This is a genomic window from Streptomyces sp. 1222.5 (assembly GCF_900105245.1).
In the GTDB taxonomy this organism is placed as follows: domain Bacteria; phylum Actinomycetota; class Actinomycetes; order Streptomycetales; family Streptomycetaceae; genus Streptomyces; species Streptomyces albidocamelliae.
Map to the genome: position 1 here is coordinate 5103759 of NZ_FNSZ01000001.1, position 57304 is coordinate 5161062.

At 72.5% G+C, this 57304-nt stretch carries 50 protein-coding genes; 27 read left to right on the forward strand and 23 right to left on the reverse strand.

Annotated features, from left to right (window positions below; all coding sequences use genetic code 11):
• The first annotated feature begins 58 nt into the window (after positions 1-58).
• On the forward strand, positions 59-1906 hold the full coding sequence (gene glmS, locus BLW57_RS23110; RefSeq protein ID WP_093477059.1) for a glutamine--fructose-6-phosphate transaminase (isomerizing): 1848 nt from the start codon (positions 59-61) through the stop codon (positions 1904-1906).
• A 25-nt stretch (positions 1907-1931) separates the two neighbouring features.
• On the opposite strand, the gene BLW57_RS23115 is transcribed toward glmS, so the two are convergent.
• Positions 1932-2780, reverse strand: a complete 849-nt coding sequence (locus BLW57_RS23115) for a helix-turn-helix transcriptional regulator (protein WP_093477062.1) — start codon at positions 2778-2780, stop codon at positions 1932-1934.
• Between the two features lie 148 nt (positions 2781-2928).
• Between BLW57_RS23115 and BLW57_RS23120 the strand changes: the two genes are divergently transcribed.
• Positions 2929-3690, forward strand: coding sequence for an SDR family oxidoreductase (locus tag BLW57_RS23120; RefSeq protein ID WP_093477063.1), 762 nt, complete (start codon positions 2929-2931; stop codon positions 3688-3690).
• Between the two features lie 23 nt (positions 3691-3713).
• On the opposite strand, the gene BLW57_RS23125 is transcribed toward BLW57_RS23120, so the two are convergent.
• The gene (locus BLW57_RS23125; protein ID WP_093477066.1) at positions 3714-4160 is read right to left on the reverse strand and encodes a hypothetical protein; all 447 of its coding nucleotides are present in this window, start codon (positions 4158-4160) and stop codon (positions 3714-3716) included.
• A 343-nt stretch (positions 4161-4503) separates the two neighbouring features.
• Between BLW57_RS23125 and BLW57_RS23130 the strand changes: the two genes are divergently transcribed.
• Complete coding sequence (locus BLW57_RS23130) at positions 4504-5388, forward strand: MurR/RpiR family transcriptional regulator (protein ID WP_371127806.1); 885 nt, start codon at positions 4504-4506, stop codon at positions 5386-5388.
• A 94-nt stretch (positions 5389-5482) separates the two neighbouring features.
• A complete protein-coding gene (locus BLW57_RS23135; RefSeq protein ID WP_176985690.1) occupies positions 5483-6067 on the forward strand; it encodes a hypothetical protein in 585 nt (194 codons plus the stop codon).
• A 70-nt stretch (positions 6068-6137) separates the two neighbouring features.
• Here BLW57_RS23135 and BLW57_RS23140 read toward each other — a convergent pair whose 3' ends face one another.
• The 5 genes from BLW57_RS23140 to BLW57_RS23160 all read right to left on the reverse strand — a co-directional run bounded on the left by BLW57_RS23140 (position 6138) and on the right by BLW57_RS23160 (position 9815).
• Positions 6138-6512: a roadblock/LC7 domain-containing protein gene (locus BLW57_RS23140; protein WP_073901413.1), complete on the reverse strand. Its 375-nt coding sequence runs from the start codon at positions 6510-6512 to the stop codon at positions 6138-6140.
• A 20-nt stretch (positions 6513-6532) separates the two neighbouring features.
• Positions 6533-7045: a roadblock/LC7 domain-containing protein gene (locus tag BLW57_RS23145; RefSeq protein WP_093477069.1), complete on the reverse strand. Its 513-nt coding sequence runs from the start codon at positions 7043-7045 to the stop codon at positions 6533-6535.
• Between the two features lie 31 nt (positions 7046-7076).
• Positions 7077-7877 carry a hypothetical protein gene (locus tag BLW57_RS23150; RefSeq protein WP_093477071.1) on the reverse strand — a complete coding sequence of 267 codons (801 nt, stop codon included), beginning with the start codon at positions 7875-7877 and terminating at the stop codon, positions 7077-7079.
• On the reverse strand, positions 7874-8263 hold the full coding sequence (locus tag BLW57_RS23155; RefSeq protein ID WP_073901407.1) for a hypothetical protein: 390 nt from the start codon (positions 8261-8263) through the stop codon (positions 7874-7876). Before BLW57_RS23155 ends, BLW57_RS23150 begins: the two co-directional genes overlap by 4 nt.
• A 178-nt stretch (positions 8264-8441) precedes the next feature.
• Complete coding sequence (locus BLW57_RS23160; protein WP_093477074.1) at positions 8442-9815, reverse strand: type III PLP-dependent enzyme domain-containing protein; 1374 nt, start codon at positions 9813-9815, stop codon at positions 8442-8444.
• Positions 9816-9953: 138 nt separating this feature from the next.
• Here BLW57_RS23160 and hutU point away from each other — a divergent pair, with 138 nt between their 5' ends.
• The 4 genes from hutU to hutI are packed head-to-tail and all read left to right on the forward strand — an operon-like array spanning position 9954 to position 15380.
• Entirely contained in the window at positions 9954-11618 is a 1665-nt protein-coding gene (gene hutU, locus BLW57_RS23165) for a urocanate hydratase (RefSeq protein WP_093477076.1), read from the forward strand.
• Positions 11615-12832 carry an allantoate amidohydrolase gene (locus BLW57_RS23170; RefSeq protein ID WP_093477079.1) on the forward strand — a complete coding sequence of 406 codons (1218 nt, stop codon included), beginning with the start codon at positions 11615-11617 and terminating at the stop codon, positions 12830-12832. Before hutU ends, BLW57_RS23170 begins: the two co-directional genes overlap by 4 nt.
• Positions 12829-14166, forward strand: a complete 1338-nt coding sequence (locus BLW57_RS23175) for a formimidoylglutamate deiminase (RefSeq protein WP_093477081.1) — start codon at positions 12829-12831, stop codon at positions 14164-14166. The genes BLW57_RS23170 and BLW57_RS23175 overlap by 4 nt, the downstream gene beginning before the upstream one ends.
• A gap of 38 nt (positions 14167-14204) precedes the next feature.
• Complete coding sequence (hutI, locus tag BLW57_RS23180; RefSeq protein WP_093477084.1) at positions 14205-15380, forward strand: imidazolonepropionase; 1176 nt, start codon at positions 14205-14207, stop codon at positions 15378-15380.
• Positions 15381-15433: 53 nt separating this feature from the next.
• Here hutI and BLW57_RS23185 read toward each other — a convergent pair whose 3' ends face one another.
• Both BLW57_RS23185 and BLW57_RS23190 read right to left on the reverse strand, forming a co-directional pair.
• Positions 15434-16993, reverse strand: coding sequence for an RICIN domain-containing protein (locus BLW57_RS23185; protein WP_093477085.1), 1560 nt, complete (start codon positions 16991-16993; stop codon positions 15434-15436).
• A gap of 249 nt (positions 16994-17242) precedes the next feature.
• Positions 17243-18139 carry an RNA polymerase sigma factor SigF gene (locus tag BLW57_RS23190; protein WP_093477088.1) on the reverse strand — a complete coding sequence of 299 codons (897 nt, stop codon included), beginning with the start codon at positions 18137-18139 and terminating at the stop codon, positions 17243-17245.
• Positions 18140-18385: 246 nt separating this feature from the next.
• Between BLW57_RS23190 and BLW57_RS23195 the strand changes: the two genes are divergently transcribed.
• The 6 genes from BLW57_RS23195 (at position 18386) to BLW57_RS23220 (ending at position 24303) form a co-directional block, all read left to right on the forward strand.
• Complete coding sequence (locus BLW57_RS23195; protein ID WP_093477090.1) at positions 18386-18763, forward strand: STAS domain-containing protein; 378 nt, start codon at positions 18386-18388, stop codon at positions 18761-18763.
• 322 nt (positions 18764-19085) lie between these two features.
• The gene (locus tag BLW57_RS23200) at positions 19086-19655 is read left to right on the forward strand and encodes an ATP-binding protein (protein ID WP_093477093.1); all 570 of its coding nucleotides are present in this window, start codon (positions 19086-19088) and stop codon (positions 19653-19655) included.
• A 533-nt stretch (positions 19656-20188) separates the two neighbouring features.
• A complete protein-coding gene (locus BLW57_RS23205) occupies positions 20189-20902 on the forward strand; it encodes an LPXTG cell wall anchor domain-containing protein (RefSeq protein ID WP_093477095.1) in 714 nt (237 codons plus the stop codon).
• 61 nt (positions 20903-20963) lie between these two features.
• Complete coding sequence (locus BLW57_RS23210; RefSeq protein WP_176985691.1) at positions 20964-21893, forward strand: COG1470 family protein; 930 nt, start codon at positions 20964-20966, stop codon at positions 21891-21893.
• Between the two features lie 14 nt (positions 21894-21907).
• Positions 21908-22999, forward strand: coding sequence for a hypothetical protein (locus BLW57_RS23215; RefSeq protein WP_093480833.1), 1092 nt, complete (start codon positions 21908-21910; stop codon positions 22997-22999).
• Positions 23000-23001: 2 nt separating this feature from the next.
• Entirely contained in the window at positions 23002-24303 is a 1302-nt protein-coding gene (locus BLW57_RS23220; RefSeq protein ID WP_256339839.1) for a hypothetical protein, read from the forward strand.
• Positions 24304-24486: 183 nt separating this feature from the next.
• On the opposite strand, the gene BLW57_RS23225 is transcribed toward BLW57_RS23220, so the two are convergent.
• A complete protein-coding gene (locus BLW57_RS23225) occupies positions 24487-25992 on the reverse strand; it encodes an oligopeptide:H+ symporter (RefSeq protein WP_093477098.1) in 1506 nt (501 codons plus the stop codon).
• Positions 25993-26486: 494 nt separating this feature from the next.
• Between BLW57_RS23225 and BLW57_RS23230 the strand changes: the two genes are divergently transcribed.
• Positions 26487-27164 (forward strand): response regulator transcription factor, encoded by a 678-nt coding sequence (locus BLW57_RS23230; RefSeq protein WP_020940464.1) that lies wholly within the window; start codon positions 26487-26489, stop codon positions 27162-27164.
• Positions 27165-27211: 47 nt separating this feature from the next.
• Entirely contained in the window at positions 27212-28483 is a 1272-nt protein-coding gene (locus BLW57_RS23235; protein WP_093477100.1) for an ATP-binding protein, read from the forward strand.
• Between the two features lie 489 nt (positions 28484-28972).
• On the opposite strand, the gene BLW57_RS23240 is transcribed toward BLW57_RS23235, so the two are convergent.
• A complete protein-coding gene (locus BLW57_RS23240) occupies positions 28973-29497 on the reverse strand; it encodes a GtrA family protein (RefSeq protein WP_093477103.1) in 525 nt (174 codons plus the stop codon).
• Positions 29498-29680: 183 nt separating this feature from the next.
• On the opposite strand from BLW57_RS23240, the gene BLW57_RS23245 reads away from it, so the two are divergent.
• The 3 genes from BLW57_RS23245 to BLW57_RS23255 are packed head-to-tail and all read left to right on the forward strand — an operon-like array spanning position 29681 to position 32540.
• Complete coding sequence (locus BLW57_RS23245) at positions 29681-30820, forward strand: 5-(carboxyamino)imidazole ribonucleotide synthase (RefSeq protein ID WP_093696575.1); 1140 nt, start codon at positions 29681-29683, stop codon at positions 30818-30820.
• Complete coding sequence (gene purE / locus BLW57_RS23250; RefSeq protein ID WP_093477108.1) at positions 30817-31338, forward strand: 5-(carboxyamino)imidazole ribonucleotide mutase; 522 nt, start codon at positions 30817-30819, stop codon at positions 31336-31338. Before BLW57_RS23245 ends, purE begins: the two co-directional genes overlap by 4 nt.
• A gap of 5 nt (positions 31339-31343) precedes the next feature.
• A complete protein-coding gene (locus BLW57_RS23255) occupies positions 31344-32540 on the forward strand; it encodes a dipeptidase (protein WP_093477110.1) in 1197 nt (398 codons plus the stop codon).
• Positions 32541-32612: 72 nt separating this feature from the next.
• Here the strand turns inward: BLW57_RS23255 and BLW57_RS23260 are convergent, their stop codons facing one another.
• Entirely contained in the window at positions 32613-33005 is a 393-nt protein-coding gene (locus BLW57_RS23260; protein ID WP_093477112.1) for a VOC family protein, read from the reverse strand.
• A gap of 385 nt (positions 33006-33390) precedes the next feature.
• Positions 33391-34734 carry a UDP-glucose dehydrogenase family protein gene (locus BLW57_RS23270; protein WP_093477113.1) on the reverse strand — a complete coding sequence of 448 codons (1344 nt, stop codon included), beginning with the start codon at positions 34732-34734 and terminating at the stop codon, positions 33391-33393.
• 180 nt (positions 34735-34914) lie between these two features.
• Between BLW57_RS23270 and BLW57_RS23275 the strand changes: the two genes are divergently transcribed.
• The 3 genes from BLW57_RS23275 to BLW57_RS23285 all read left to right on the forward strand — a co-directional run bounded on the left by BLW57_RS23275 (position 34915) and on the right by BLW57_RS23285 (position 37506).
• Positions 34915-36072, forward strand: coding sequence for an acyl-CoA dehydrogenase (locus BLW57_RS23275; RefSeq protein ID WP_093477115.1), 1158 nt, complete (start codon positions 34915-34917; stop codon positions 36070-36072).
• A 151-nt stretch (positions 36073-36223) separates the two neighbouring features.
• Positions 36224-36598: a four-helix bundle copper-binding protein gene (locus tag BLW57_RS23280; protein ID WP_073901368.1), complete on the forward strand. Its 375-nt coding sequence runs from the start codon at positions 36224-36226 to the stop codon at positions 36596-36598.
• Between the two features lie 68 nt (positions 36599-36666).
• The gene (locus BLW57_RS23285) at positions 36667-37506 is read left to right on the forward strand and encodes a class I SAM-dependent methyltransferase (protein WP_093477116.1); all 840 of its coding nucleotides are present in this window, start codon (positions 36667-36669) and stop codon (positions 37504-37506) included.
• Here the strand turns inward: BLW57_RS23285 and BLW57_RS23290 are convergent.
• Entirely contained in the window at positions 37503-38819 is a 1317-nt protein-coding gene (locus BLW57_RS23290; RefSeq protein ID WP_176985692.1) for an LCP family protein, read from the reverse strand. The two genes, BLW57_RS23285 and BLW57_RS23290, sit on opposite strands and share 4 nt — an antisense overlap.
• A gap of 92 nt (positions 38820-38911) precedes the next feature.
• Here BLW57_RS23290 and BLW57_RS23295 point away from each other — a divergent pair, with 92 nt between their 5' ends.
• Together BLW57_RS23295 and BLW57_RS23300 are read left to right on the forward strand one after the other, a co-directional pair.
• Complete coding sequence (locus tag BLW57_RS23295) at positions 38912-39487, forward strand: acyl-CoA thioesterase (protein ID WP_093477118.1); 576 nt, start codon at positions 38912-38914, stop codon at positions 39485-39487.
• Positions 39488-39666: 179 nt separating this feature from the next.
• A complete protein-coding gene (locus BLW57_RS23300) occupies positions 39667-41328 on the forward strand; it encodes an LCP family protein (RefSeq protein WP_093477120.1) in 1662 nt (553 codons plus the stop codon).
• Between the two features lie 60 nt (positions 41329-41388).
• On the opposite strand, the gene BLW57_RS23305 is transcribed toward BLW57_RS23300, so the two are convergent.
• The gene (locus tag BLW57_RS23305; protein ID WP_176985962.1) at positions 41389-42762 is read right to left on the reverse strand and encodes an LCP family protein; all 1374 of its coding nucleotides are present in this window, start codon (positions 42760-42762) and stop codon (positions 41389-41391) included.
• A gap of 280 nt (positions 42763-43042) precedes the next feature.
• Between BLW57_RS23305 and BLW57_RS23310 the strand changes: the two genes are divergently transcribed.
• Positions 43043-44071 (forward strand): glycosyltransferase family 2 protein, encoded by a 1029-nt coding sequence (locus BLW57_RS23310; protein WP_093477122.1) that lies wholly within the window; start codon positions 43043-43045, stop codon positions 44069-44071.
• A gap of 76 nt (positions 44072-44147) precedes the next feature.
• Here BLW57_RS23310 and BLW57_RS23315 read toward each other — a convergent pair whose 3' ends face one another.
• The 4 genes from BLW57_RS23315 to BLW57_RS23330 form a co-directional block, all read right to left on the reverse strand.
• The gene (locus BLW57_RS23315) at positions 44148-45815 is read right to left on the reverse strand and encodes an LCP family protein (RefSeq protein ID WP_093477124.1); all 1668 of its coding nucleotides are present in this window, start codon (positions 45813-45815) and stop codon (positions 44148-44150) included.
• A gap of 156 nt (positions 45816-45971) precedes the next feature.
• The gene (locus BLW57_RS23320) at positions 45972-47723 is read right to left on the reverse strand and encodes an LCP family protein (RefSeq protein WP_093477127.1); all 1752 of its coding nucleotides are present in this window, start codon (positions 47721-47723) and stop codon (positions 45972-45974) included.
• A gap of 231 nt (positions 47724-47954) precedes the next feature.
• Positions 47955-49154, reverse strand: coding sequence for an LCP family protein (locus BLW57_RS23325; protein ID WP_176985693.1), 1200 nt, complete (start codon positions 49152-49154; stop codon positions 47955-47957).
• Between the two features lie 302 nt (positions 49155-49456).
• Positions 49457-50212 carry a TIGR03089 family protein gene (locus BLW57_RS23330; protein WP_093477131.1) on the reverse strand — a complete coding sequence of 252 codons (756 nt, stop codon included), beginning with the start codon at positions 50210-50212 and terminating at the stop codon, positions 49457-49459.
• 110 nt (positions 50213-50322) lie between these two features.
• Here BLW57_RS23330 and BLW57_RS23335 point away from each other — a divergent pair, with 110 nt between their 5' ends.
• Positions 50323-51756 carry a peptidoglycan recognition protein family protein gene (locus BLW57_RS23335; protein ID WP_093477132.1) on the forward strand — a complete coding sequence of 478 codons (1434 nt, stop codon included), beginning with the start codon at positions 50323-50325 and terminating at the stop codon, positions 51754-51756.
• A gap of 176 nt (positions 51757-51932) precedes the next feature.
• Positions 51933-53015, forward strand: coding sequence for a mannose-1-phosphate guanylyltransferase (locus tag BLW57_RS23340; RefSeq protein WP_093477135.1), 1083 nt, complete (start codon positions 51933-51935; stop codon positions 53013-53015).
• 144 nt (positions 53016-53159) lie between these two features.
• Here BLW57_RS23340 and BLW57_RS23345 read toward each other — a convergent pair whose 3' ends face one another.
• From BLW57_RS23345 to BLW57_RS23360, 4 genes are all read right to left on the reverse strand, one after another.
• Positions 53160-54182 carry a DNA-3-methyladenine glycosylase family protein gene (locus BLW57_RS23345; protein WP_093477138.1) on the reverse strand — a complete coding sequence of 341 codons (1023 nt, stop codon included), beginning with the start codon at positions 54180-54182 and terminating at the stop codon, positions 53160-53162.
• An 80-nt stretch (positions 54183-54262) separates the two neighbouring features.
• Positions 54263-55615, reverse strand: a complete 1353-nt coding sequence (locus tag BLW57_RS23350; RefSeq protein ID WP_093477139.1) for a coenzyme F420-0:L-glutamate ligase — start codon at positions 55613-55615, stop codon at positions 54263-54265.
• Entirely contained in the window at positions 55612-56571 is a 960-nt protein-coding gene (cofD, locus tag BLW57_RS23355) for a 2-phospho-L-lactate transferase (protein WP_093477142.1), read from the reverse strand. Before cofD ends, BLW57_RS23350 begins: the two co-directional genes overlap by 4 nt.
• 33 nt (positions 56572-56604) lie before the next feature.
• Complete coding sequence (locus BLW57_RS23360; protein WP_093477144.1) at positions 56605-57099, reverse strand: cysteine dioxygenase; 495 nt, start codon at positions 57097-57099, stop codon at positions 56605-56607.
• Positions 57100-57304 lie beyond the last annotated feature (205 nt).

A 57304-nucleotide genomic window follows, 5' to 3' on the forward strand; every position in this document is an offset into this window, starting at 1 on the left:
CCGATTTCGGGCAGGGAGAGGCCTGTTCGGAACGATCGCGGGTCGTAGGCTGCGGCACATGTGCGGAATCGTGGGATACGTAGGGTCGCAGTCGGCGCTCGATGTCGTGATGGCCGGGCTGAAGCGGCTGGAGTACCGGGGGTACGACTCGGCGGGTGTCGCCGTGCTCGCGGACGGCGGTCTGGCCGCGGCGAAGAAGGCCGGGAAGCTGGTCAACCTGGAGAAGGAACTGGTCGAACGGCCGCTGCCGACCGGCTCCACGGGCCTCGGCCACACGCGCTGGGCCACGCACGGCGGTCCGACGGACGCGAACGCGCATCCGCACCTGGACAACGCGGGCCGGGTCGCCGTGGTGCACAACGGCATCATCGAGAACTTCGCGGTGCTGCGGGCGGAACTGGCCGAGCGGGGCCACGAGCTGACCTCCGAGACGGACACCGAGGTGGTCGCCCACCTGCTGGCCGAGGAGTTCTCCGGGGCCGCCGACCTGGCGGAGGCGATGCGGCTGGTGTGCCGCCGGCTGGAGGGCGCGTTCACCCTGGTCGCGGTGCACGCCGACGAGCCGGACGTGGTCGTCGGCGCGCGGCGGAACTCCCCTCTCGTGGTGGGCGTCGGCGAGGGCGAGGCGTTCCTGGCCTCCGACGTCGCCGCGTTCATCGCGCACACGCGGTCCGCGATCGAGCTGGGCCAGGACCAGGTGGTGGAGCTGCGCCGCGACGGCGTGACGGTGACGGGTTTCGACGGCCGTCCGGCCGAGACCCACTCGTACCACGTGGACTGGGACGCCTCCGCCGCGGAGAAGGGCGGCTACGACTACTTCATGCTGAAGGAGATCGCCGAGCAGCCCAAGGCGGTCGCCGACACCCTGCTCGGGCGGATCGACCCGTCCGGCTCGCTGACCCTGGACGAGGTGCGGATCAGTCCCTCCGAGCTGCGTGAGCTCGACAAGGTCGTGATCGTCGCCTGCGGTACGGCCTTCCACGCCGGCCTGATCGCCAAGTACGCCATCGAGCACTGGACGCGCATCCCGTGCGAGGTGGAGCTGGCCAGCGAGTTCCGGTACCGGGACCCGATCCTGGACGGGCAGTCGCTGGTGATCGCCATCTCCCAGTCCGGCGAGACCATGGACACCCTGATGGCGCTGCGGCACGCCCGCGAGCAGGGCTCCAAGGTGCTGGCGATCTGCAACACCAACGGCTCGACGATCCCGCGCGAGTCGGACGCGGTGCTGTACACGCACGCCGGCCCGGAGGTCGCCGTCGCCTCCACCAAGGCGTTCATGACCCAGCTGGTGGCCTGCTACCTGGTCGCCCTGTACCTCGGCCAGGTGCGCGGCACCAAGTGGGGCGACGAGATCCAGGCCGTCATCAGGGACCTGTCGCGGATCTCCGAGGACGTCGAGCGGGTCCTGGAGACGATGGAGCCGGTACGGGCCCTCGCCCGCACGCTGTCCACGAAGAACACGGTGCTGTTCCTGGGCCGGCACGTGGGCTACCCGGTCGCCCTCGAAGGCGCCCTGAAGCTCAAGGAACTGGCCTACATGCACGCCGAGGGCTTCGCGGCGGGCGAGCTGAAGCACGGGCCGATCGCGCTGATCGAGGAGGACCTGCCGGTGGTGGTGGTCGTGCCGTCGCCGCGCGGCCGGTCCGTCCTGCACGACAAGATCGTCTCCAACATCCAGGAGATCCGGGCGCGGGGAGCGCGCACGATCGTGATCGCGGAGGAGGGCGACGAGGCGGTGGTCCCGTACGCCGACCACCTGATCCGCATCCCGGCCACGCCGACCCTGCTCCAGCCGCTGGTGGCCACGGTGCCGCTGCAGGTGTTCGCGTGCGAACTGGCCACCGCCCGCGGCAACGAGGTGGACCAGCCGCGCAACCTGGCGAAGTCCGTGACGGTGGAGTGAGCCGGGACCGGGCGCCGGGCACCGCTCAGCGGGCGGTGCTCGACTCCCAGCTGGCCAGCAGGGCGAGGCGCTCGGCGGTCTCCGAGCCCGGCTCCGGCGTGTAGACGACGATCGTCTGCTCCGGTTCCGCGGGGACCGTCAGCGTCTCGTACGGCAGGGTCAGCAGGCCTGCCACGGGGTGCCGTACCTTCTTCACGCCGTACGCGCACTCCGCGACCTCGTGGTCCGCCCACAGCCGGCGGAAGTCCTCGCTCTTCAGTGACAGTTCGCCGACCAGCGCGCACAGCTCGGTGTCGTCGGCGTACCGGCCCGCGTTCAGCCGCAGGTGGGCGACGGTCTGGGCGGCCACCGCGGCCCACTCGGGGTAGAGGTCCCGGCCCGCGGGGTCGAGGAAGACCTGCCGGGGGACGTTCGGCACGGCCGGCGCCGCACGGCTGAAGCCGCTCACCGCGTCGGCGAGCGCGTTCCACGCCAGGACGTCCATGCGGCGGCCCAGGACGAACGCCGGGCTGCGCTCCATGCCGTCCAGCAGTCTGCGGATGCCGGGGCGGACGCGGGACCCGGGTGCCTGCCGCTCGCGGGGGCGGCGGGGCGGCCGGGCGACCGTCCGCAGGTGGGCGTGCTCGGTCTCGTCCAGCCGCAGGACCCGCGCGATCGCGTCCAGGACGGCGTCGCTGACGCTCTGCCCCCGGCCCTGTTCCAGCCGGATGTAGTAGTCCACGCTCACCCCGGCGAGCTGGGCCACCTCCTCGCGGCGCAGGCCCGGCACCCGGCGCCGCCCGTGCGCGGGCAGCCCCACCTCTTCGGGCTGGATGCGGGCGCGGCGCGAGCGCAGGAAGTCGCCGACCTCCCCTTCTCGCCATTCCCCGTTCATGCCCTCGATCGTAGGGCAGCGGCGGCCCGCGAACCTGGTACTGCCAGACCCAGGAAAAGCGCATCCCTGGGTACGGCCGCCGGATGCGGCGAGGGTGGTGTCAGCCGCCGGGGAGACGCCCCGGCGAGGTGATCCAGGGGGAACACCCATGTCGTACGAGAACCTGTCCGGCCGTACCGCCGTCGTCACCGGGGCCGCCAGCGGCATCGGCGAGGCCGTCGCGCTCCAGCTCGCCGCCCAGGGCGCCCGGGTGGCGCTGCTGGCCCGGCGCGCTGACCGGCTGGACGCCGTGGTGGAGAAGATCCGGGCGGACGGCGGCCGGGCGCTGGCCGTGACCGCCGACGTCACCGACGACGCGTCCGTCGAGGCCGCCCGGGAACTGGTCCACGAGACGTTCGGGGCCGTCGACCTCGTCGTCAACAACGCCGGTGTCATGCTGCCGAACCCGGTCGGCGCGGGCCGGCTCGACGAGTGGCAGCGGATGCTCGACACCAATGTCACCGGGGTGCTGCGGATCATCCGGGCCTTCACCGCCGACCTGGTGGCGGCCGCTGCCGAGGGCCGCACCGCCGACCTGGTGAACGTCTCGTCGATCGGCGCCCACGTGCCCTTCCCGGACTACGCGGTGTACGGGGCGACCAAGGCGGCCGTCACGTACCTGTCGCAGTCGCTGCGCACCGAGTTCGGACCGCGGGACGTCCGGGTCACCAACATCGAGCCGGGGCTGACGGACACCGAGCTGAAGACGCACGTCGACAGCGCGGAGCTGGCCGGGCAGCTGGACGGCATGTTCGACGCGATCGGCGGGCTCGCGGCGGCCGAGGTCGCGGACGTCGTCGCCTACGTCACCAGCCGGCCCCGGCACGTCAACCTCCGCCAGATCGTGGTGCTGCCGACCCGGCAGGCGTGAACGGCCCGGCGGAGCGGTCCCGTTCAGCGGTCCCCGGCGGACCGGTCCCCGCGCCGGCCGGCGAACAGCTCCGGGTTGACGCGTACGGCCTGCACCGCGTTGACACCGACGATGCCGATCCAGGCGACCACCATCCCGGACAGCCCGGCGAGGCCGCCGGCGATGGCGGACAGCGGGATCGCCAGCACCAGTGTGATGAGGGCGAAGCCGTACCGCTCGGCCCAGGAGTCGGCCGGCCGGGGCCGCCGGGTGCCGCGCGCGGCCGCCATCTGCTGCTCGGCGAGGTGCCGCCGCGCCCGGCGGTCCACCACGTCGTCGATCCGCTGCTCGACACGCTCCAGGAAGGAGTCCACGAGCGCGGAGTCGTAGTCGTCGCCCAGGTCCCTGCGTGCCCGCACGGTGGCGTCGAGGTCCTTCTTCAGGTCGGGGTCGTCCCTGAGGCCGACGTCCCGGGGGTCCGATGCGCTCATGGCGTCCACCCTAGGGAGCGGCCGGGGCGGCCGCACTGGGGCTAGCCCCCCGCTCCGGCCGGGGGCCGGCCTCCGCGCGGACGCGCACGGGCCGGGTCCGGTCGGGGGATCCCCTTGTTCCGGCTGTATAGGGTCATGCAGAGTACTTGGTAGGTGAATAGGTAGTCGTAGTCGAACCCGGGTGCGAGGGGAGGACGAGGCCGATGCCGTCTCGCGTCGTCGTGGATGTGCCGCTCGGTGCTCCGCGGACTCCGTCCGCCCCCGCCGCGTACGGCCACGCTGTACTCTCCCGGGACGGCGAGAGGCGAAGCCGGTTCCGGGGCATCTGGAGGGGGAGCGCGGCATGAGCGTGGACAGCGGTACGACCGGGGCGTCCGGCATGACGTCCGGCGCGGCGGACAGCCCGGCCAGCCGGCTCCAGGCGCTCTTCGAGGGGCACCGGCTCACCCCGACCCAGCGCCGCATCGCGCACAGCATGGTCCGGCGCGCCTCCGACGTGCCCTTCCTCTCCAGCGTGGAGCTGGCCGAGCTGGCGGGCGTCAGCCAGCCGTCGGTGACCCGGTTCGCGGTCGCGCTCGGCTTCGACGGCTACCCGGCGCTGCGCAAGCACCTGCGCGAGGTCGTGCCCGCCGAACCGGCCGCCGAGGCCGGCTCCTACAACGAGTACCAGCAGGCCGTCGAGGCCGAGATCGAGAACCTCAGGCACCTCGCCGACCTGCTCGCCGACCCCCGGCCGGTGCAGCGGGCCGGCCGGATCCTGGCCGCCTCCCGTCCGCTGCCGGTGCTCGGCCTGCGTGCCGCCGCCTCCCAGGCCTACGGCTTCGCCTACTTCGCCGCCAAGGTGCACCCGGACGTCCGGCTGCTCAACGAGGGCGGCACGATGATCCACGACCGTATCGACGCGGCCGTCCGCGCGGGTGCCTCGGCCCTGCTGTGCTTCGCGCTGCCCCGGCACCCGCGCGAGGTCGTCGACACCCTCGCCCACGCCAGGGACGCCGGCCTGACCGTCGTCACGGTCGCCGACTCGGCGTTCGCGCCGGTCGCGAGGCACTCCGACCTGCTGCTCCCCGCCGCCGTCGGCACCGGGCTCGCCTTCGACACGGCGTGCGCGCCGATGCTGCTCGGCCGGGTGCTGCTGGAGGCGCTCTGTGACGACCTGCCGGACGCGCAGGCACGCCTGGAGGAGTTCGACGCGAACGCGGCGGCGCGGGGCCTGTTCGTGGAGTGAACCCGCGCGCGCGTTCTCAGACTCGTCTCACGTTCTGCCACTACCTTCCCTGCCGGTAAGGGTGACCGACACGGATGTGACACGGGAGGCCGGCGTGGCGCGCGGAGGGCAGGGTCTGGCGCGGGTGGCCGTCGTCGTACGGGCGGGGGCCGCGCCGCTGTGGTGGCTCGGGGTGTTCGCCGCGGGCGTCGGCGTGCTGGTGCCCGGGGTGACCGGGCGCCGGATCGGGGTGACGGCCGGTGCCGCGCTGTTCCTGATCGGCGCAGCCATGGTGCCGCTGGTGCGCCGGGGCCGGTACACCGCCCTCGCCCGCGGCGCGTCCCGCGCGGGCAAGCACGACGTGCTCCAGGACCGTGCGGTGACCGTGCGCAACTGGCGCCGGGGACACCGCTGGTGGCTGCTGCTGGCCGGCGCCGTCGCGCTCGGCGGTTCCTTCGTGGTGCCCGCGGCCGGCGGCATGCTGCTGGCCGGGTTCGGCACCGGGCTGCGGCTGAAGGCGGCCTGGCTGGGCCGGCGGGAGCGGGCGGAACAGACGCTGCTGTGGGTGCGCGTCGACTGGCTGGACCGGTGGGGCGGCCGTCCGGCGGGCAGGTCCGTGAAGGGCCTGCGGGGTACCGGCATCGCGGCAGGCGACGCGGCCCCGGGTGGGGCCCGCCGCCGTACCGCGGCCCTCGTGTGAGGACCTGAACGCGATGTATGGGTGCGGGGTCCGGTCCCGAGGGGCTGCCCCGAGGACCTGACCCGGGGGCTCAGACCTCCAGTTCGGCCTCGATCTTCTTCAGCTGGTGCCGGGCCATCGCCAGGTTGGCCCGGTTCGCCTCCAGGACCAGGTAGAGGAACAGGCCGTTGCCGCCACGGCTCTTGAGCAGGCGGATCAGGTGGTACTGGTCCGAGAGGCTGATGAGGATGTCCTCGATGTCGCCCTTGAGGCCGAGCATCTCCATCGTGCGCATCTTGGCGCGGATCACGTCGGTGTTGCCGGCGGCGGCCACGTTCAGGTCGAAGGTCTTGCTGCCGCCCATGGTGCCCAGCGCCATGCCGCTGGTGTAGTCGACGAGTGCGACGCCGGTGGCGCCCTCGATGGTGGTGAGGGCTTCCTTCAGCGCGGTCTCGGTGTTGGCCATGGTGGTTCCTCTCGGAGTGTTCAACTGTCGGTTGCGGTGCGCGCGTCGGCGCTCGTGGTTCGGGGGGTTCGGTTCGGGCGGGGGCGGACCGGGGGTGCGCCGCTGACGGCGCCCAGCGGACGCCCGGTCGGGCGCGCGGCCCGGGCCGCGGCCTCGACGGCGTCGAGCAGCTCTCCGATGCGGGCGCCGGACCGGCGGCCCTCCAGGTGGAGCCGGCCGACGTTCACTCGGTCCTGGGCGAGCAGTGTCAGTACGGCGGTACGGCCGGCCGCGTAGGTCGCGACGTAGCCGCGTTCGCCACGGACCAGCAGCTCCCGGAAGCCGCCGTGGCCGGTGGCGTCGGCGACGCGTACGGCGACGCCCAGCGAGGCGGCGGTCAGCGCGGACAGCCCCTCCGGGTCGACCCCGGGGGTGTCGTGGGCGACGACGAGACCGTCGACGCCGGCCGCGAGCGCGCCGGTGAGCTGGGGCACCCGGTTGCGCAGCCGGTGCAGCTCGTCCAGGACCGTCTGACGGTCCTCGTCGGACACCATCAGCTCTCTCCTCTCGGCGGGGCGGTGCCGTTCAAAGCGCCTCCAGCGCATCCCTGAGCCTCTTCAGCAGCGCGATGTCGGGGTCGGTGACCGGGGGTGGGGGCGGCAGTACGGGTTGCGGGAACACGAGCGCCTCCGGGGCGACATGGCCGGCTGACGCGAGCCGGCGCACGTCGACGAGGGTGTGGAAGGCCTGCCGACCCAGGTTCCGGGCGATCACGACGGCCGTGCGGACGCCGTCCACGCGGTCCAGGACCGCCCGCTGCCGGGGGGTGACCGGTCTGCCGGTGGCCGGGTCCGCGCGGATCAGGGGGGCGGTGTCCGCGGCCGGGTCGGGCCACAGCCGGTGCAGCAGCAGCCGGCGGCGCAGCGTCTCGCGCTCCAGCGCGACGACCGGGACCGAGGGCAGCGGGCCGATCCGGGGCGTGTTGTCGTAGCGGAACTGGCCCGGGGTGCTGCTCGGAGCGAGGGCGAAGTACCCGGCGTCGTACACCGCGTCCAGATGGCACAGTTCCAGCGCGCCGGCGGGCAGCAGGCCCGACTCCAGGAGGAGTTCGGCGGCCTGGAGGGGGCCGGTGGACCGCTGGGCCGCCCACTGCCAGGCGGTGGTGGCGAGGGTGCCGTGGGCCGTGAGGAGCACGTCGAGACCGGGAGCGAGGGGGCTCTCGGCGTGCACGACCCGCCCCTCGGCGAGGTACAGGGTGCCGTGCTCGCGGAACAGGACGCCGGTGGCCCGTTCCTCGGCGAGCCGGGTCAGCATGGGCGACAGGGCGCGGGTGCCCGCCTTGTCCCGTACCGGCAGGGGCGGCGGAGGTGTGCGGACCATGGTCATCCCAGCACCAGCCGGGAAGCCATCTCACCGAGGCGTATGCGGGCGAGCGCGAGATTGCCGTCCTCGCGTCCGAGCCACAGGTGGAGGAACACGCTGCTGTCGAAGGACGTGTCCACGAACCGCAGCAGGTGGTAGCTGTCGCGGTTGCTGACGATCACGTCCTCCACGGGAGGGCGGTCGCCGTCGGCCTCGCCGACGGTGAAGGCACCGTGCTCCGCGGCCATCCGGGCCAGTTCGGCGGCCTCGGCGGCGGTCGTCTCGTGGTCGCCGCCGGGGGCGTCCCCGACCGTGCCGAGAGCGAGGCCGCTCGTCCAGTCCACCAGCGCGGCTCCCCGGGCACCCGGCAACCGCATCGCTTCCAGCAGGCACTCGTCGATTCCGGGCACCGTGGCTCCCCTCCCGCCTGGGACTCCGGCTGAGTGACAGAGACACTACGCAACGTGTGTGCGGGAGGTGAGGCCTTTGGCATTTTCCAGTGGAACGTGCGTCCGGCGTACTAGAGTGGTTCAACTGACGTGTGTTTCACGCCACTTGGCCCATTTCTTCGAAGGCGGCCGGGACGTGTCAACGGCGCTCGGGTGCCCCCAGGGTGGTGAGTGCCGCCGCGTGCGCCCCTCCGGACTCCGCCACGACCTCCGGCACAGTCTGCGGTTCCCGGACGGTCGCGAAGGCGACGCCGCCCGATCTGTCCGGCGCGAAACCGTAGATGCCCGGGCGGGCCAGGGAGTTGTAAGCGTAGTGGTGCGCGAAGTAGTACGCACCGGTATCGAGCGCCGCCGCGTAGTCGCCCTGCCCCAGGAGGGGCAGCGCCCGCCCCTCGGCCAGCAGGTCGCCCGAGAAGCAGGCGGGCCCGGCCACGTCCTGCACCACCTCCGGACCCGGCTTGGGGCGCCCCTTGGCGTCGTACGCGGCGATCCGCAGCGGCCAGGCCCCCGGCGCGTACACCGTCCGCGTCGCCACCTGCACGCCCGCGTGCGTCACGGCGATCCGCCGGCCGCCCGCGCTCTTGGCGTACTCGACCCGCGCCACCACCGTCCCGTGCTTGGCCAGCAGTGACCGCCCGAACTCGGTCACCAGCGCGTAGCGACCGTCGAACAGCCCCGGCACCTCCTCCCTCAGCAGCCGCGCGAACCGCGCGTACGTCGGTGCCGCCGCCTCGGAGGCGAAGTTCACCGGCAGCCCGCCGCCGATGTCGAGGGTGTCGATCTGGTGCCGTCCCGCGCGGGCGTTGATCTCCTCCGCGAGCGCGAAGGTCTCCGCCGTGCCCCGCGCCATCAGGGACAGCGGGATGCCCTGCGAGCCCGTGTGCGCGTGCAGCCGGGTCAGCCAGGGCCGCTCCAGGTACGCCCGTACGACCCACTCGCGCGCGCCCTCGTCGCGCAGCGCCACCCCGAACTTGGACGTCTCCGTGGCCGTGGACGTCGCCCCGATCGTGCCGCCGCCGATCTGCGGGTTGACCCGGAGACCGAGCGGGGACCGGCTGGGCGCCGAACCCATCAGGGCGTCGATCCGCGCCAGCTCCTGCGGGTTGTCGGCGTTGACGGCGATGCCCAGCGCCAGCGCCTCGCGCAGCTCCGCCGGGGTCTTGGCGGGCGAGTCCAGCACCGTCCGCTCGGCGGGCACCCCGGCGGCCCTGGCCAGCGCCAGCTCCCCGGGGCTCGCCACCTCGGCGCCGATGCCGGCCTCGTGCAGCAGCCGCAGCACCGGCACCAGGGGGGTGGCCTTCACGGCGAAGGCGTGCAGCACGCGCGTCCCGGGCGGCGACACCGCGTCGAACGCGGCGCGCAGCGCCGCCGCCGACTCCCGGATGCCGGCGACGTCCAGCAGTCCCACCACGGCCGCGTCCGGTCCGAGCAGCCCCCGCTCGACCGCCGCCCGCACCGCTTCGTCCCGCCGGCCGGCACGCTCTTCGGCCTCGCTCTGGATCTCCCGCTCCACGGCTGCCCCGTTCTGTCTCGGATACCGGTGCTTCCAGCCAAACACTCCCCGCGCGCCGACGGGGCCGCCCCGATGTATTGACTAGTTCTATTCAGGACGTCAGGATGTGAATAGACGCAGGAACAGAGGAGGCAGACGATGTCGGGACCCCGCCCCGTTCGAGCACCGCGCGGCACGGAACTGAGCACCCTGGGATGGCAGCAGGAAGCCGCCCTGCGGATGCTGCAGAACAACCTCGACCCCGAGGTCGCCGAGCACCCCGACAAGCTCGTCGTCTACGGCGGCACCGGCAAGGCCGCCCGTGACTGGCGCTCCTTCGACGCGATGGTCCGCACCCTGCGCACCCTCAAGCAGGACGAGACCATGCTGGTCCAGTCCGGCCGCCCGGTCGGCGTGATGCAGACCCACGAGTGGGCCCCGCGCGTCCTCATCGCCAACTCCAACCTCGTCGGCGACTGGGCCAACTGGGAGGAGTTCCGCCGCCTGGAGGCCCTCGGTCTGACCATGTACGGCCAGATGACCGCCGGCTCCTGGATCTACATCGGCACCCAGGGCATCCTCCAGGGCACCTACGAGACCTTCGCCGCCGTCGCCGCGAAGAAGTTCGACGGCACCCTGGCCGGCACCATCACCCTGACCGCCGGCCTCGGTGGCATGGGCGGCGCCCAGCCCCTCGCCGTGACGATGAACGACGGCGTCGCGATCTGCATCGACTGCGACCCGCGCGCCATCGAGCGCCGTATCGAGCATCGGTACCTCGACGTCAGGGCCGACAGCCTCGACCACGCGCTCCAGCTCGCCACCGAGGCCCGCGACCAGCGCAAGCCGCTGTCCATCGGCGTCCTCGGCAACGCGGCCGAGCTCGTCCCGCAGCTGCTCGCGATGAACGCCCCCATCGACATCGTCACCGACCAGACCTCCGCCCACGACCCGCTGGCCTACCTGCCCGTCGGCGTCGCCTTCGAGGACATGGCCGACGCCGCCGCAAAGGACCCGGCCGGCTTCACCACCCGGGCCCGGGAGTCCATGGCGAAGCACGTCGAGGCCATGGTCGGCTTCATGGACGCCGGCGCCGAGGTCTTCGACTACGGCAACTCCATCCGCGGCGAGGCCCAGCTGGCCGGATACGACCGCGCCTTCGCCTTCCCCGGCTTCGTGCCCGCGTACATCCGCCCCCTCTTCTGCGAGGGCAAGGGCCCCTTCCGCTGGGCCGCCCTGTCCGGCGACGCGGCCGACATCGCCAAGACCGACAAGGCGCTCTTGGAGCTGTTCCCCGAGAACGAGTCCCTGGCCCGCTGGATCAAGATGGCCGGCGAGCGCGTCCACTTCCAGGGCCTGCCCGCCCGTATCTGCTGGCTCGGCTACGGCGAGCGCGACAAGGCCGGCGAGCGCTTCAACGACATGGTCGCCTCCGGTGAGCTGGCGGCCCCGCTGGCCATCGGCCGCGACCATCTCGACTGCGGCTCCGTCGCCTCCCCGTACCGCGAGACCGAGGCCATGCTCGACGGCTCCGACGCGATCGCCGACTGGCCGCTGCTCAACGCCATGGTCAACGTGGCCTCCGGCGCCTCCTGGGTCTCCATCCACCACGGCGGCGGTGTCGGCATGGGCCGCTCCATCCACGCCGGCCAGGTGACGGTGGCCGACGGCACGAAGCTGGGCGGCGAGAAGATCCGGCGCGTCCTCACCAACGACCCCGGCATGGGCGTCATCCGGCACGTGGACGCCGGATACGACATCGCCGAGTCCGTCGCGGGCGAGCGGGGGGTCCGGGTGCCGATGCGTGAGGGTGACCAGGCGTGACCTTCCACAGCATGTGGGCGGAGCTGCTGCCGATCGGCCGCAGCTCCGCCTCCGGCGGCTACCGCCGCTACGCCTGGACCGGGGCCGACGCCGAGTGCCGGGTCTGGTTCAAGGAGCAGGCGGAGGCCCGCGGACTCGGCTACGAGGTCGACCGCAACGGCAACCAGTGGGCCTGGCTCGGGGACCCGTCGGCCGGGGACGCCGTCGTCACCGGATCGCACCTGGACTCGGTGCCCGACGGCGGTGCCTTCGACGGACCGCTCGGCGTGGTGTCGTCCTTCGCCGCCCTCGACGAACTGCGCGGCAGGAACGCGCGGTTCACCAAGCCCCTCGCCATCGTCAACTTCGGTGACGAGGAGGGGGCGCGCTTCGGACTCGCCTGCGTCGGCTCCCGGCTCACCGCCGGACAGCTGACGGTCGAGGCCGCGCACCGACTCACCGACGGCGACGGCGTGACGCTGCCGCGGGCCATGGAGGCCGCCGGATACGACCCCGAGGCCATCGGGCCCGACCCCGAGCGGCTCGGCCGGATCGGCGCCTTCGTCGAGCTGCACGTCGAACAGGGCCGCGCACTCGACCTGTCCGGCGACCGGGTGGGCATCGCCAGCGCCATCTGGCCGCACGGCCGCTGGCGGTTCGACTTCCGGGGCGAGGCCAACCACGCCGGCACCACCCGGCTCGCCGACCGCCGCGACCCGATGCCGTCCTACGCCGAGACCGTCCTCGCCGCCCGCCGGGAGGCCGAACTCGCCGGTGCCGTCGCCACCTTCGGCAAGATCGCCGTCGAACCGAACGGCGTCAACGCGATCCCCTCGCTGGTGCGCGGCTGGCTCGACTCCCGCGCCGCCGACCAGGAGACCCTGGACACGGTCGTCGGCGGGATCGAGAAGGCGGCCCGCTCGTACGCCGACGCCCACGGCATCGACCTCGACGTCGTCCGGGAGTCCTTCACGCCGGTCGTCGAGTTCGACCACGCGCTGCGCGACGAACTCGGCCGCATCCTCGGCAAGGACACCGGTCTGACCGTGCCCGTCCTCGGGACCGGCGCCGGACACGACGCGGGAATCCTCTCCGGGAGCATCCCGACCGCCATGCTGTTCGTACGCAACCCCACCGGTGTCTCGCACTCCCCGGCGGAGTCCGCGGCCGAGGACGACTGCGTGGCCGGGGTGCGCGCACTCGCCGACGTACTGGAAGGGCTGGCCTGCACGTGACGACACGGACGTACTGGCTGGAGCACGCCTGGCTCGACACCCACGTCGAGCCGGGCGTCGCGGTGGACGTCGCGGACGGCCGGATCACCGCCGTCCGGACCGGCACGCCCACCCCGCCGCCCGGCGCCGAGATCCTGCGCGGCCTGACCCTGCCCGGTCTGGCCAACGCCCACTCCCACGCCTTCCACCGGGCGCTGCGCGGCACCGTCCAGGTCGGCTCCGGGACCTTCTGGACCTGGCGCGAGGTGATGTACTCCGTCGCCGACCACCTGACCCCGGACACCTACCACGCCCTCGCCCGCGCGGTGTACGCCGAGATGGCGCTGGCCGGCATCACCTGCGTCGGCGAGTTCCACTACGTGCACCACGCGCCCGGCGGCACCCCCTACGCCGACCCCAACGCCATGGGCGAGGCGCTGATCGCGGCCGCCGCCGAGGCCGGCATCCGCATCACCCTCCTCGACACCTGCTACCTGTCCGCCGGCTTCGGCGAGCCGCCCAACGGCCATCAGCTGCGCTTCTCCGACGGCAGCGCGGAGGCCTGGGCCGAACGCTGTGCGGCTCTCGAGGAACGGGACCACGCACGGATCGGGGCGGCCGTCCACTCCGTACGGGCCGTGCCCGCCGGGCAGCTGGCGACCGTGGCCCGGTGGGCGGAGGACCGGCGGGCACCCCTGCATGTGCACCTGTCGGAGCAGACCGCCGAGAACGACGCCTGCCTCGCCGCGCACGGCCGCACCCCGACCCGGCTGCTCGCCGACCACGGCGTCCTCGGACCGCGTACCACCGGCGTGCACAACACCCATCTCACCGACGAGGACATCGCCCTCCTCGGCGACTCGGGCACCGGCACCTGCATGTGCCCGACGACCGAGCGCGACCTGGCCGACGGCATCGGCCCGGCCGCCGCCCTGCAGCGGGCGGGTTCCCCGCTCTCCCTCGGCTCCGACAGCCACGCCGTCATCGACCTGCTCGAAGAGGCGCGCGCGATGGAGCTGAACGAGCGGCTGCGCACCCGCACCCGCGGCCACTGGACCGCCGCGGCCCTGCTGCGCGCGGCTTCGGCGGACGGTCACGCGGCCCTGGGCTGGGCGGACGCCGGCACCCTGGAGGCGGGGGCGCTCGCCGACTTCACGACCGTGGCCCTCGACTCCGTCAGAACGGCGGGACCGCTGCCGCGACTGGGCGCCGAGACGGCCGTATTCGCCGCGTCGGCCGCGGACGTCCGCCACACCGTCGTGGGCGGCCGCCATGTCGTACGAGACGGTGTCCATGCCCTCGTGCAGGACGTGCCGTCCGCGCTGGCGGACGCCGTCGAAGCCCTTCGCGGCTGAATCCCGCCGACCCCCACCCGGCCACCCCTGAGGACACCATGAGCAGCAGCACCGTCATCACCAACATCGCCACGCTGGTCACCAACGACCCCTCCCTCGGTGACGGTTCCCCCCTCGGTCTGATCCAGGACGCGGCCGTCGTCATCGACGGCGACCGCGTCGTCTGGACCGGTGAATCCAGCAAAGCACCCGCCACTGACAACCGGGTCGACGCGGCCGGCCGGGCGGTGCTGCCGGGATTCGTGGACTCCCACTCGCACCTGGTCTTCGCCGGCGACCGCACCCAGGAGTTCAACGCCCGCATGTCCGGCCGCTCCTACACCGCGGGCGGCATCCGCACCACGGTCGCGGCCACCCGTGCCGCGAGCGACGCGGAACTGGAGGCGAACCTCACCCACTACCTGGCCGAGGCGCTCCGCCAGGGCACCACCACCTTCGAGACCAAGTCGGGCTACGGCCTCACCGTCGAGGACGAGGCCCGCGCCCTGCGCATCGCGGCGCGGCACACCGACGAGGTGACCTACCTCGGCGCCCACATCGTCTCCCCGGACCACGCCGACGACCCGGCGGCCTACGTCGCCCTGGTCACCGGGGAGATGCTGGACGCCTGCGCGCCGCACGCCCGCTGGATCGACGTGTTCTGCGAGAAGGGCGCCTTCGACGGCGACCAGGCCCGCGCGATCCTCACCGCGGGCAAGGCGAAGGGCCTGCACCCGCGGGTCCACGCCAACCAGCTCTCCTACGGCCCCGGCGTGCAGCTGGCCGTCGAGCTGGACGCGGCCAGCGCCGACCACTGCACCCACCTCACGGACGCGGACGTCGACGCCCTCGCGAGCGGCCGCACGGTGGCGACCCTGCTGCCCGGCGCCGAGTTCTCCACCCGCGCCGAGTGGCCGGACGCCCGCCGCCTGCTGGACGCGGGGGTCACGGTCGCCCTGTCCACGGACTGCAACCCGGGATCGTCCTTCACGTCCTCCGTGCCCTTCTGCATCGCGCTGGCCGTGCGCGACATGCGGATGACCCCGGACGAGGCGGTCTGGTCGGCGACGGCGGGCGGCGCCGCCGCCCTGCGCCGCACGGACATCGGCCGCCTCACCCCCGGCGCGTACGCCGACCTGGCCTTCCTGGACGCCCCGAGCCATGTCCACCTGGCCTACCGGCCGGGCGTCCCGCTGGTCCGCGAGGTGTGGCGGCGCGGCGTCCGGGTGGCCTGAGCGCCCGGGCCGGGACCGGGTTCAGGCCGGCCCCGGCCCCCCGGCGCCGGCGGTCAGGCGGCCCCGGCCCGCCACCGCTGTTCCCGGCTGCCGTCCAGGGTGCTCAGGGTGACCCCGTACCGGCCGTACGGGGTCACCGCCGTCTCGATGGCGATGGCCGGGCGGATCGTGCCGTCGCCGTCGACGGTGAAGCGCAGGTTGTCGCCGTTCCCGCCGTACACCGAGTCGCACTCCCAGATGCCGACGCCCCGCTCCACCGAGCCCCGGCTGTCCAGGCAGAAGTCGTCGTCGGCCGCCGAGCGGACCACGCCCAGGTAGGGGTCGACGCGCCAGCGCTGGGTGCGGGAGCCGGAGCAGTCGGCGGTGATCACGTCGTTGCCTTTGTAGAGATCGCCGTCGCGGATGTCCAGGCAGCGGCCCGTGGCGAGGTCGACCACCTGGGCGGGGGAGGTGCCCGGCGGCGTGGGCGGGGGAGTCGGGCTGGGCTTCGGCCGGTGCGGCGGGGACGGGGTCGGCGTCGGACGGTGGGTGGCCGGGCTCGGCGACGGTGACGCGGAGGTGGCCGACGGGGACGGTGACGGGGAGGCCGCCGAGCGGCTCGGGCTCACCGAGACCGTCGCGGTCACCGTGACCGGGGGCGGCGCGGGCGTCGCCGCCGTCAGCTGCCGGCCGGAGCCGTCCGCCGGGGTGAGCAGGAACACCAGCAGCGGGGTGAGGGCCACACCGAGGGCCGCCGAGGCCAGGAGGACCCGGTTCCGGGGCGGCCAGGACGCCTTCGGACCGGCGGCGTCCGCGAGCGCTGCCGCCACCCCCGCCGGCTCCTCCGCGCGGACGTACGCCGTTCCGCGCCACGGCAGCAGGCCCTCCGCGAGTGTCTGCCGGGGGGAGTCCCGCAGGGCCCGCAGGTCCTCGTGGGCGCCCGCGCAGTGCGGGCAGTGCGCCATGTGGGCGGCCAGATCGGGGCTGCGGCGCGGACCGTCCGGCCGTACCGCCTCCTCGATGAGCCGGCGGAAGTCCGGGCAGCGCGAGTCGTCGGAGGCGGCCAGGCGGTGGCGCAGACAGGCCTGGGCCAGGGCCTTGAGGGCCTGCGGGGCGCTGTGGGCCACGTCGGAGCGGCTCAGCCCGAGGAGGGCGGCGGTGCGCTCCTCGCTCTCCTCCTCCAGGACGCCGTACCAGAGCAGTCCCTGGGTGCGGGACGGCAGCGACTGGAAGGCGGGCAGCAGGGGCGGGACGGGGCCGTCGGGCAGCCCGGCCGCGTTCAGCACCAGCAGCAGGCCCGGATCGACGCCCGTGGAGCGCTCGTCGCGCGCCCAGCCGGCCGCGGCCTGGGCGGTCAGCAGCAGTAGCCGGTGGCGCAGGGGGAGGGTCGGCTCGATGCCGCGGGCCATCTCGCGGGCGGCCGTGGTGAAGGCCTCCGACGCCAGCCTGCGGGCCGCCGACTCGCTCGCGGCGCACAGCCGGGCGTAGCCCAGCACCGCCGGGAGGTGCCGCCGCCGGAGCTCCTGCAGCGCGGGGTACGCCGTCGGCGTGGGGGAGCGCAGCAGTTCGGTCAGCCGTGCGTCCGGCGCGTCCTCGTGTCCCCCGCCCGCCTCGGCCCGGTCCCCCTGAGCCATCGCTCCGCCTCCTCGCGTCACCGGGCGGCCGCGCCGTTGCGGCCCCCGGCCCGGCGTACCAGCCGGTAGGGGGCCCCATAGTGGTGGAGGTGACGGACCCTGGAAAGAGGTTTCCGACGGTAACCGCATAACGGTTGGGACGGTGGGTACCGGCCAGCCGGAGACGTGGGCCGCCTCACACGCCGAAGCGGCCCGGCACGGACGGCCGGACCGCTTCAGGGCTTCGGCGGCGGGGGAGGTACCCCGGGATCATTCCTCCACGGTCAGCGCCTTGCGCAGCCGCACGAGCGTGCGCGACAGCAGCCGGGAGACGTGCATCTGGGAGATGCCGAGTTCCTCGCCGATCTCCGACTGGGTCATGTTCGCCACGAACCGCAGGGAGAGGATCTTCCGGTCGCGCGACGGGAGTTCGGCGATCAGCGGCTTGAGGGACTCGATGTACTCGATGCCCTCGAGACCGTGGTCCTCGTAGCCGATGCGGTCCGCCAGGGCGCCCTCGGTCTCGTCCTCCTCGGGCTGGGCGTCCAGCGAGGAGGCGGTGTAGGCGTTCGAGGCGGCCATGCCCTCGACGACCTGGTCGTTGGTGATGCCGAGGCGCTCGGCGAGTTCCGCGACCGTGGGGGCGCGGTCCAGCTTCTGCGCCAGCTCGTCCCCGGCCTTGGCGAGGTCGAGCCGCAGCTCCTGGAGCCGGCGCGGGACGCGCACGGACCATGAGGTGTCCCGGAAGAAGCGCTTGATCTCGCCGATGATCGTCGGCATCGCGAAGGTGGGGAACTCCACACCGCGCGACAGTTCGAAGCGGTCGATCGCCTTGATCAGGCCGATGGTGCCGACCTGGATGATGTCCTCCATCGGCTCGCTGCGGGAGCGGAACCGGGAGGCGGCGAACTTGACCAGCGCGAGGTTGAGCTCGACGAGGGTGTTGCGGACGTACGAATATTCGTGCGTCCCTTCCTCCAGCGACTCGAGGCGCTCGAAGAGGGTCTTGGAAAGGGCCCGCGCGTCGACCGGGCCGATCTCGTCGTACCGAGGGATCTCCGGGAGTCCCTCGAGGAGATCGAGAGGATCGATGGCATGATCCAGTTGTTCCGGTGGGGGTGTCGACGTCGCGAGCGGGGTATGCGATTCGTCGAGCCGGGGTGACATGGGTGTCCTCCATCGTTCTCGGCATAAGGCAGCCGAAGCCAGAACGTGCACTGCGGTGTGCGGCGCCTCCGAAGCCGGCGTGTTGGTCTACGTGTCCTTACTAGCCCTACCCGCTTCCCCGAGTCGGTCGCAAGTGCGTTCTGTCCATATATGTCCGTTTGTGTGCGGATGTTCGGGTGTCGGAGTCCGCATGGAAGGCGTAATGTTCGAGGTCATCAGCAGCCACGACCTCGGGAGAGAGACGGCATGGACCACGGGACGGTCGGCAGCGCACAGTCGGGCCGGCTTCTGGTGGAGGTGCGGGAAGAGGGCTCCAGCGCCGTTGTGACACCGGCCGGCGAGCTTGACCACCACACCGCCGATCTTTTGCGTGAGCCCCTCGACGACCTTCTGGCCAAGGGCTTCTCGCGGCTTGTGGTCGACTGTTCACGCCTGGAGTTCTGCGACTCCACAGGGCTGAACGTCCTGCTCGGGGCGCGCCTGAAGGCGGAAGCCGCAGGAGGTGGGGTCCACCTGGCGGGAATGCTGCCGGTGGTCGCACGCGTGTTTGAGATCACAGGGGCCGAGGCGGTCTTCAGCGTCCACGACTCCTTGGAGGCGGCCCTGGCCGACGGCGCGGACTGAGCGGGTGTCCCGGCCCTGCCGGACGGCGCTCGTTCGTGACGTTGCGCCTGTCACGCCGAAGACGGGGGTGTTCCGCCGGATCCGTCGGGCAGGAGAGGGCAGGAGGAGGCAGGAGACATCCTGCCGACCGCCCGCCGCCGGACCGACCGACCCGGTACCGGTGGACGACCTGGAAGGCGATCCCGGACGGGACATGTGTGCGACGGACGGGCCGACAAGGGACGTCGCACGGACGGTGGGCGTACGACGGATCGACCGGCCGGCACGCAGTGGTGCCGGGCTTATGAATTGTGAACTGGTGAATCGGTGAGGTGAAGCGCTGATGAGCACCACCCGGCCTTACTCGCCGGGCGACCGCGGCCCGGAGCCGAGCGGCGCTTCCGGGGCGTCCGAGGGGGATGCGCCGGCTGTCGGCGCAGCCACGGGGGCAGCCGCGCCGTCCGTGCCGTCGGTGCCGTCCGGTGGCACCCCGGGGGCGCGGGGCCGGCAGGTCCGCAGACTCGTCCTGGAGGGGGAGAGCGGTGTCGTCCCGCTCGCCCGCGATTTCACCCGCCAGGCGCTGTACGCGTGGGGCTGGCTGCCCGCCGACACCGCCGACCAGCGGGCCGCGGCCGAGGACGTGCTGCTCGTCGTCTCCGAGCTGGTGACGAACGCCTGCCTGCACGCCGAGGGCCCCGACGAGCTGTTCCTCGCCTGCGACAACAAGGTCATCCGGCTGGAGGTCTCCGACCGCGGCACCGGCCAGCCGTCCCCGCGCACTCCGCACCGTGCCGGCCGCCCCGGCGGCCACGGCATGTTCATCGTGCAGCGGCTGTGCCTGGACTGGGGTGTCGTCCGCGCCCCCGGCCGCCCCGGCAAGACGGTGTGGGCGGAGCTGGGCGCTCCGGCGTAGGCACGGCCGGGCGCGTCCTGACAGCGGCGTAGGCGCGGTCCGGCGACCCGGACGGCCCGCGAACCGGCATGCCAGGTGGACGGGGCGCCGGTCCACCCAGGCCCGGGCGCGCCCTGTGGACGAGTGCCGCCTGCCTGCGTGCCCGCCTGTTCGCGTCCCGGTGCGAGGGCTGGCGGCCACTCCCGTTCCCGGCGCCCCGTGGTCGAGGTCTCGCCGGTCCGCGTCTGGGAGTGCCCCCTGGGCGAGGCGTCGACTCACCCGCGTCCCGACGTATCCCGTAGACGTGGGGCCGGCCCGCACTCGTTCCAGCTTGCGACCTGAAGCCCCCGGCGAGGGTCCGGCGTGTTCGGGCGGGCGGCACCGGCGCATCCCGCGGGTCCCCGTCTCCACTCCGGCATCTCTCCGCGCGCGCCGGATCGCCACAACTCCGGCCTGTGACGCGTCTTCCTTCCTCACGACCCCGGGCGTACCTTGACGGCCGAATCTGATATGCCGTCAGGTGCCTCGTCGTGAATGAATGGGGTGGACCGATCGTGTCGTACCCGAAGCGAACCGCCGCGCTCGCGTCCGCCGCGGCCCTGGCCGGCTCGGTGGTGCTGCTGGCCGCACCGGCCGCCCACGCCGACGTCGTCGACGTCAACTACCGCTGCCAGACACCGATCGGCGTCAAGAGCGCCGTCTCGCCCATCGACATCAAGGGCGTCCGGAGCGGCGGCGGCTACAAGATCACCATGTCCTGGCAGAAGGGCGTCTCCTCCAGCCCGGTGGAGCTGGGCAAAGGGGCGATGACCCCGAGCGCGACCATCAGGCTGGGCGGTGCGGACAACGGCACGCTCGCGGTCAGCGGCCCCGCCAACGCGGCCGCCATCCCCGCCAACACCCCCATCAAGATCAGCGACTTGAGCGGCACCTACACGCCGAGGAAGACCGGCAAGGTCACCTTCACGGCGGCCACGCTCACGATCAAGGCGCTCGGTACGACGACGACCTGCGCGCCGACCAACGGCCCGAAGCCGTCGCTGACCCTGGACGTCACGGCGGCGGGTGGCTCGTCCTCCGGCGGCTCCTCCTCGTCGTCCTCGGGAGGCTCGTCCTCGGGCGGTTCCTCCTCCGGCGGACAGCTCCCGCAGACCGGCCCCGCCGACTCGGCCGTCGCGCTCGGCACGCTGGGCGGAACGGTCCTCCTGGCCGGCGCGGCGGGCGCGCTGTGGCTGACCCGTCGCGGTCAGACCGCCGCGCGCCGCTGAATCCCCGACCCCGACCGCCCGGCCCACGCCTGCCCTCGGCCCACGACCGCCGGAGCCGCCCATGCCGTCCGCCACCCGCGCCCCGCGCCGCCGCCTGCACCGGGCCGCCGTGTCCGCGGCCCTGTGCCCGGTCGCGCTGCTGGGCCCGGTGCACGGGGCCGCCGCCGGCACCTGGTCCGTGGCGCCCGCGGGCGCCGGCCGGCCGTTCCTCTACGCGGAAGGGCCGCCCGGAGCCGTACTCCAGGACACGGTGTCCGTCACCAATCCCGGGCGGACGCCCGTCGTCGTACGGCTGACCGGCACCGGTGTCCGGACCGCCTTCGCGGACGGGCGGGTACGCGTCCCCGCCCGTACCCGCGCCGACGTGCCCTTCGCGGTGACCGTCCCGGCCGGGGCCGAGCCCGGCGACCTGTCCGGCACGGTCGTCGCCCGTGATGCCGGCGGCCGGACGGCGACCGTACGGCTACGGCTGCGCGTCGCCGGCCCCGCGCTCGCCGCGCTGACCGTCGAGCACCTGTCCGTGGGCGCCGACCGGATCACCTACGAGCTGGTCAACCGCGGTACGACCGTCCTCGTGCCGAGGCTCGCGGTGCGCGCGGACGGCGTCCTCGGCCGGGTTCTGGACCGCCCGCCGCGCGACCTGCCCGTCCGCCTGCGCCCGGGCACGCGCCTGAAGCTCACCGAGCCCTGGCCGGACCGGCCCGCGGTCGACTCCGTCGACGTACGGCTGACGGTCACGGCCCCCGGCGGAGCGCACGACACGGCGACCGCGTCCGCGCGCTTCGTGCCGTGGACCGTGCCGGCGGGAGCGGCCGCCGCGCTGGCCGCGGGCGTGGTGCTCGTCGTACGGCGGCGGGGGAGCCGTACGGCCGCCGACGGCCGTGCGCCGGGCCGGGGCGGGGGCGGCCCGGCGTCCGGCGGCGCCCGTGGCTCCGGCGCGGACGAAGAGGTGCCCGAGGGCGTCGAGTCGACGGGAGGACCGGTGAGGTGAGCGGCACCGTACGGATGATCCGGCTGTCCGTGTGGGCGGCCGTGCTGGCGCTGCTCGTCCTGGCCCTCGCCGGGCCCGTGAGCGCCGCCGACGGGCCGGCCGTGAAGTTGTCGGCGTCGCAGGCCGGCACCGGCGGTTCGGTCACCGTCACGGGCACCGGATGGCGCCCGCACACCCTGCTGATGCTGCTGGTGTGCGGGCGGGCCACACCGTCCCGGGGCGTCGTCGGCGGCACCAACTCCTGCGCCAACGGCGACGGCCGGGCCGTGACCACCGACGCGCGGGGCGCCTTCCGCCGGAAACTCCCCGTCGCCGAACCACCCGTGCCCTGCCCCTGCGTGGTCCACGTGGCCACCGTCACCGGCACGACGGCCGAGGAGGACGCGGTCCTCCGGGTCGCCGGACACCCCGTCGCCCCGCTGCCCGCCCAGCGTTCCGGCGGCCGTCTCGCGGTGCTGTCCGACACCCGGCTGACCGGTTCCGGCTCGCTGCTGACCTGGTTCGGGGCCCCGCCGGGCCGCACCCTGGTCCTCACCGTCGGCAACACCGGCACCAGCCCGATCCGGGACCCGGTCTTCCAGGTCGGCACCGCGCACGGGGTCTTCGCCCCGCAGTGGGACGACCAGCAGTGGCGCGGCACCCTCGGACCCGGGAAGAAGGCACGGATCGAACTGCCGGTCGAGCTGTCCGCCGGGGCGTACGGCGACTACACGGTGACTCTGAAGTACGACGGCCGGGTCCTTGCCGAGCAGCCGTGGGGCGTGGGCCGCCCGTGGGGCGTGACGCTGTTCTGGCTGCTGCTCTGCCTGGTCGTCCCGGCCGCCCTGTTCCGCGCCGGGATGGCCGTGGTGGACCGGGTACGACCGCGCCGCCCGGGCGGTGACCGCCACCGGCGGCTGTCCCGGCCCGCCCTGCGACCGCCGGGCACCCTGCGGCTTCCGGGCGTGGGCGGCCGGGCGCGGGAGACCGCACCGCCCACGACGACTCCGACCCTGCCGTGGTTCGGCCCGGGCTCCGTTCCGGGCGGCCCGGCCGGCCGGCTCTCCGCACCGCACGACGACAGCCCGACGAGTCCTACGACTCCCACCACGAAGGGACCCACGTGAGCATGCGAAGGAGAGGCACACCGGTCGGTGCGCGCAGGCCGGCCGCGGCGGGCGCCGCGCTGGTGCTGGGCGGTGCGGGAGTCCTGCTGGGCCTGGCGGCGGTGCCCGCGCAGGCGGCGCAGGTGTCGTTCGCCACCCACTGCGTGCCGCCCGCGGGCATCGACCCCGTCGACGGCACCACCAAGGTCGAGATCACCGCGCCCGCCACCGCGAAGGTCGGCGACACGGTGGACATCGTGTGGAAGTTCGCCCAGGCCGCCTCGAAGAACCCCGACATCATCGACCTGCCCGCGAACTCGGTCCAGCCGTCCGGTGTGCTGAAGGCGGCCGGCGCGCAGACCGCGGACATCGCGATGCAGGGCCCGCGGGAGAACCCGGCGATCCCCAAGGGCGGCTCCATGGTGCTGTCCGACATGAAGGGCAGCCTGAAGCTGACGACGGCCGGCGAGGTGACGCTGACCCCGGACGCGTACACGGTGAACGCGATGTCCACGGACACCAAGTGCTCGCCGAAGGAGACCGTGCAGAAGGCGGCGACGATCCAGGTCACCGGCGGCGGGACCTCGACGGCGACGCCCACCGGGTCCAGCACGCCGACCGGGTCGGCGACGCCCACGAAGACCGCGACCGCCACGCCCACGGCGACCGGCGGCACCGGGCAGACCGACTTCACCGGCAAGGAGGTGCAGATCCCGTACGCCTGCAAGACCCCGATCGGCGACAAGAACGCGACCTCGCCGGTGCAGATCAACGCCCGGAAGAACGGCGGGAGCTACGACCTCACCGTGCAGTTCAAGAAGTCGGTCATGGACAGCCCCGCCGACATCCCCAAGGACTCCGTGAAGCCGTCCATGGAGGTCGTGCTGGGCGGGGCCGACAAGGGGACGGTCCATGTGGAGGGCCCGGCGAACGCGAACCCGATCAAGTCCGGCGACCCGATCGAGATACCCGACCTCACCGGCACCTACAAGCCCGGCGCGGACGGCACCTCGACCCTGTCCCCGGGTGTCCTCACGGTCAAGGCGCTCGGTACGACCACCACGTGCACGCCGAAGAAGACGGAGGTCTCGCTCACCCTGGACACCGCCCAGCAGCCGGGCGGCGCCGCGGGCGGCACGTCGACCTCGGGAGGCGGTGTCGCGGGCGGCGGCAGCGGTGACAGCGGCGACAGCGGTTCGGGCGGTCTCGCCGAGACCGGTTCGAGCGACCACGGCGGACTGAAGGCCCTGGGCCTGGTCGCGGGTACGGCGATCCTGCTGGGCGCAGCGGTCTTCACCTTCATGCCCCGCCGCAGAACCCGCTAGCCGCGGCGCGGGCGCACACGGATGACCAGTGGTGGGCCGTCGAGATCGGTTGCGGCCCGGTCGGCGGATTCGCCGAGGGCACTCGCGCCTGCGGGGCGGGGCCGGCGCGCCGGTGCCGCGTACGCCGAAGGGCCGCCGCATCCCCAGGGATGCGGCGGCCCTTCGCTGATCAGGTCCGGGCGGTCAGCGCACGTCGCCCATCAGGGCGTTGACCTTCCGGCGGTACATCCAGACCGCGAAACCGGCGACCACGGCGAGCGCGGCCTCCAGGCCGACGAAGCCCATCCGGTCGAGGTTGACCCCGCCGACGGCCGGGTTCGACAGCAGCGCGGTGATCGAGTCGCCCGCGGTGACCGCGAGGAACCAGACGCCCATCATCTGCGAGGCGTACTTCTTCGGCGCCATCTTCGTCGTCACCGACAGACCCACCGGCGACAGCGTCAGCTCACCGACGGTCTGCACGAAGTAGATCGCGACCAGCCACATCGCCGCGGCCTTGTGACCGCCCTCGGCGATCGACAGCGGGGCGAGGAAGAGGAAGAAGGACGCACCGACCAGCACCAGGCCGGACGAGAACTTCACGATCGTGCTCGGCTCCTTGCCGCGGCGGTTCAGCCACAGCCACAGCCAGGCGAACACCGGCGCCAGCGCCATGATCATGACGGGGTTGACCGACTGGTACCAGGAGACCGGGAACTCCCAGCCGAAGACCGAGTTCTCGGCCTTGCCCTCGGCGAACAGCGACAGGGTCGAGCCACCCTGGTCGTAGATCATCCAGAAGACGGCCGCGGCCACGAAGAACCAGACGTAGGCCGACACCTTCGACTTCTCGGCGGCGTCCAGGTCCTTGTCCCGGCGGATACGGGCGATCACCAGTATCGGGACGATCAGACCGATGAGGGTGAGCGGGATCAGCGCCCAGTTCAGCGTGAAGTGACCGGAGAAGCCGACGGTGGCGTAGAAGACCGCGGCGATGCCCAGCCAGATCAGACCCTTGCGCAGCGTGGCGGCCTTCTCGGCGGCGGACAGCGGCGTCGGGACGACGCTGGACTTCTCGCTCAGGTGGCGGCCGCCGAGCAGGTACTGGGCGAGGCCCAGCGCCATGCCGAGCGCGGCCAGCGCGAAGCCGATGTGCCAGTTGACGTTCTCACCGACGGTGCCGATGACCAGCGGAGCGGCGAAGGCGCCCAGGTTGATGCCGATGTAGAACAGCGTGAAGCCACCGTCACGGCGCGGGTCGTCGGCGCCCTTGTACAGGTGGCCGACCATCGTGGAGATGTTGGCCTTCAGCAGACCCGAGCCGATGGCGACGAGACCGAGGCCCACGAAGAAGCTGGCCGAGACCGGCAGAGCCAGGCACAGGTGGCCGAGCATGATGATCAGACCGGAGACGGCCACCGTCTTGCGGGGACCGAGGACGCGGTCCGCGAACCAGCCGCCGGGAAGGGCGAGCAGGTACACGAGCGACACGTACACCGAGTAGATCGCGGTCGCCGTGCCCGCGTTCAGGTGCAGGCCGCTCGGGGCGACCAGGTACAGCGGGAGCAGGGCCCTCATGCCGTAGTAGGAGAAGCGCTCCCACATCTCGGTCATGAAGAGAGTGGCCAGTCCGCGGGGGTGGCCGAAGAAGGTCTTCTCGGAGCCGGGGGTGCCCGGGCGGACCGAGTCCTTCGTCAGGCTGGACGCCATGGTCGTTCCTTGCTGGTCGGGACGCGCGGTGGAGCGTTGCGCGCCCGGTGGGGGTGTCGGCCGGCACCGGCGGGGTCGGTCGTCCACCCCCACGCCCGGGGGGAGTCCGCTGCCGGATCACGGAGCGGTGGACGGCGACCACCGGGATCCACGCCCCGGGGCGCGTCGCTGCGCCCGGAGCCCGGCCAGAGGTCATTCCTGTTGAGGCTGATCTTGATCAGCCCGCACACAAAAGAGACCCTCAGCGTCAAGTGCTCGCCAAAGGTCCCCGGTGTGCTAGAGGCGTTCACGTCACTCTACGTCAGGACACTGCCGGATATGGAAGGACTTGAGACGCGGATCACAGGTGTCGGAGGAACCGTGGGTCACGTTTCGAAGGTCCCTTCTACGATCGCATCCCCAGGTCAATGGTTCGTACCAGTGCGCCGCAAAGGTAAGAATCCCTGGAAGCGATCACACCCCAGCACCGCGCACGGGCGGTCTACCATCACCTCATGACCCGTGTACTGCTCGCCGAGGACGACGCGTCCATCTCGGAGCCGCTGGCCCGCGCCCTGCGCCGCGAAGGTTACGAGGTCGAGGTGCGCGAGGACGGCCCCACCGCACTCGACGCCGGCATGCAGGGCGGTGTCGACCTGGTCGTGCTGGACCTGGGCCTGCCCGGGATGGACGGCCTGGAGGTGGCCCGCCGGCTGCGTGCCGACGGTCACACCGTGCCGATCCTCATCCTCACCGCGCGCGCCGACGAGGTGGACACCGTCGTCGGCCTGGACGCGGGCGCCGACGACTACGTGACCAAGCCCTTCCGGCTCGCCGAACTGCTCGCCCGGGTACGGGCGCTGCTCCGGCGCGGTGCCGCCGAGCCGCAGCAGCCGCCGGCCACCCACGGCGTGCGGATCGACGTCGAGTCGCACCGGGCGTGGATGGGCGACGAGGAGCTGCAGCTCACGGCGAAGGAGTTCGACCTGCTGCGCGTGCTGGTGCGGGACGCCGGCCGGGTCGTCACGCGCGACCAGCTGATGCGCGAGGTCTGGGACACCACGTGGTGGTCGTCGACGAAGACCCTCGACATGCACATCTCCTGGCTGCGCAAGAAGCTCGGGGACGACGCGGCGAACCCCCGGTACATCGCGACCGTGCGCGGCGTCGGCTTCCGTTTCGAGAAGAGCTGAGAGAGCTGAGAGAGCCGCGCCTACAGGGCCTGCTCGGGTAACAGGACATGCGCCGACGTCTCATCCAGTCCACCCTCGCCGTCGTTCTCGTGGTGATCGCCGTCTTCGGTCTCTCCCTGGTGATCGTCGAGACCCGGACGATCAGCAACAGTGCCCAGGAACGGGTGGAGTCCGAGGCGCTGCGGCTGGCCAGCATCATCGACAGCCGGGTGCTGGCCGAGGAGAAGGTCAACGCGAACGTCCTGCGCAATCCGGTCAGCAAGGACCAGTACGTGCTGATCACCATGCCCGGCAAGGCCCCGATCCAGATCGGCACCAAGCCGCAGGGCGACGTCATCCACTCGACGCAGCACGGCGAGGAGGGCGAGACGGTCACCGTGCAGGAGCCGCGCTCCTCGGTGACCCGTGAGGTCGGCCGGACCCTGCTGATCATCGGGCTGGTGGCGCTGCTGGCGGTGGTCGCGGCCGTGCTGCTCGCCGTACGGCAGGCCAACCGGCTCGCCTCCCCGCTGACCGACCTCGCCGAGACCGCCGAACGCCTCGGCTCCGGGGACCCGCGCCCGCGGCACAAGCGCTACGGCGTCCCCGAGCTGGACCGGGTCGCCGATGTGCTGGACTCCTCGGCCGAGCGGATCGGGCGCATGCTGACCGCCGAGCGTCGGCTCGCGGCCGACGCCTCCCACCAGCTGCGCACGCCGTTGACCGCGCTGTCCATGCGGCTGGAGGAGATCACCCTCACCGACGACCCGGACACGGTGAAGGAAGAGGCGAACGTCGCGCTCACGCAGGTCGAGCGGCTGACGGACGTCGTGGAGCGGCTGCTCACGAACTCCCGCGATCCGCGTACCGGCTCCGCCGTCACCTTCGACCTGGACGAGGTCATCCAGCAGCAGCTCGCCGAGTGGCGACCCGCCTACCGGTCGGTGGGCCGGGCCATCGTGAGCTCCGGCAAGCGCCACCTTCAGGCCGTCGGCACGCCGGGCGCGGTCGCCCAGGTGCTGGCCGCGCTGATCGAGAACTCGCTGATGCACGGGGGCGGCACGGTCGCCCTGCGCACCCGGGTCACCGGCAACCAGGCCGTCATCGAGATCACCGACGAGGGTCCGGGCGTGCCGGCCGACCTAGGGGCGCGGATCTTCGAGCGCACCATCAGCGGCCGCAACTCCACAGGCATCGGTCTCGCCGTCGCCCGCGACCTCGCGGAGGCCGACGGTGGCCGCCTCGAACTCCTCCAGGCTCAGCCCCCGGTCTTCGGCCTCTTCCTCTCCCGAACCCCCCCGACCCGCAAACCGGACGAATCCCACCCAACGGTCCGCTAGCCCTGGCGCGGGCAATGGGGGTCGGTGGATCCGCTGGGCCGGCACGGCCGTCCCTCGGGCCCGCGGACCGGCTCGCGCAGGTCTTCCCGGTCATGGTCCGCCGGGCCGTCTGCCCCCGGGGCGCCTGTTCCCGGCGCGCTGGTCCGCTCGTCGTCGGCCCCGTGGGCCGTGGGACCGCCGGGCCTTCCGCCACCTCGGGCCGCCTGTCACCGGGTCCCGGGGCCGGTCGGCGTCGGGGTTCGCGGGGCCTGTGGAACCACCAGGAGCCGTCCGGACGGCGGGGCGGTACGCCTCCGGCCGCGGGACTGCTGGGTGTCGGTTCGCCCGGCTCTCGATCCGGCCGGTCGTTCCCGCTCGTGACAGGCGGCTGCCGACTGCCGGCTGTCGGTTCCGGGCTGCCGGTTCACCGCCCGCAGGGCCACGGCAGGTGCCCCAGGACACATCCCGGCGGCCGGTGCAGCCCGCTCCACCCCCGGGGGGATCGGCGCCCTACGGAACCCGCTGCTTCGGGCCCTGGCGTTTCTGGGGCTGCTGCTTCTTCGGGGCCGGGTGCTTCGCCTCCGCCGCCAGGATCGACTCGGCCTCGCGGGCCGGCAGGGCCCGGAAGACCCAGGTGCGGTACGACCAGAAGCGGAACAGGGTGGCGACGCCGATGCCCACGAACTTGAAGATGTTGCTCTGCAGCGGGCTGTCCCAGCCGAAGCCGTAGGTCGCCAGGTAGAGCACGCCGTTCTCGATCACCAGGCCCACGGCGCTGAACAGCAGGAACAGCGTGAGTTCCTTGGTGCGCCCGCCCTTGTCGCGGTCCCGGTACGTCCAGTAACGGAAGCCGACGTAGTTGAAGGCGATCGCCACGACGGTCGCGATGATGCTGGCGCGCACCACCGGCAGGTCGGAGACGTGCCGGACCAGGTTGAACACGCCGAGATTCACAAGGACCCCGGCGCCGCCGACGGCGCCGAACTTGGCCACCTCGCGTACGAGCCGTTGCAGCCCCGAGGAACGAGGTTCCATGGCTGTGCAGCTCCCGTCCGTAGGTTTCACCAACCTGGCCATGCTATCCAGCCGGACCCGCCCACGCCTGTGGACCCGGCCACGGCAGGGAAACGGGTTGGAAAGAGACAGGAAAGCGCTGGGTAAGAGGCTGTGCGAGGGACGCGATCGGGGCACCCCCGGCGTGGCCGATACGCTAGGGGTGTGACGTTCCCGGTAGTCGGCATGGTCGGCGGGGGGCAGCTCGCGCGTATGACGCACGAAGCGGGCATCCCGTTGGGCATCAGGTTCAAGCTCCTCAGTGACACCCCTCAGGATTCCGCGGCGCAGGTCGTGAGCGAAGTCGTCATCGGCGACTATCGCGATCTCGACACGCTGCGCGAGTTCGCGCGCGGTTGCGACGTGATCACCTTCGATCACGAACATGTACCCACCGAGCACCTCAGGGCCCTGGAGGCGGACGGCATCCCCGTGCGCCCCGGGCCCGACGCACTGGTGCACGCCCAGGACAAGGGGGTGATGCGCGCCAGGCTCGACGCGATCGGCGTCCCGTGCCCACGGCACCGGATCGTCGCCGATCCGCAGGACGTCGCCGCCTTCGCGGCGGAGGGCGACGGCTTCCCGGTCGTCCTCAAGACCGTCCGCGGCGGCTACGACGGCAAGGGCGTGTGGGTCGTCGACTCCGTCGAGGAGGCCGCCGACCCGTTCCGGGCGGGCGTCCCCGTCCTCGCCGAGGAGAAGGTCGACTACGTCCGCGAGCTGGCCGCCAACGTCGTACGCTCCCCGCACGGCCAGGCCGTCGCCTACCCGGTGGTCGAGTCCCAGCAGGTGAACGGCGTGTGCGACACGGTCGTGGCCCCCGCGCCCGGCCTGGACGAGGACCTGGCCCTGCAGGCCGAGCGGATGGCGCTGAGCATCGCCAAGGAGCTGGGCGTCGTCGGGCACCTCGCCGTCGAGCTGTTCCAGACCCGCGACGGCCGCATCCTCGTCAACGAGCTCGCCATGCGCCCGCACAACTCCGGGCACTGGACCATGGACGGCGCGATCACCTCGCAGTTCGCCAACCATGTGCGCGCGGTCCTCGACCTGCCGCTCGGCGACCCGCGCCCCCGCGCCCCGTGGACGGTGATGGTCAACGTCCTCGGCGGTGACTACCCGGACATGTACTCCGCCTACTTGCACTGCATGGCACGCGACCCCAAGCTCAAGATCCACATGTACGGCAAGGACGTGAAGCCGGGCCGCAAGGTCGGACACGTCAACACCTACGGCGACGACCTGGACGACGTGCTGGAGCGCGCCCGTCACGCAGCCGGCTACCTGAGAGGCACCATCACCGAATGAGCCCCGTTGTTGGCATCGTCATGGGGTCGGACTCCGACTGGCCCGTCATGGAGGCCGCCGCCAAGGCCCTCGACGAGTTCGAGATCGCCTACGAGGTCGACGTCGTCTCCGCGCACCGCATGCCCCGCGAGATGATCGCGTACGGCGAGCAGGCCGCCGACCGCGGCCTGAAGGTGATCATCGCCGGTGCGGGCGGCGCCGCCCATCTGCCGGGCATGCTCGCCTCCGTGACGCCGCTGCCCGTCATCGGCGTCCCGGTGCCGCTGAAGTACCTCGACGGCATGGACTCCCTGCTGTCGATCGTGCAGATGCCGGCCGGTGTCCCGGTCGCCACCGTCTCCGTCGCCGGCGCCCGCAACGCCGGTCTGCTCGCGGCCCGGATGCTCGCCGCGCACGACGAGGACCTGCTGCACAAGATGCGTGACTTCCTGCAGGACCTCAACGACCAGGCCACCGAGAAGGGCAAGCGGCTGCGGTCCAAGGTCGAGGGCACGAGCGGCTTCGGCTTCGGGAAGTGACGCGCATGACCTCCTCGGCCTCGCTGGACGCGGCCCGTGCGCTGCTGCGCGAGTTCCCGGTCGTCGACGGACACAACGACCTGCCGTGGGCACTGCGCAAGCAGGCCGGCTACGACCTCGACGCCCTGGACATCGGCGGCCACCAGCACGACCGCCTGCACACCGACATCCCGCGGCTGCGCGAGGGCGGCGTCGGCGCGCAGTACTGGTCGGTGTACGTGCCGTGCGAGCAGCCGGAGCCGGTCGCGGCGACGCTGGAGCAGATCGACTGCGTCCGGCGGATGCTGGCCCGCTACCCCGCCGACCTGGCGCCCGCGCTGACCGCCGGGGACATGGAGGCGGCGCGCCGGGACGGCCGTATCGCCTCCCTGATGGGGGCCGAGGGCGGTCACTCCATCGCCAACTCCCTCGGCACGCTGCGCGGGCTGTACGAGCTCGGGGTGCGGTACATGACGCTCACCCACAACTTCAACGTGGACTGGGCGGACTCGGCGACCGACGAGCCGAAGGCGGGCGGTCTCACCGCGTTCGGCCGTGAGGTCGTCCGGGAGATGAACCGGCTCGGCATGCTCGTCGACCTCTCGCACGTGGCGGCGACGACCATGCGGGACGCGCTGGACGCCAGTTCCGCGCCGGTGGTCTTCTCGCACTCCTCCTCGCGCGCGGTGTGCGACCACCCGCGCAACATCCCCGACGACGTACTGGAGCGGCTGCCCGCCAACGGCGGCGTGGCGATGGTGACGTTCGTGCCGAAGTTCGTGCTCCAGGCGGCCGTGGACTGGACCGCCGCGGCCGACGACAACATGCGCGCGCACGGCCTGCACCACCTGGACACCAGCCCCGAGGCGATGAAGATCCACCGGGAGTTCGAGGAGCGCACCCCGCGGCCGGTCGCCACGGTGTCCACCGTCGCGGACCACCTGGACCACATGCGCGAGGTGGCCGGCATCGACCACCTGGGCATCGGCGGCGACTACGACGGCACGGCGTTCACCCCGGACGGCCTGAACGACGTCTCCGGCTACCCGAACCTGCTCGCCGAGCTGCTGGACCGCGGCTGGTCCACGGCCGACCTGGCCAAGCTGACCTGGAAGAACGCGGTGCGGGTGCTCGGCGCGGCCGAGGACGTGGCGCGCGGCCTCCAGGCGACGCGCGCGGCGTCCATCGCCACGATCGAGTCGCTCGACGGCGCCGAGGGCTGAGCGCCGAGGGCGGGGTGGCCGGCCGTGCCGGCCACCCCGCCCTCGTGTATCCCGGTACGACTGCCGGACGGCTCAGGGCTCTTCGATCCGGCACAGGCAGAACGGATGCCCGGCCGGGTCCGCGTACACCTGGAAGTCCTTCGTCTCCCGGTCCTCCAGGTCCAGCGGACGGGCCCCCAGTTCCAGGACCCGCTCGTGCGCGGTGTCGACCTCCGCCCAGGTCCGCCCCGCGTCGAAGTCGAGGTGGAACTGCTGGCCGTTGCGGTCCGCCCGCGGCCACTCCGGCGGAGTGTGGCCCTCGGCCCGCTGGAAGGCCAGCCGCGGCCCGTCCGGGACCTCCAGGACCACCCAGTCGTCGTCCTCGGCCTGCGGCGTGCCGCCGGCCACCGCCGCGTAGAAGGCGGCCAGCGCGTGCGGATCGGGACAGTCCAGCACCACGGAACGAAAGCGGGCGACGGACGCCATGGTGTCCTCCTCGGGGACGGTTCGACGGGCGCCTCGGTCAGCAGGCGCACAGACAGAACGGGTGCCCCGCGGGGGCGGCATAGACACGAAGCCGACCGGCGCACGGGGATCGGGACGGCCGGGCGAGCTGGAACCGGTGCGGGACCTGCGCGAGTCGCTGCGGGCCGCGCTGCTCGCCCACGCCGGGCGCCCGCCGCACGGCCCGGTCGCCCCCCTCGGCACCTGTGAACGCGGGGGAGTTCATCGGCCACGTATGTGCGCCGTGGTGCAGAATGCGGGAAGACGCCGGTTCGGCCGACTGAGCCTCGGCCGAACCGGCGTCCCCTTCACGTGTGTCCGGGCGTCCGCGATCCCGGACGCCCCGAGGCCCGTCCCCGGGCGTCCGCTAGGCGGTGGGACGCCCCATCGCACGGTAGGTCCAGCCGGCCCGCCGCCACAGCTCCGGATCGAGGGCGTTGCGCCCGTCCAGGAGCACCCGGTCCGTGGCGACCTCGCCGAGCGCCGCCGGGTCCAGCTCGCGGAACTCCCGCCACTCCGTCAGGTGCAGCACGATGTCGGCGCCGCGGACGGCCTCCAGCGCGGTCTCCGCGTAACCGAGGGTCGGGAAGACCTTGCGGGCGTTGTCCATGCCCTTCGGGTCGTACACCGTGACCTGGCCGCCCTGGAGGTGGATCTGGCCCGCCACGTTCAGCGCGGGCGAGTCGCGTACGTCGTCCGAGTCGGGCTTGAAGGTGGCGCCGAGCACCGCGACCCGCTTGCCGAGGAAGGAGCCCCCGCCGAGCGCCTCCCGGGCCATCTCGACCATCTGGCCGCGCCGGCGCATGTTGATGGAGTCGATCTCCCGCAGGAAGGTCAGCGCCTGGTCCGCGCCCAGCTCCCCCGCCCGGGCCATGAACGCCCGGATGTCCTTGGGCAGGCAGCCACCGCCGAAGCCGATCCCGGCGCGCAGGAACTTCTTCCCGATCCGGTCGTCGTACCCGATGGCCTCTGCCAGCCGCGCCACGTCACCGCCGCCGGCCTCGCACACCTCCGCCATCGCGTTGATGAACGAGATCTTGGTCGCGAGGAACGAGTTCGCCGCGGTCTTCACCAGCTCCGCGGTCGGGAAGTCGGTCACCACGAACGGCGTGCCCTCGCCGATCGGAGTCGCGTACACCTCCCGCAGCAGCTTCTCGGCACGCTCACTGCGCAACCCGGCCACGATCCGGTCGGGGTGCAGCGTGTCCTGCACGGCGAAACCCTCGCGCAGGAACTCCGGGTTCCAGGCCAGCTCGGCGTCCGCCCCGGCCGGCGCGTGCTCGGCGAGGTACGCGGCCAGCCGGTCGGCCGAACCCACCGGCACCGTCGACTTGCCGACCACCAGGGCCGGGCCGCGCAGATGGGGGGCGAGCGAGGCGATCGCCGAGTCGACGTACGACATGTCGCAGGCGTACTCGCCGTGCTTCTGCGGGGTGTTCACGCACACGAAGTGCACATCGCCGAAGGCGCCGGCCTCGGCCCAGTCGGTGGTGAAGCGCAGCCGCCCCGAGGCGCCCTCGAAGCCGGCCACGTGCCGGCGCAGCAGCTCCTCCAGGCCCGGCTCGAACATCGGCGTCTCGCCGCGCTCCAGCATGGCGATCTTCTCGGGTACGACATCGAGCCCCAGCACCTCGAAGCCGAGCTCGGCCATGGCCGCGGCGTGCGTGGCGCCGAGATAGCCGGTGCCGATCACGGTGATCTTCAGGCTCATGGGGGTGCGCTCCAGCCGGTGGACTCTCTCGTGCGGGCCCGAGCATAGCCGGGCCGTCCACCGGGCAATTTCCCGCTGTCGCGTAGGTCACGTAGGCGTCCCGTCGGCGGCCCTCTAAAATTTGAGTTACTTAACGGTAATTAGCGTCAGTATCACTGTGTCTTTGGAGCGTGAGAGACCGTGGCCGGATCGGCTGACTTCGACCTGTACCGCCTGTCCGAGGAGCACGACATGCTCCGGGACGCCGTCCGCTCCCTGGTCGAGGCGAAGATCGCGCCGTACGCCGCGGCGGTCGACGAGGAGGCACGCTTCCCGCAGGAGGCGCTGGACGCCCTCGTGGCCAACGACCTGCACGCCGTGCACGTCCCCGAGGAGTACGGCGGCGCCGGCGCCGACGCGCTCGCCACCGTCATCGTGATCGAGGAGGTGGCCCGCGCGTGCGTGTCCTCCTCCCTCATCCCCGCGGTGAACAAGCTGGGCTCCCTGCCGGTGATCCTCTCCGGCTCCGAGGACCTGAAGAAGAAGTACCTCGCCCCGCTCGCCAAGGGCGAGGGGATGTTCTCGTACTGCCTCTCCGAGCCCGAGGCGGGCTCCGACGCGGCCGGCATGAAGACCAAGGCCGTCCGTGACGGCGACCACTGGATCCTGAACGGCGTGAAGCGCTGGATCACCAACGCGGGCGTCTCCGAGTACTACACGGTCATGGCCGTCACCGACCCGACGAAGCGCTCCAAGGGCATCTCCGCCTTCGTCGTCGAGAAGTCGGACCCGGGCGTCTCCTTCGGCGCCCCGGAGAAGAAGCTCGGCATCAAGGGCTCCCCGACCCGCGAGGTCTACTTCGACAACGTCCGCATCCCCGCCGACCGCATGATCGGCGAGGAGGGCACCGGCTTCGCCACGGCGATGAAGACCCTCGACCACACCCGCATCACCATCGCCGCCCAGGCGCTCGGCGTCGCGCAGGGCGCCCTCGACTACGCCAAGGGCTACGTCCAGGAGCGCAAGCAGTTCGGCAAGCCGATCGCCGACTTCCAGGGCATCCAGTTCATGCTGGCCGACATGGCCATGAAGATCGCCGCCGCCCGCGCCCTGACCTACCAGGCCGCGGCCGCCTCCGAGCGCGGCGACAGCGACCTCACCTTCCAGGGCGCGGCCGCCAAGTGCTTCGCCTCGGACGTGGCGATGGAGGTCACGACGGACGCCGTCCAGCTCCTCGGCGGGTACGGCTACACCCGCGACTACCCGGTCGAGCGCATGATGCGCGATGCGAAGATCACCCAGATCTACGAAGGCACGAACCAGGTCCAGCGGATCGTGATGGCGCGCAACCTGCCGTAGCGGCCAGGGAATCCGGACACCGGCGAGAGGCGCCCCGCGGGGCGCCTCTCGTGCGTCCGTAGGGCGGTAGGTCGACATGCGGGGCGGCACTTCCCGACGTAGGACGGAAGCACACAGGATCCGTCCAGGGTCCCTGCCGCGAGGAGGAGCCATGACCCAGTCCCAGTCCCGTTCCGGCACGATGACCGCCCTCACCCCGCAGATGCAGGAGTGCATCGCCGCCTGCATGGACTGCCACAGCATGTGCGAGGAGACCATGAGCTCCTGCATGCAGAAGGGTGGCCAGGCGCAGATGCAGGTCATGCGCGCGCTCATGGACTGCTCCGAGACGACCCGCATGTGCGCCGACATGATGATGCGGCGCTCGCCCATGGCGGCGGAGATGTGCGCGATGTGCGCGAAGGTCTGCGACATGTGCGCCGAGGCGTGTATGTCCATGCCGGACGACGAGATGATGATGCGCTGTGCCGAGGCGTGTCGCCGCTGCGCGGAGACCTGTCGCGCGATGGCGGGCGCCGGTATGTGACCGGTCCGGACGTCGGTCGAGGGCACCCCCCGGGGTGCCCTCGATCATGTGTACGGCAGGCTGGCCGCATGACGACCACCGACGCGACCGACGCCTTCGACGCCGCCGAGCGGGCCATGTGGGCGGGCCGTACCGAGGCGTACGCGCGCGGCTTCGGCCGGCTGTGCGCGCACCCGGTGCCCGCCCTGCTGGACGCGGCCGGGGTCGCGGCCGGGACGCGGGTGCTCGACGTCGGCACGGGCACCGGCACGGCGGCGCTGGCGGCGGGGGAGCGGGGCGCGCTGGTGCGGGCCGTGGACGCCGACGCCGGGATGGTGGCCGAGGCTCGCCGGCGCGGGGTCGCCGCCGAGGTCGCCGTACTGCCCGGGCTGCCCTTCGGGGACGGCGAGTTCGACGCCGTGCTCGGCAACTTCGTGCTGAACCACGTCGGCCGGCCCCGTGCCGCCCTCGCCGAGCTGCGCCGTGTGCTGCGCCCCGGCGGCCGGCTGGCCGTGACGCTGTGGGGCGCCCGGCGCGGCGCCGGGCAGGACCTGCTCGGGCGGGCCCTGGCGGCGGGCGGCGCGGTACCGCCGTCGTACCTGCCGCGGCTGGACCCCGCCGAGGACTTCGCCCGCACCCCGGACGGTCTCGCCGGCCTGCTCGCCGAGGCCGGCTTCACCGGCGCCGGGGCGGCGGAACTGGCCTGGGACCACCGGACGACCGTCGAGGAGTGGTGGGGCGGCGCGGCCGGCGGGGTCGCCACCGTGGGCCTGGTCCTGACCTCGCAGGAGGCCGGCACCGTGGCGGCGGTCCGGCGGGAGTACGAGCGGCTGTGCGCCGCCTTCGTGCCCGGGGACGCCGGGAACGCCGATGGGGAAGGACCGCTGGCCCTTCCCCATGTGGCGCTGCTCGCACGCGCGGTGCGCTAGTTGCTGGAGACGGTGACCTTCTCGTCGTTGTTCAGCTGGCTCACGAGGGTCTTCACCTTCGCCTTGTCCCAGACGAGGTTGCCGCCGGAGGAGCCGGAGATCGGCATGTTCATCGACGTGCCGTCACCGCTGTTGACGCCCTTCATCGCCCAGAACATCGAGGCCAGGTCCCACAGGCCCATGTCCTTGTCGACGATCAGGGAGTCCAGGCCCGCGCCCATGGTCGGGTAGAACTTGAACGGGTTGAGCACCGTGGACGGCGTGGCCACCTGGTGGGCCAGGGCGGCGAGGAACTTCTGCTGGTTCTTGGTGCGCTGCAGGTCCGAGGCGGCGAACGCGTGCCGGGTGCGGACGAAGGCGAGAGCCTGCTGGCCGTCCAGGGTCTGCTTGCCGCTCTTGAAGTCGGCGCCGGACCACTTGTCCTTGAAACCCTTGTCGATGTCTATGTCGACACCGCCCACCGCGTCCACGATGTTCGCGAAGCCCTGGAAGCCGATCTCCACGTAGTGGTCGATGTGCAGGCCGGTGTTGAACTCGATCGCGCGGACCAGCAGCGTCGGCCCGTCCTCGGCGTAGGCGGCGTTCAGCTTCGTGTGCCGGCCGCGCGCGGGATAGGTCTTCCCGGACGTCGACCCCTTGTACGACGGGATCTCCACGTCCGAGTCGCGCGGCAGCGAGATCAGCGTGTCGCCGTTGTCGCCGACGTGCAGGATCATCATCGAGTCCGTGCGTTTGCCCTCGGCGCCACCGGTGTGCAGCTTCTTCTCGTCCGCCTTGGACATGCCCTCACGGCTGTCCGAGCCGACGATCAGGTAGTTGGTGCCGTCGCCCGACTCCGGCCGGTCGATGACCGTCCCCAGGTCGACCTCGCGGCGCAGCTTGGAGTCGGCCCAGAAGTACGTCCCGACGGATGTGACGACCAACACGGTCGCCAGCGTGATCACCGTCCACTTGATGCGGCGCCGCCAGTTCGGGGCGGGGCGCGGAGCCCGGGTGGGCGCGCCCTGCGGCCCGCCGGGGCCGCCACCGCCGTAGACCTGGCCGGTGTTGTAGCCGCTGTCGTAGTCGTCGTGGCCGGGGCCGTCGTCGTAGCCCCGGCCGTCGACGTACGACGGCTGCTGCGGGACGCCGTTGCCGTACGGCGGTGCCGCCGGACCGGGGTCGCCGTAGCCGGAGCGCTGGCCGGGCGGTACCGCCGGGCCGCGCCGCACCTGACGCATCACGCGGGCGCCCTCCGGCTGCGAGCCGGCACTGCCGCGTCCGTAGCGCGGGCCGCGGTTGTCGTCGGACCATCCCTGGGGCCAGTCATTCATGCGGACCAGTGTGCAGGGCGCGGGTGTGTGCCTTACAAGGCCTGTCGGAAAATCAGAGCGGCGCTGTTGCCAAGCTGACACAAATTCCGCGAATGTCGCTTCGGCATAAGGTGGAGGGCATGACAGACCTGGCCACGGACACGGAAACCGACATCCCGGGCAAGCCCACGTCCGCCTCCCGCACCACGCTCAGCCACATCATGACCCACAACGACACCAACCTGCTGGGAACGGTGCACGGCGGCGTGATCATGAAGCTCGTCGACGACGCCGCGGGCGCCGTGGCCGGCCGGCACTCCGGCGGTCCCGCCGTCACCGCGTCCATGGACGAGATGGTGTTCCTGGAGCCGGTCCGCGTCGGCGATCTGGTCCATGTGAAGGCTCAGGTGAACTGGACCGGGCGGACCTCCATGGAGGTCGGTGTCCGGGTCCTCGCGGAGCGCTGGAACGAGTCGACCCCGGCCACCCAGGTCGGCTCGGCCTACCTGGTCTTCGCGGCGGTCGACGGCGACGGCAAACCGCGCAGGGTGCCGCCGGTGGTCCCGGAGACCGAGCGGGACCGCCGCCGCTACCAGGAGGCCCAGATCCGCCGCACCCACCGCCTGGCCCGCCGCCGTGCGATCCGCGAGCTGCGTGAGAAGCGCGCCGCCGAAGGCTTCCAGGACTAGTAACTGCCGTGCTTTGCAGGGGGGTTGTGCGGAAGTGGGAAGTATCACGCCTGGCTTCCGTTTGAGACCTGTGGGGATAGTGTGAGCGATCCGGTGGGCGGCCGTGCGGGCTGCCGCCGTCCTACAGGTGGAGAGTGAGGCGGGGCACTCGTCGTGTGCCCGCGACGGGGGGCTGAGGCGTGGACGCACCATTCCGTGGCAGTGGTGACGACATCGATCCCGCGGACCAGTGGGTGCTGAACCCCCGCACGGGCGAGTACGAACTGCGGCAGCCGGACCCCGCCACCGAGCGGCCGGCCGTGCCCGGCCCCCGCTCCGCGCCGGAGCCCGGACCCGCGCCCGAGCCGGTGGTGCCGGGCCGCCGCCGCACCACGGGCCGCGGACAGCGCAAGGCGAAGAAGAAGTCCACAGGCAAAAGGATTCTGCTGTGGACCGGCGGCACTCTTGCCTTCGTCCTGGTCGCGGGCGCGGGCGCCGCCTACCTGTATCTCAAACACCTCGACGACAACATCACCACCACCGACACCGCGGGCGCCACCAGCGACTCCTTCAGCAAGGACAAGGCGTTCAGCATCCTGGTGATCGGCACCGACAAGCGGACCGGCAAGGGCGACGCCGGCTACGGCGACGCCAACAGCCTCGGCCACGCGGACACCAACATCCTGCTGCACGTGTCGAAGGACCGCTCGAACGCCACCGCGCTCAGCATCCCCAGGGATCTGGTGACCGACATACCCGACTGCCCGACCAGGCAGCAGGACGGCTCCCTCAAGACCGTCCCCGGCACCCGGAACATCCGGTTCAACGAGAGCCTCGGCCAGCTCGGCCGCGACCCCGGCTGCACCGTCCGCACCGTCGAGGCGCTCGGCGACGGAGTCACGGTGAACCACTTCATGATGGCCGACTTCAACGCCGTGAAGACACTGACGACGGCCGTCGGCGGTGTCGAGGTGTGCCTGGACCACGCCGTGAAGGACAAGAAGTCGCACCTCGACCTGCCCGCCGGACCGTCGAAGGTCGAGGGCGAGCAGGCCCTGGCCTTCGTCCGCACCCGGCACAGCTGGGCGAACCAGAGCGACCTCGACCGGATCAAGGTCCAGCAGCAGTTCCTCGGCTCCCTGTTCCGCAAGATGAAGTCCGACGACACCCTGACCAGCCCGACCCGGCTCATGGGCCTCGCGGAGACGGCGACCAAGGCCCTCACCGTGGACAAGGGCATCGGCCACATCACCACCCTCAAGGACGTGGCGCTGGAGCTGAAGAAGGTGCCGCCGAAGAACATCACCTTCCTCACCCTGCCGGTCAAGGACAACCCCGCCGACGGCGCCTTCCACAAGACGGTGATCGTGGACCCCGTCCCCGCCGCGCAGATCTTCACCATGATCAAGGACGACGCCTCCTTCACCGAGGTGAAGAAGAAGCAGAAGGCGAAGGAGGCGGCCAAGCTGAAGGGGCCCCGCTCCGCCGCCGCGGACGTACGGGTCGACCTGTACAACGCCGGTGCGCCCGGCGGTTCCGCCCAGACCACCCTCGCCTGGCTCCAGACCGAGAAGGGCGTCGCCAAGGCGAGCCAGCTCGGCAACGCCGGCGCGGACCAGAAGCGGACGACGCTCCAGTACGCGCCCGCCCAGGCGGCTCAGGCCCGCGAACTGGCCGACCTGATGGGGCTGCCGGCGTCCGCGCTGAAGCCCGGCAGGAGCGAGACCAACGCCCAGGGGCTGCCCGCGATGGTGCTCAGGCTCGGCGCCGACTTCAAGGGCGCGGGCGTACCGCTCACCGGCCCGGCGAAGGCCCCGGCCGTGCCCAAGACGACGGCGGACCAGGTGAAGTGCGCCTCGTGAGCCGCCCGGCGGTGCCCGCCGCGAGGCGGACCCGCCGGGCGCCCGGCCGAGCCCCGGCTGTCAGGCCTTTCCGGAGCACACCACCTCGTTGCCCCGCACCACGTTCGTCTCCGGCTGCCCGGGGTCCTCGAACCGCACCTGGTGCACGTTCCTGAAGTCGGCCCCGACGGTCAGCTTCAGCAGCGGCCCCTGGCCGGGGACGGCCCGCAGCTCGCTGCCGGGCAGGGCCGCCGCCAGGGACAGGGCCGAGCGGTCCCACCGGGGGTCGTAGGAGATCACGGTGCGCGGCACGTGGGCGGGCGCGGTCACCGGCTGGTGGGTGGCGGCGAAGCCGGTCGCCGTCAGCGCGGCGTCGACCCGCTTGGCGAGCCCGACGGTGCCGGTGCCGTTCGCCACCTGCACCCGGATCTGCCGCGGGTCCACCTCCACCGGCGCCGGCGCGGGGCCGCGGTGCGGGCGGTCCACGGCGAGCGGCTTGTCGTCGCGCACCGAGCCGAAGAGCTTCTCCGCCTTGGCCGGGTCCCACTTCAGGGTCGAGCCGATGCCCTTGACCTGGTAGTTCAGCTGCCCGATGGGCACGGTGGTGAACTCCGAGGACGACGGGGAGAAGTTCCGCATCGCCCGCCCCAGGTCGAGCAGCTCGTCGGTGCCGAAGCCCTCGTCGGCACGGACCGAACCCAGCACCGCCCGGGTCACGTCCCGGAACCTGATCGGGTTCAGCAGCACACCCGATGACGTTGCCTTCTCGATCAGCGCCGCCAGGAACCGCTGCTGACGCTTCATCCGTCCGAGGTCGCTCGCCCCGTCGACGTGCCGGGCACGCACGTACTGCAGCGCCTGCCCGCCCATGAGGGTGTGCGTGCCGGCCGGCAGGTCGAGCCCGGTGTAGGAGTCCTTCATCGGCGTCGGCGTGCACACCTTGACGCCGCCGAGCACGTCCACGGTCCTCATGAAGCTGGTGAAGTCGACCTCCAGGTAGTGGTCGATCTTCACGTGGGTCATGTTCTCGACCGTGCGGATGGTCAGCTGGGGACCGCCCTCGGCGTAGGCCGCGTTCAGCTTGACCGGGTGCGGGCCGTGCCGCTTCCGGGAGTTCTGGTCGACGTGCTCGGGCGTCTCGGCGTAGGAGTCGCGCGGCAGGCTCACCACCGTCGCCCGGTCCCGGTCCTCCGAGATGTGCACGATCATCATGGTGTCGGTGCAGTGACACGGCGCACCCCCCAGCCGGAAGGCGCGCCGGTCCCGCTCGCTGACCTTGTCGCGGCCGTCGGTGCCGACCAGCAGGACGTTCATGCCGTGGCCGGCCCGGGGCCGGTTCTTCATGTCCTTGAACGCGTCGATCCGGGCGATGCCCGCGTCCAGGCTCGTGACGACGGCGTGCCCGATCCCGGCCGAGGCGAGCACCACGACGGAGAGCGTGGTGACCGCCCGCATGGCCCAGCGCGGCCGCCGGGGCGGCCGGACGGACCGCACGGGCCGCTCGGGCGGGCGCGGCCCCCGGCGGGGCGGCTGCGGGCGGCGCTGTGAACCGGGCACACCCCCCGCGCCTTTGGCGGTGGGGGACGGGGGCCGAGGCGGGCTGGGCAAAGGGACACCTCCGGACGAGGCCGTACGTGGGATCCGTGAGCACAGTAGGCCGATACGATCTCCAGCCCGCCGTCCCGCCCCGGCGGCGCGCACCGCTGTCCCCCGTTCGCGGTAACGTGAGCGTCCTATGAACGCCAAGTCCGACGTGCGGCTCCCCGCTGTCTCCGTGATCATGCCCGTCCTCAACGAGGAGCGGCATCTGCGCGGGGCCGTCCAAGCGATCCTCGCGCAGGAGTACGCCGGCGAGATGGAGGTCGTGATCGCCCTCGGTCCGTCCACGGACCGCACGGACGAGATCGCCGCCGAGCTCGTGGCCGACGACCCGCGTGTGCACACCGTCCCGAACCCGACCGGCCGTACGCCCGCGGCGCTGAACGCGGCGATCAAGGCATCCCGGCACCCGATCGTCGTCCGCGTCGACGGCCACGGCATGCTCTCGCCGAACTACATCGCGACCGCGGTCCGCCTCCTCGCGGAGACCGGCGCGCAGAACGTCGGCGGCATCATGCACGCCGAGGGCGAGAACGACTGGGAGCACGCGGTCGCCGCCGCCATGACCTCGAAGATCGGCGTCGGCAACGCGGCCTTCCACACCGGCGGCCAGGCCGCCCCCGCCGAGACGGTCTACCTCGGCGTCTTCCGCCGTGAGGCCCTGGAGCAGCAGGGCGGTTACAACGAGGAGTTCATCCGCGCCCAGGACTGGGAGCTGAACTTCCGCATCCGTGAGGCCGGCGGCCTGATCTGGTTCTCGCCGGAGCTGAGGGTCTCGTACCGCCCCCGGCCCTCGGTGCGCGCGCTGGCCAAGCAGTACAAGGACTACGGCCGCTGGCGGCACGTCGTCGCCCGCTACCACTCGGGCTCCATCAACCTGCGCTATCTGGCCCCGCCGACCGCGGTGTGCGCGATGGCGGCCGGCCTCCTGGTGGGCGTGGCGCTGACCCCGTGGGGTTTCGTGGTCCCCGGCGGCTACCTGGCCGCGATCGTCGCGGGCTCCCTCCCGGCGGGCAGGGGCCTGCCCCTCAAGGCGCGGCTGCAGATCCCGGTGGCCCTGGCCACCATGCACATGTCGTGGGGCTGGGGCTTCCTGACCAGCCCGCGGTCCCTGGCGCGGAAGGTCATCGCCTCCCGGCGGCCGGCGGTGGCGAACGCCGCCTGAGCGCACGGCAGCTGACGACAGGGCCCCCTTCTCCCACGAGAAGGGGGCCCTGCGTATGGCCCGGCCGAGCGCTCGGCTACCAGCGGTAGACGTCGTACACGTCCATGCACTTGGTGGTGTCCGAGCCGTTGACGGCGTCGCTGCCGTCGGGCAGGTCGCCGGCCTCGGGCGTGTCCTCCTTGGGGAAGGCCGTGCCGGTGCGCCAGTCCGCGCCGACGACGACCGTGACCCCCGACACGTCGGTCGACTGCTTCACCGCGTCCATGGGCAGCCCGAGCGCCTTGGCCACGTACTGGGCATCGCCCTTCAGGTCCGCGCTCGGGTACCGCACGACCGTCTTCTCCTCGGACAGCGTCCCCGAGGTGTCCGCGTTCGCCCTGCCGTAGCCCTTCGCGATCAGCGCCTGGGCGATCGTCGACGCCCGCTGGGGCACCGGTGCCTCGGTGGAGCTCCGGGTGGCGTTCTGCACGAGCACGCCGAGCCTGCCCGCGTCGAGCGAGGGCTCCTCGGTCGGCTTGTACTTCTTGGACTTCTTCTTCTTGTGCTTGCCGTTCTTGTCGAACGGCACGTCGTCCTGGAGCATCCGCCACACCTTGTCGGCGTTGGCCCCGTCCGGCACGACGTGGTTGCTGTCGTGCTGGTCCGGCACGTTGGGCATGGTCAGCGAGGTGACCCGGTCCGAGGGCACCTCCTTCATCTGCATGCCCAGGTCGTAGAGCTTCTTCACCGTGCCGATCTCCTCGGAGACCGTCAGCGACTTGGTGGCCGCCTCCGCGAGGTCCATCAGCCGCCCGGTGTCCGTGAACACGTTCTGCTGCCGCAGCGTGCGGATCATCGAGTTCAGGTACATGTGCTGGGCGCGGGCCCGCATCAGGTCGCTGCCCCAGGCGTGCCGGGTGCGCAGCCACTGCAGGGCCTTCTCGCCCTTCACCTTGTGCGTTCCCGCCTTCATCTTCAGGCCGGAGCCGCCGGGCACCGAGGCGGTCGGGCGGTCCCACACGTTCTGCTTCACACAGACGTCGACACCGCCGACGGCGTTGCCCATCCGCACCACGCCCGCGAAGTCGATCGTCATCCAGTGGTCGATGTAGACCCCGGTGAGGTTCTCCCAGGTGGCCAGCGTGCAACCGGCCCCGCCCCGGGCCAGGCTGACGTTGATGATGTCGTTGGTCGCCGGATAGACCTTGCCGGTGTCCGGGTCCGTGCACTTGGGGATGTCGACCCGGGTGTCGCGCGGAATGCTGACCATGGCGGCGCTCTTGCGGTCCGCGGAGAGGTGGATGAGCATCTGGACGTCCGCGAGCGGCGGGTCGCCGCGGTGGTCCCGGCTGCCGCCGAGCTTCACGTTCTCGTCGGAGTTACGGCTGTCGGAGCCGATCAGCAGGATGTTCAGCGGGGTCTGCCCGGCCGCGTTCGGCTGGGTCCGCTGCGCCTTGGAGTCGTCGGCGCTGCTGCGTCTGCCCTTGTGGATATTGCCGTTGAGATGCTCGTAGTACAGATATCCGGCGCCCGCCGTCCCGAGTATCACCACCGCCAGCACGGTCGCCGACCAGCGCAGCGCGCGCCGTCCGCGTCGCGGCCGATCGGCCCTCGGCCCGCCGCCCGGCCCCCCGCCGGTACGACGTCCCGAGCCCGCCGACGCATCCGCCTGCGGCACGGGCGACTTCGCGCCGTCGACCGCAGGCGCCTCCCCGCGCACCTCGCTCTGCGCCAATCTCCCTGCCCTCCCCACCCTTGCGCCCATGCAATGGGCCCGTCACGCGCCCAGTTAGACGCACGACGGGCCCATTGGGTTACCTACGAGGCGCACCTCATCTGCAAGTCATCGCACAGGATACGCATTCCTGTGAATTCCACTCGATCTGTGAATGCGAAAAAACCCGTCTCCGTTCGGTCACGCCTATTGCGCGCACTGCACCTTGTCCGCCGTCGACTTGTCGACGTCCGGTGCCTTCGTCGCGGGCGTGAGGGAGACACCCGCACCCTTGAAGTCCTTGCCGAGGGTCAGCGTCATCGCCGGCAGCCCCTGGGAGTTGGTCACGCTCTTGCCCGGCTTCAGAGCGGAGCCGGAAAGCCCCATGACGGCGGCCAGCTTGCGTGCCTGGGCGGCCTGGTCGGGCGCGTACTCCAGCTGCGTCTTGGCCAGTTCGGCAGGCGCGTTGCCGGCGTTCTCCGACTTGGAGATGCCCTCGTCGTTCTGCAGCCAGTTGAGCGCCGCCTGGGCGCTGCCCGACGCCGCACCGCCGTTGAGGATGCGCACCCGCACCTCGGAGGCGGGCGCCTTGGTGCCCTTCAGCCGCGCGGCCTGGGCGTCCTTCGCGGCCTTCGCCTTCTTCTTCACGTCGCTGAAAGAGACGTCGTCCTTGATCGCCTGGAAGACCGCGGGAGCCTTCCCCTCGTTGAGGACGACCGTGGTCTTGACCTTCTCGGCCGGGTTGTCCACGACCGGCACCGTGGTGAAGGTCAGGTTCTTCGGATTGAGCTTGCCCAGCTCCATCCCGAGGTCCTTCAGCTTCCCGATGCTGTCCAGTTTGTCGTCGACGGTCAGCGCCTTGGTGCCGGCCTCCGCCAGCTTCAGCATCTTGCCCGGGCTGGTGAGCGTGTCGTTGGAACTGAGCTTGCGCATCAGCGCGCTGAGGAACTGCTGCTGAAGGCCGATACGGCTCAGGTCGCCGCCGAAGCCCACGGAGTGCCGGGTCCGCACGAAGGCCAGCGCCTGCTCGCCCGAGATGTTGTGCGTGCCCTTCGACAGTTTCAGGTGCGAGTCGGCGTCGTCGATGTCCTTGCCCAGGCACACCTCGACCCCGCCGACCGCCGTGGTCAGCGTCTTGACCGCGTTGAAGTCGGCGACCATGAAGTCGTCGGGCTTGATGCCGGTCAGCTCGGTCACCGTGCGCATGGTGCAGCTCGGCGTACGGTCGTACTGACCGAGGCTCGTGTTGAACCGGGCGCTCGGCGTGCCCTTGATGACCTTGCTGCTGCCGTCCTCCTGCTGGGTCGGGCAGTCCGGGACGTCGACGATCAGGTCGCGCGGGATGCTGAGCGCGGTCGCGTTGGAGCGGTCCTTGGAGACGTGCAGCAGGATGTTGGTGTCCGCGTGACCGACGCTGCCGGCGTCGCCGTAGCCCTCGTTGCCCTTGCCGGTCCGCTTGTCGGTGCCGATCAGCAGGATGTTGATCGCCTCGTCCTTGCGGAAACCGCCCGTGCTCGCGCCGTCGTCGGAGATGGACGTGATGTTGCCGTTCAGGTGCCTGATGTAGAGGTACCCGGCGGCGGTCACGGCGACCAGCACGAACGCCATGGTCCCGCCGGTCCACAGCAGGGCCTTCTTGGCCTTCGACTTCTTCTTCACCGGCCGCCGGGCCGCGCGCCGCCCCTGCGGCGCCTCCGGCTCGGGGCCCTTGCGCCGGTTGCGCGGCGGTGGCACGTCCCCCGGGCGCACCCGGCTCATCTCACGTGTGCCACCGGGTTTCGCGTCGTTGCGACGGCGCGGTGCGCCGCCGCTGTCCCGGGCGGGTCTCCGGGGGCCGGGGACCGGCGACTGCGCTGCGGAAGGGCTCAGTCGCAGTTCGTATTCGCCGGTGTTCGGATTGAGTACCCACTGGTCTGCGGGGTCGATGTGCTCCGCCCGCCCACGGCCTTGCGCGTCCACGGTTGTCCGAATCCTCCGTCGGGGCCACGCGGCGCCTTCCCCCTCCAAGGCGCTCGGGTCTCGGTGAATCGGTGCGCGACCGCAGGACGGACCTCGTGGTCGGGTGCACCGGATCGCTCACACTATCCGCCCAGTTCAGCGTCGGGCGACGCCGGTGACAAATTCGACGTCCCTACAACCGGGCAATCCACCTCATTTTCTGAACGGAAGTTCGTCGTCTTGGTGAACCCCTTACTCGCACGCGTGCTCGGCGGCGGTGTTCCCGCTGAAGGTGGGGGCGGGAGAGGCGCCGCTCGCGGTGCCGTCCTGTGCGCCCGTTCCGGGGGCGTCTTCCGGGAGATCCCGGGCCACGGCCACCGGCTGGTCGGCCCGCAGCCGCGTGAACAGCTTCTCCGCCGCCGGCTCCACGAGTTGATCACGGTTGGCGTTGTGGACGTACGACTCCCTCGGCACCGTCAGGAACTGCACACGTTCGGTGGGGATGTCACGCAGCCCGCGCACCAACTGGTACAAGCCACGCAGACTGGCCAGTTCCGGGTCCGTGGTCAGCGAGGAGGTCGCCGCGTCCAGCACCGGATACAGCTTCACCGGGTTGAGCAGGACGTCGTTGCCCTGCACCTTGTCGACGAGTGCGCCGAGGAACAGCTGCTGCCGCTCCATCCGCTCGGTGTCGCTGCCGTTCCCGAGCGACTTGCGCGCCCGTACGTACCCGAGCGCCTGCTCCCCGTCGAGGGTGACCCGGCCGGCGGGCAGCTTCAGCTTGGCCGCCTTGTCGTCGACGGGTTCCTTCAGGCACACCTGCACCCCGTCGACGGCGTCCACCATCTCCTTGAACCCGCTGAAGTCCACGACCATGTGATGGTCGACGCGGATGCCCGTCAGTTTCTCGACGGTGCGGATCGTGCACGCGGAACCGCCCACCTGGAACGCGTGATTGAACATCGCGAACGCCGGCCGGCTGCGGCTGCCGTCCGGCCGGCGGCAGCCGGGGACGTCCACCATCAGGTCCCGGGGCAGCGAGACGGCGGTGGCGCTGCGCCGGTCGGCGGCCAGGTGCAGCAGGATCGTCGTGTCCGACCGCTCGCTGCCCAGGTCCCGGCCGTACTCGTCGTTGCCGTCCCCGGCCCGGGTGTCGGAGCCGATCAGCAGGATGTTCTGGGCGCCCCGCACCAGCGCGGTGGGCCGTTCCCGCTCGTACCGGGCGAGCTCGGCGGCGGCCGCCTCGTCGGGTGTGATGTTGGCGTTGAGCTTGGCGTAGACGGCCCAGCCGGCTCCCGCGGACGCCACGACGAGCACGGCGAGCGCGAGTGCCGAGCCCTTCAGCCAGCGCCGTCTGCGCCGCCCCAGCAGTCCGTCACCGGTGGCAGTGGACCCGGGGCCGGGACCGAGGGGCTGACCTGCGGGTTCGGTCACGACCGGGCACCCCCTCATGGCGTACGGGCGTCATGTGCTGCTCCTACGACCATGGCGGGGGGAGGGGAGCGGGAGCGCCCTTTGTTACTCCGTTCGGGGGACCGCTGCCCGGCCCGGGCGCGGGGCCGCCCGGGTGAGCGCCGCCGCGCCGCGCGGGTGTACGCCCGCACAGGGGCACCTGCGTCCGTCGCCCGCACCGGGCACTCGGATCGGTCGCCCCCACGGGCACTCGGGGCACTCGGGGCGGTCGTCCCCGCCGGGCGTCCGGGTGGGTCGCCCCCACCGGACGCCCTCGTCCGCGCACGGGCCCGGCGCTCCTCTCAGCGGCGTACCGCGGTCACCCGCTCACTCTCGATCCGCTTGGCGAGCGCGTCCACGTCCAGCCGGTCGAGGTGGCGGCACAGCACCACGGACCCGCCGACGGCGAGCGGCGCGTACAACCCCGCGGCCAGTCCCTCCCACGTGTCGTACGAGAGCCCCGAGAGCAGCCGGGAACCGGGACCCGTCAGGTCCAGCGCCGGCGCCTCCGCCGCGGCCCGTTCCACGACCTCGGCCCCGCTGAACTCCCGGCCGGCGACGATCAGCGCGGCGTCCTCCGCGTCCACCGGAGCGAACGGTGCGAACCGGTCGCCCTGGCCCGGCACTTCCACGGCGTAGTCGGCGAACCCGGCGGGCGTCCGCGGGAAGCGCCCGCCCAACGGCCGTAGCGCCAGGGCCACTCGCTCGCCGGTGCAGGCGAGCGCGGCGTCGAGCGAGTCGGGCCCGCTGACCACCACGTCGGCCGCCGCCGGGTCCCCGCCGACGCCCGCGACCGCGCCCACCGAGGAGCAGGCCAGCAGCCACACCGCCGTCTGCCAGTGCGCGGGCAGCAGCAGCGCGACCCGGTCACCGGGCCCGGCGGCCAGGTCGCCCTGGAGGAGGTTGGCGGTCTTGGCCACCCAATTGGCGAAGGTGGCCACGGACAGTTCGACGCGTTCACCCGTGGCGTCGTCGTAGAAGGTCACCAGAGGGCGGCCGGGGTCCGCGGCGAGCGCGGAAGTCAGCAGGTCGGCAGGGGTGCGATCGGTGGCGTTCACCCGGGACAGGGTACGCGCGGGCCGACGTGCCCACCGAGCGCCGGGCCACCGGTTCGGCGGAACGACTCCCGACGGTCCGTCAGTTCCCGGTTGGACACATATCGATGGATATGTCCAGGATCATGGCCATGCGTGGATTCCTGACTTCGTCCCCCGGTGCCTCCCCGGCCGTCGCCGCGTCGATCGGTGTCGCCTGCGCGGCGGCCCTCGCGCTCCCGCTCGCCCTGCCCACGCCCGCGGCCGCCGCCGGGCGGTCCGCGCGCGATTCCGCCACCGCATGGGCCGCCGGTACGGGCCTGCCGGCCGGGTCCCCGGTCCCGGGGAGCACCCGCTCACTGCCGCTGGTCCCCCTGACCCGCGACCGCGTCCTCGGCACGGCCCCGGAGCAGGGCCTGTACCGCGCGGGCGTCGAGCACTTCTCGCTGGTCGGGGTCGTCTGGGACGACCCCGACACCGAACTGCACGGCCGGGTCCAGGTGCGCACCCGGTCCACGGCGACGGGGAAGTGGTCCGGCTGGCAGGACGTCGAGACCCACAACGGCGAGCACGGCGCCGACCCGGGCACCGCCGAACGCACCTCCCGGCATGTGCGCGGGGCCACCGCGCCGCTGTGGGTCGGCGACTCGGACGGGGTGGACCTCCGGGTCCGCGCGGACCTCGCGGGCGACGCGGGCGCCCGGACCGGCCAGGGCGGCGGGCCGTGGCTCGTCCTGCCGTCGGGGATGCGCCTGGAACTCGTCGACCCCGGACGGGAGGCACCGCCGCTCGGCCCGCCCGCCGACGCGTCCCGCACCGGCCCGGACGCCGACGAGGCGATCGCCGCCTCGGCCGCCAACACCGACATCACCGGATTCGGCGCCACCGAGATCCCCGAGCTGAGCCGGTGGGCCACCGAGCGGGAGCTCGCCCGGTTGCAGGGACCGGTGGGGGCGAAGCCGTACGTCGGGGCGCGCCCGAAGATCGTCACACGCCGGGGCTGGGGCGCCGACGAGTCACTGCGCGAGCGCGGGTTCGTCTACACGAAGAAGGTCAAGGCGGCCTTCGTGCACCACACGGCCTCGGGCAACAAGTACACGTGCGCCCAGGCCCCCTCGGTCATCCGCGGTATCTACCGCTATCACGTCAAGAGCATGGGCTGGCGGGACATCGGCTACAACTTCGTCGTCGACAAGTGCGGAAGCATCTACGAGGGCCGGGCCGGCGGAGTGACCAAGGCGGTCCTGGGCGCGCACACCCTCGGCTTCAACAGCAACAGCATGGGCATCGCCGTGATCGGCACCTACGGCGCGAGCAAGCCGTCCGGGGCGGCGGTGACGGGGATCGCCCGGCTCACCGCCTGGAAGCTCGGACTCTTCGGGGCGGATCCTCGCGGAAAGACATATCTCACCTCGGGCGGTGGCAATCTCTACCCCAAGGGGAAGAACGTACGACTGCACGTGATCTCCGGCCATCGGGACGGCTTCGCCACCGACTGCCCGGGCAAGTCGCTCTACGCCAAACTCGGCACCGCCCGTTCCAGCGCGGCGCGCTACCAGGGGCGCTGAGGAACCGGGGGGCCGTTCGGGTGCCGCTCCGGGCCGGCCGGGGGAATCCGCCCGCCCGTTCCGCGGGGCACCGCGTGGCCACCGGGGGCGTCGTCGCACGGTCTGCATACACTGACCGGCCGATACGAGTAGCAACGAGTAGTCCGGCCGGTCCCGGCAGGAAGCAGAGACGACAGGTGACAGAAGCGATCCTCCTGGTCGGCGGCAAAGGCACCCGGCTGCGCCCGCTCACGGTGCACACTCCCAAGCCCATGGTCCCGGCCGCCGGGGTGCCGTTCCTCACCCACCAGCTGGCGAGAGCCAGAGCGGCGGGCGTCGAGCACATCGTCCTCGCGACGAGCTACCTCGCCGAGGTCTTCGAGCCCTACTTCGGCGACGGCGCCGCCCTCGGGCTGCACATCGAGTACGTCACCGAGGAGGAGCCCCTCGGCACGGGCGGAGCGATCCGCAACGTGGCCTCGCGGCTGCACTCGGGCCCCGACGACCCGGTGCTGATCTTCAACGGCGACATCCTGACGGGCCTGGACATCCGGGCGCTGGTCGGCACCCACGAGTCGACCGGCGCGGACGTCTCCCTGCACCTGACCAAGGTGACGGACCCGCGCGCCTACGGGCTGGTCCCGACCGACGGCACGGGCCGTGTCCTCGCCTTCCTGGAGAAGCCGCAGACGCCCGAGGAGATCGTCACCGACCAGATCAACGCGGGGGCCTACGTCTTCCGCCGCTCGGTCATCGACACCATCCCCGCCGGCCGTCCGGTCTCCGTGGAACGCGAGACGTTCCCCGAGCTCCTCGCCGCCGGCGCCCATCTCCAGGGCATGGTCGACTCCACGTACTGGCTGGATCTCGGCACCCCGGCGGCCTTCGTCCGCGGCTCGGCCGACCTGGTCCTCGGGCGCGCCCCGTCCCCGGCCGTGCCCGGCCGCTGCGGCGACCGCCTGGTCCTGCCCACGGCCACCGTCGCCCCGGACGCGAAACTCACCGGTGGCACGGTGGTCGGCGAGGGCGCGTTCGTGGCGAAGGGCGCCCGCGTCTTCGGTTCGACCATCCTGCCCGGCGCCGTCATCGAACCCGGAGCGGTCATCACCGACTCCCTCATCGGCAGCCGCGCGCGCGTCGGCGAACGCACGGTCCTCACCGGCACCGTCGTCGGCGACGGCGCGGTCGTGGGCGCCGACAACGAGCTCCGCGAGGGGGTACGGGTCTGGTGCGACGCCCGCATCCCGGCGGGCGCGGTGCGGTTCTCCTCCGACCAGTAGCTCACCGGCGGCTCCGCCGGAGGCGGGTTCCGCCACGGCGGAACCCGCGGCCGTCCGTCGGCAGCTCGCGCAGTTCCCCGCGCTCCTGGGGAACTGCGGCCGACGCCCGCCGCCACAGCGTCCCGCACCCCGGCCCGCGGTGCCTCAGATCAGCCCGATGTCCCACCGGGGCATCTTCGGCGCCCGCCGAGCCGGGACGCGCCCGCTCAGCAGGATCAGCCGGGCCGCCCGGTGCCGCTGCCCGGCGTACGGTTCGAGCAGGCGCAGCATCTCCGCGTCGTCGGCGTCCCGGTTCCCGGCCAGCGCCCAGCCCACGATCCCGGGCAGGTGCAGATCTCCGACGGTCACCGAGTCCGGCGCGCCGTGACTGCGCTGCACGACCTCCGCAGACGTCCACGGTCCGATCCCGGGGACGACCTCCAGCCGTGCCTGCGCCTCGACCGCCGGCATCCCCACCGCCTGCTCCAGCCGCGCGGCGACCCGCACGGCACGCAGGATCGTCGAGGCCCGCTTGTCGTCGACGCCCGCCCGGTGCCACTCCCAGGAGGGGATCAGCGCCCAGGCGCGCGGCGCGGGCATCACCCACATCGGGCGTTCCCCCGTCCCCGCGGGCCCCGGCGCCGGCTCGCCGAACCTCCGTACGAGGAGCCGCCACGCCCGGTACGCCTCGTCGGTCGTGACCTTCTGTTCGAGGACCGAGGGGATCAGCGACTCCAGTACCAGCCCCGTCCGCGTCAGCCGCAGTCCCGGCCGCCGGTGCCGTGCCGTCGCCACCGCCCGGTGCCGCGGTACGAAGGCGTCCGGATCGTCGGCCGCGCCGAGCAGGTCCGGCAGCCGGTCCAGCAGCCACTCCGCACCGGGCCCCCACGCCTCGCCGAGCACCTCGCCGCCGTGGCCCCGCACCCGCAGGGTGCCCGGTCCGGCGGGTGTGCGGGTGGCCCGCCACACGGACCCGTCCGGCAGGGCCCGGAACGTCGGATCGGCAGGACCGCGCCGGAGCGGTCCGAGCACCAGCCCGAGATCGAGCGGCCCGTCGGGCGTCCAGCGCCGGACCCGGGGCGGCGGCGCCGCCTGCCGCGGTATGCCGGCAGCGGCTGCCGCGGGTACGCCGACGTGTCCGCCGCGCACGGTCGTACGCGTGGGACGCGGAGCGAAACGTCCTGCCACTGGTGAGGTCCTAGAGGTGCCGGGGCTGTCCTACGAGACTAGGCGGTCGCCGGGGGAGCCGGACGGAGGTCCGCCGGAACTCACCGCGTCTCGATGAACGCCCCCGCGTCCCGCTGCGGCCGCGGCCGCGGATCCTCCGCCGGGTGACCGACCGCCACCGCGCCCATGGGATCCCAGCCGGCCGGCAGCCCGAGCACCTCGCGCACCACGTCCCGGCAGAACATCGTGGACGACACCCACGCCGAGCCCAGCCGCTCCCCGGCCAGCGCGACCAGGAAGTTCTGTACGCCCGCGCCCGCCGCGACGACGAACATCTCCCGCTCGGCGGCGTCCCGCCGGGCGTCCCCGTAGTGGTGCGAGCCGTCCATGACGAGGCAGGGCACGACGAGGTACGGCGCGTTGCGCAGGACGTCGCCGCGGCGGACGCGCTTGGCGACGGACTCCTCGCTCTTGCCGTCGCCCCGCAGGTCGGCGATCCAGGCGTCCCGCATCGCGTCCAGCAGCCGGGTCCGTGAGCCGGCCGACTCCAGCAGCACGAACCGCCAGGGCGTGGTGTGGTGCGGAGCGGGGGCGGTGACCGCCGCCGCCACCGCGCGCCGTACCGCGCCGGGGTCGACGGGTTCGTCGGTGAAGGCCCGTACGGTGCGCCGCCGGGTCACCGCCTCGCGGACCGCCTCGGAGGTGCCGAGCCGGAACATGTCGTCCCGCGCGGAGCGCACCAGTGCCCGCGCACCTCCGTCGCCCTGCTGTCCGGCACCGTCCGCGCCGTCCGCACCCTCCGTGCCGGTCGTGTCGTGCACGACGTGGGGCAGTCCGCGCACCACCGCGACCGGCCGCCCGGCCGCCTTGCCCTTGACCAGGTCGCCGGCCGCGGCCAGTTCGTCCGCCGTGGCCACCACGGTCGCGCTCAGCGGATTGCCGTGCGCGTCCACGCCCCCGCGCAGATCGTCGAGCACGCGCACCCCGGCGGAGCCGATCGCCACGTCCGTGAGCCCCGCGCGCCAGGGTCGCCCGAAGGTGTCGGTGACGAGGACCCCGACGTTGACACCGAGGGCGTCGCGCAGGCCGGCGCGGATCGCGCGGGCGGAGGCGTCCGGGTCCTCCGGAAGCAGCAGCACGGTCCCGGCGGGCGTGTTGGAGGCGTCGACCCCGGCGGCGGCCATGACCAGGCCCTGCCGGTTCTCCACGATGCGCAGCGTGCCGCGGCGGGCGACGACCCGGACGGTCTCGGCGTCGATGGCCGCCTCCCGGTCGGCCGCCCGCACGACGCGGCCCTCGGCCTTGGACACGATCTTGGAGGTGACGAGCAGCACGTCCCCGTCGGCGAGCCCCGGCGCGGCGGCGGCGATCAGCTTGGCCAGGTCGTCGCCCGGCTGCACCTCGGGGATGCCCGTCAGGGCCCGGACCGTGAACTCCGGGTGCCGCTCGCTCACGCGCCCCGCACCTCCTCGGCCAGCGTCAGCGCCTCCCGCGCCATCTGCGCGGTGGCGTCGAGGTCGGTCATCATCAGCGGTACGGCCCGGCAGCGGATGCCGTCGGCCTCGACCCGCTCGACCACGCCCGCGTCCACCGTGTCGACCAGCCAGCCGTCCAGCAGGCCCGAGCCGTAGTGCTCGGCGACCGCGGCGGCGGTCGACTCGACGCCGACCGCGGCGAGCACCTTGTCGGCCATCCCGCGCACGGGTGCGTCGCCGACGATCGGGGACAGGCCGACCACGGGCACGCCCGCTTCCGCGATGGCCTCACGGACACCGGGCACGGCGAGGATCGTGCCGATGGAAACGACCGGGTTGGACGGTGGGAAGAGGATGACGTCGGCCTCCGCGACGGCCTCCAGCACGCCCGGGGCCGGCACGGCCCGCTCGGCGCCGACCGGTACCACGGCGTGCGCGGGCACGGAGGCGCGCAGCCGCACCCAGTACTCCTGGAAGTGGACGGCCTTGCGCTCGCCGTCGACCTCGACGGCCACGTGCGTCTCGACGCGGTCGTCCGTCATCGGGATCAGCTTCACGCCCGGCTTCCAGCGGTCGCACAGCGCCTCGGTGACCGCGCTCAGCGGATAGCCGGCGCCCAGCATCTGCGTCCGCACGATGTGCGTCGCGAAGTCGCGGTCGCCCAGCCCGAACCAGTCCGGGCCGACGCCGTAGGAAGCCAGTTCCTCCTTGAGGTGGAAGGTCTCGTCGGCCCGTCCCCAGCCCTGCTCCTGGTTGATGCCGCCGCCGAGCGTGTACATCACCGTGTCCAGGTCCGGGCAGACCTTGAGCCCGAAGAGGTGGATGTCGTCGCCGGTGTTGCCGATCACGGTGATGTCCGCGTCCGGCGCGGCCTGCTTCAGACCACGCAGGAACCGGGCACCACCGATGCCGCCTGCCAGAACCACAATGCGCATGCGCCAAGTCTGGCAGGCGCTCACGACAACGTGTCAGGCAGTCACCGGACGCGCCTCGCACCGCGGCGAGGAGTGCATCGGCATCTCGGTCAGGCCCGGGTAGTACATGTGCAGGCTGACGGCGGGCTCCAGCGCGTCGTTGACGACCTCGTGGACGTAGCCCGGCGCGAACACCCGCTGCGCGCCCGCGGCCAGCGCGCGCGTGCCGCGTTCGGTGCGCTCGGTCAGGGACCCCTCAAGGACGGTGAGGACACCGGAGGAGCGGCCGTGGTCGTGCAGCCCGCTGCGCTGGCCCGGCACCCACGACAGCAGCCACGCCTCGTAGCCGGGGCCGGTGCGCAGGCGGTGGTACCAGCGGGTGGTGGCGTCGTAGCGGACGAGGTGCGCCCACTGGGAGCGGTCGGCGGCGATCGAGCGGGCGAGGCCCACGAACTCCGCCACGGTGGCCGGGTGCTCGCGCGGCGGCTGGAGCAGGTGCGCGACTTCGAGGATGTCGCCGGCGATCTGGAGGTCGTTGTCGCTGTTCATCGGGATGCGGTGGTCCTCGGCGGGAGAAGTGGGGGGCTGGAGCTGAACGGCGCGTGCGGTCCGCCCGGATCACGGGCGGGCGGGGTGCCCTGGGTGAGGGATCACGAAGGGGGAGACGCGACCGAGCCGGGATGAACTCGGGGACAGCCGGAGCGGGCGTGGCTCAACAGCTGGGACAGCAACAACAGCTACAGCGCGCGCGGGC

Excerpts from the sequence above, each read along its gene's own strand:
- glmS (WP_093477059.1), top strand. The coding sequence starts at position 59 with ATGTGCGGAATCGTGGGATACGTAGGGTCGCAGTCGGCGCTCGATGTC.
- BLW57_RS23115 (WP_093477062.1), bottom strand. The coding sequence starts at position 2,780 with ATGAACGGGGAATGGCGAGAAGGGGAGGTCGGCGACTTCCTGCGCTCG.
- BLW57_RS23120 (WP_093477063.1), top strand. The coding sequence starts at position 2,929 with ATGTCGTACGAGAACCTGTCCGGCCGTACCGCCGTCGTCACCGGGGCC.
- BLW57_RS23125 (WP_093477066.1), bottom strand. The coding sequence starts at position 4,160 with ATGAGCGCATCGGACCCCCGGGACGTCGGCCTCAGGGACGACCCCGAC.
- BLW57_RS23130 (WP_371127806.1), top strand. The coding sequence starts at position 4,504 with ATGAGCGTGGACAGCGGTACGACCGGGGCGTCCGGCATGACGTCCGGC.
- BLW57_RS23140 (WP_073901413.1), bottom strand. The coding sequence starts at position 6,512 with ATGGCCAACACCGAGACCGCGCTGAAGGAAGCCCTCACCACCATCGAG.
- BLW57_RS23145 (WP_093477069.1), bottom strand. The coding sequence starts at position 7,045 with ATGGTGTCCGACGAGGACCGTCAGACGGTCCTGGACGAGCTGCACCGG.
- BLW57_RS23150 (WP_093477071.1), bottom strand. The coding sequence starts at position 7,877 with ATGACCATGGTCCGCACACCTCCGCCGCCCCTGCCGGTACGGGACAAG.
- hutU (WP_093477076.1), top strand. The coding sequence starts at position 9,954 with ATGTCGGGACCCCGCCCCGTTCGAGCACCGCGCGGCACGGAACTGAGC.
- hutI (WP_093477084.1), top strand. The coding sequence starts at position 14,205 with ATGAGCAGCAGCACCGTCATCACCAACATCGCCACGCTGGTCACCAAC.
- BLW57_RS23185 (WP_093477085.1), bottom strand. The coding sequence starts at position 16,993 with ATGGCTCAGGGGGACCGGGCCGAGGCGGGCGGGGGACACGAGGACGCG.
- BLW57_RS23190 (WP_093477088.1), bottom strand. The coding sequence starts at position 18,139 with ATGTCACCCCGGCTCGACGAATCGCATACCCCGCTCGCGACGTCGACA.
- BLW57_RS23195 (WP_093477090.1), top strand. The coding sequence starts at position 18,386 with ATGGACCACGGGACGGTCGGCAGCGCACAGTCGGGCCGGCTTCTGGTG.
- BLW57_RS23200 (WP_093477093.1), top strand. The coding sequence starts at position 19,086 with ATGAGCACCACCCGGCCTTACTCGCCGGGCGACCGCGGCCCGGAGCCG.
- BLW57_RS23210 (WP_176985691.1), top strand. The coding sequence starts at position 20,964 with ATGCCGTCCGCCACCCGCGCCCCGCGCCGCCGCCTGCACCGGGCCGCC.
- BLW57_RS23215 (WP_093480833.1), top strand. The coding sequence starts at position 21,908 with ATGATCCGGCTGTCCGTGTGGGCGGCCGTGCTGGCGCTGCTCGTCCTG.
- BLW57_RS23220 (WP_256339839.1), top strand. The coding sequence starts at position 23,002 with ATGCGAAGGAGAGGCACACCGGTCGGTGCGCGCAGGCCGGCCGCGGCG.
- BLW57_RS23225 (WP_093477098.1), bottom strand. The coding sequence starts at position 25,992 with ATGGCGTCCAGCCTGACGAAGGACTCGGTCCGCCCGGGCACCCCCGGC.
- BLW57_RS23230 (WP_020940464.1), top strand. The coding sequence starts at position 26,487 with ATGACCCGTGTACTGCTCGCCGAGGACGACGCGTCCATCTCGGAGCCG.
- BLW57_RS23235 (WP_093477100.1), top strand. The coding sequence starts at position 27,212 with ATGCGCCGACGTCTCATCCAGTCCACCCTCGCCGTCGTTCTCGTGGTG.
- BLW57_RS23240 (WP_093477103.1), bottom strand. The coding sequence starts at position 29,497 with ATGGAACCTCGTTCCTCGGGGCTGCAACGGCTCGTACGCGAGGTGGCC.
- purE (WP_093477108.1), top strand. The coding sequence starts at position 30,817 with ATGAGCCCCGTTGTTGGCATCGTCATGGGGTCGGACTCCGACTGGCCC.
- BLW57_RS23255 (WP_093477110.1), top strand. The coding sequence starts at position 31,344 with ATGACCTCCTCGGCCTCGCTGGACGCGGCCCGTGCGCTGCTGCGCGAG.
- BLW57_RS23260 (WP_093477112.1), bottom strand. The coding sequence starts at position 33,005 with ATGGCGTCCGTCGCCCGCTTTCGTTCCGTGGTGCTGGACTGTCCCGAT.
- BLW57_RS23270 (WP_093477113.1), bottom strand. The coding sequence starts at position 34,734 with ATGAGCCTGAAGATCACCGTGATCGGCACCGGCTATCTCGGCGCCACG.
- BLW57_RS23280 (WP_073901368.1), top strand. The coding sequence starts at position 36,224 with ATGACCCAGTCCCAGTCCCGTTCCGGCACGATGACCGCCCTCACCCCG.
- BLW57_RS23285 (WP_093477116.1), top strand. The coding sequence starts at position 36,667 with ATGACGACCACCGACGCGACCGACGCCTTCGACGCCGCCGAGCGGGCC.
- BLW57_RS23290 (WP_176985692.1), bottom strand. The coding sequence starts at position 38,819 with ATGAATGACTGGCCCCAGGGATGGTCCGACGACAACCGCGGCCCGCGC.
- BLW57_RS23295 (WP_093477118.1), top strand. The coding sequence starts at position 38,912 with ATGTCGCTTCGGCATAAGGTGGAGGGCATGACAGACCTGGCCACGGAC.
- BLW57_RS23305 (WP_176985962.1), bottom strand. The coding sequence starts at position 42,762 with ATGCGGGCGGTCACCACGCTCTCCGTCGTGGTGCTCGCCTCGGCCGGG.
- BLW57_RS23310 (WP_093477122.1), top strand. The coding sequence starts at position 43,043 with ATGAACGCCAAGTCCGACGTGCGGCTCCCCGCTGTCTCCGTGATCATG.
- BLW57_RS23315 (WP_093477124.1), bottom strand. The coding sequence starts at position 45,815 with ATGGGCGCAAGGGTGGGGAGGGCAGGGAGATTGGCGCAGAGCGAGGTG.
- BLW57_RS23325 (WP_176985693.1), bottom strand. The coding sequence starts at position 49,154 with ATGAGGGGGTGCCCGGTCGTGACCGAACCCGCAGGTCAGCCCCTCGGT.
- BLW57_RS23335 (WP_093477132.1), top strand. The coding sequence starts at position 50,323 with ATGTCCAGGATCATGGCCATGCGTGGATTCCTGACTTCGTCCCCCGGT.
- cofD (WP_093477142.1), bottom strand. The coding sequence starts at position 56,571 with ATGCGCATTGTGGTTCTGGCAGGCGGCATCGGTGGTGCCCGGTTCCTG.
- BLW57_RS23360 (WP_093477144.1), bottom strand. The coding sequence starts at position 57,099 with ATGAACAGCGACAACGACCTCCAGATCGCCGGCGACATCCTCGAAGTC.